The organism is Mycolicibacter nonchromogenicus (assembly GCF_002101775.1).
In the GTDB taxonomy this organism is placed as follows: Bacteria; Actinomycetota; Actinomycetes; order Mycobacteriales; family Mycobacteriaceae; genus Mycobacterium; species Mycobacterium nonchromogenicum.
Map to the genome: position 1 here is coordinate 1 of NZ_LQPI01000050.1, position 57,671 is coordinate 57,671.

Annotated in this window: 52 protein-coding genes and 2 tRNA genes (1 of these 54 running past the window's edge); 33 read left to right on the forward strand and 21 right to left on the reverse strand. The window is 68.3% G+C overall.

The window, feature by feature from the left end:
* From AWC18_RS14110 to AWC18_RS14120, 3 genes are all read right to left on the reverse strand, one after another.
* On the reverse strand, positions 1-2,293 hold a 2,293-nt coding region (locus tag AWC18_RS14110), incomplete at its 3' end, for a transglycosylase domain-containing protein (protein WP_109560094.1).
* A gap of 173 nt (positions 2,294-2,466) precedes the next feature.
* Positions 2,467-4,938 (reverse strand): transglycosylase domain-containing protein, encoded by a 2,472-nt coding sequence (locus tag AWC18_RS14115; protein ID WP_085139151.1) that lies wholly within the window; start codon positions 4,936-4,938, stop codon positions 2,467-2,469.
* Positions 4,931-5,356, reverse strand: coding sequence for a DUF5318 family protein (locus tag AWC18_RS14120; protein ID WP_047321094.1), 426 nt, complete (start codon positions 5,354-5,356; stop codon positions 4,931-4,933). The genes AWC18_RS14115 and AWC18_RS14120 overlap by 8 nt, the downstream gene beginning before the upstream one ends.
* Before the next feature lie 102 nt (positions 5,357-5,458).
* Between AWC18_RS14120 and AWC18_RS14125 the strand changes: the two genes are divergently transcribed.
* From AWC18_RS14125 to AWC18_RS14165, 9 genes are all read left to right on the forward strand, one after another.
* Entirely contained in the window at positions 5,459-6,319 is an 861-nt protein-coding gene (locus tag AWC18_RS14125) for a DUF1707 SHOCT-like domain-containing protein (protein ID WP_064996704.1), read from the forward strand.
* A gap of 137 nt (positions 6,320-6,456) precedes the next feature.
* Positions 6,457-6,999: a PadR family transcriptional regulator gene (locus AWC18_RS14130; protein ID WP_047321095.1), complete on the forward strand. Its 543-nt coding sequence runs from the start codon at positions 6,457-6,459 to the stop codon at positions 6,997-6,999.
* A gap of 76 nt (positions 7,000-7,075) precedes the next feature.
* Positions 7,076-8,167, forward strand: a complete 1,092-nt coding sequence (locus tag AWC18_RS14135; RefSeq protein ID WP_064996702.1) for an inositol-3-phosphate synthase — start codon at positions 7,076-7,078, stop codon at positions 8,165-8,167.
* A gap of 24 nt (positions 8,168-8,191) precedes the next feature.
* The gene (locus tag AWC18_RS14140) at positions 8,192-9,076 is read left to right on the forward strand and encodes an Rv0045c family esterase (protein WP_085139152.1); all 885 of its coding nucleotides are present in this window, start codon (positions 8,192-8,194) and stop codon (positions 9,074-9,076) included.
* 24 nt (positions 9,077-9,100) lie between these two features.
* Positions 9,101-9,898 (forward strand): LLM class F420-dependent oxidoreductase, encoded by a 798-nt coding sequence (locus AWC18_RS14145; RefSeq protein WP_085139153.1) that lies wholly within the window; start codon positions 9,101-9,103, stop codon positions 9,896-9,898.
* Positions 9,880-11,658, forward strand: coding sequence for an ABC transporter substrate-binding protein/permease (locus tag AWC18_RS14150; RefSeq protein WP_064998783.1), 1,779 nt, complete (start codon positions 9,880-9,882; stop codon positions 11,656-11,658). Before AWC18_RS14145 ends, AWC18_RS14150 begins: the two co-directional genes overlap by 19 nt.
* Entirely contained in the window at positions 11,655-12,401 is a 747-nt protein-coding gene (locus AWC18_RS14155; protein WP_064998784.1) for an amino acid ABC transporter ATP-binding protein, read from the forward strand. The genes AWC18_RS14150 and AWC18_RS14155 overlap by 4 nt, the downstream gene beginning before the upstream one ends.
* 57 nt (positions 12,402-12,458) lie before the next feature.
* Positions 12,459-12,971 (forward strand): MarR family winged helix-turn-helix transcriptional regulator, encoded by a 513-nt coding sequence (locus AWC18_RS14160; RefSeq protein ID WP_064998785.1) that lies wholly within the window; start codon positions 12,459-12,461, stop codon positions 12,969-12,971.
* On the forward strand, positions 12,971-13,636 hold the full coding sequence (locus tag AWC18_RS14165; RefSeq protein ID WP_064998786.1) for an SDR family oxidoreductase: 666 nt from the start codon (positions 12,971-12,973) through the stop codon (positions 13,634-13,636). Before AWC18_RS14160 ends, AWC18_RS14165 begins: the two co-directional genes overlap by 1 nt.
* A 1-nt stretch (position 13,637) precedes the next feature.
* Here AWC18_RS14165 and AWC18_RS14170 read toward each other — a convergent pair whose 3' ends face one another.
* Positions 13,638-14,789, reverse strand: coding sequence for an adenylate/guanylate cyclase domain-containing protein (locus tag AWC18_RS14170; RefSeq protein ID WP_337333729.1), 1,152 nt, complete (start codon positions 14,787-14,789; stop codon positions 13,638-13,640).
* Positions 14,790-14,862: 73 nt separating this feature from the next.
* Positions 14,863-17,736, reverse strand: a complete 2,874-nt coding sequence (gene leuS, locus AWC18_RS14175) for a leucine--tRNA ligase (RefSeq protein ID WP_085139155.1) — start codon at positions 17,734-17,736, stop codon at positions 14,863-14,865.
* A gap of 184 nt (positions 17,737-17,920) precedes the next feature.
* On the opposite strand from leuS, the gene AWC18_RS14180 reads away from it, so the two are divergent.
* Together AWC18_RS14180 and AWC18_RS14185 are read left to right on the forward strand one after the other, a co-directional pair.
* The gene (locus tag AWC18_RS14180) at positions 17,921-18,925 is read left to right on the forward strand and encodes an LpqN/LpqT family lipoprotein (protein WP_207504826.1); all 1,005 of its coding nucleotides are present in this window, start codon (positions 17,921-17,923) and stop codon (positions 18,923-18,925) included.
* Between the two features lie 24 nt (positions 18,926-18,949).
* Complete coding sequence (locus AWC18_RS14185; RefSeq protein WP_085139156.1) at positions 18,950-19,363, forward strand: hypothetical protein; 414 nt, start codon at positions 18,950-18,952, stop codon at positions 19,361-19,363.
* Positions 19,364-19,375: 12 nt separating this feature from the next.
* On the opposite strand, the gene AWC18_RS14190 is transcribed toward AWC18_RS14185, so the two are convergent.
* Positions 19,376-19,981, reverse strand: a complete 606-nt coding sequence (locus tag AWC18_RS14190) for a YqgE/AlgH family protein (RefSeq protein WP_064998790.1) — start codon at positions 19,979-19,981, stop codon at positions 19,376-19,378.
* A gap of 125 nt (positions 19,982-20,106) precedes the next feature.
* Here AWC18_RS14190 and AWC18_RS14195 point away from each other — a divergent pair, with 125 nt between their 5' ends.
* Both AWC18_RS14195 and AWC18_RS14200 read left to right on the forward strand, forming a co-directional pair.
* Positions 20,107-21,414 (forward strand): MFS transporter, encoded by a 1,308-nt coding sequence (locus AWC18_RS14195; protein ID WP_064998791.1) that lies wholly within the window; start codon positions 20,107-20,109, stop codon positions 21,412-21,414.
* On the forward strand, positions 21,401-22,174 hold the full coding sequence (locus AWC18_RS14200) for a TIGR03084 family metal-binding protein (protein ID WP_064998792.1): 774 nt from the start codon (positions 21,401-21,403) through the stop codon (positions 22,172-22,174). Before AWC18_RS14195 ends, AWC18_RS14200 begins: the two co-directional genes overlap by 14 nt.
* A gap of 109 nt (positions 22,175-22,283) precedes the next feature.
* Here AWC18_RS14200 and AWC18_RS14205 read toward each other — a convergent pair whose 3' ends face one another.
* Both AWC18_RS14205 and AWC18_RS14210 read right to left on the reverse strand, forming a co-directional pair.
* A complete protein-coding gene (locus AWC18_RS14205) occupies positions 22,284-22,814 on the reverse strand; it encodes a pullulanase (RefSeq protein WP_064998793.1) in 531 nt (176 codons plus the stop codon).
* Positions 22,815-22,839: 25 nt separating this feature from the next.
* A complete protein-coding gene (locus AWC18_RS14210) occupies positions 22,840-24,282 on the reverse strand; it encodes a CCA tRNA nucleotidyltransferase (protein WP_085139157.1) in 1,443 nt (480 codons plus the stop codon).
* A 207-nt stretch (positions 24,283-24,489) separates the two neighbouring features.
* Between AWC18_RS14210 and AWC18_RS14215 the strand changes: the two genes are divergently transcribed.
* From AWC18_RS14215 to AWC18_RS14250, 8 genes are all read left to right on the forward strand, one after another.
* Positions 24,490-25,248: an NUDIX hydrolase gene (locus AWC18_RS14215; RefSeq protein WP_085139158.1), complete on the forward strand. Its 759-nt coding sequence runs from the start codon at positions 24,490-24,492 to the stop codon at positions 25,246-25,248.
* Positions 25,245-27,605 carry a hypothetical protein gene (locus tag AWC18_RS14220; RefSeq protein WP_420093340.1) on the forward strand — a complete coding sequence of 787 codons (2,361 nt, stop codon included), beginning with the start codon at positions 25,245-25,247 and terminating at the stop codon, positions 27,603-27,605. The genes AWC18_RS14215 and AWC18_RS14220 overlap by 4 nt, the downstream gene beginning before the upstream one ends.
* Positions 27,533-30,976 (forward strand): murein biosynthesis integral membrane protein MurJ, encoded by a 3,444-nt coding sequence (murJ, locus tag AWC18_RS14225; protein ID WP_420093344.1) that lies wholly within the window; start codon positions 27,533-27,535, stop codon positions 30,974-30,976. The genes AWC18_RS14220 and murJ overlap by 73 nt, the downstream gene beginning before the upstream one ends.
* Before the next feature lie 76 nt (positions 30,977-31,052).
* Positions 31,053-31,625, forward strand: a complete 573-nt coding sequence (gene sigM, locus AWC18_RS14230) for an RNA polymerase sigma factor SigM (RefSeq protein WP_064998796.1) — start codon at positions 31,053-31,055, stop codon at positions 31,623-31,625.
* A 43-nt stretch (positions 31,626-31,668) separates the two neighbouring features.
* Positions 31,669-32,178 (forward strand): RsmA family anti-sigma factor, encoded by a 510-nt coding sequence (locus tag AWC18_RS14235; protein ID WP_208858370.1) that lies wholly within the window; start codon positions 31,669-31,671, stop codon positions 32,176-32,178.
* Between the two features lie 110 nt (positions 32,179-32,288).
* Complete coding sequence (trxB, locus tag AWC18_RS14240) at positions 32,289-33,275, forward strand: thioredoxin-disulfide reductase (protein ID WP_064998798.1); 987 nt, start codon at positions 32,289-32,291, stop codon at positions 33,273-33,275.
* A complete protein-coding gene (trxA, locus tag AWC18_RS14245) occupies positions 33,272-33,601 on the forward strand; it encodes a thioredoxin (protein WP_064998799.1) in 330 nt (109 codons plus the stop codon). Before trxB ends, trxA begins: the two co-directional genes overlap by 4 nt.
* A 168-nt stretch (positions 33,602-33,769) precedes the next feature.
* Positions 33,770-34,990, forward strand: coding sequence for an N-acetylmuramoyl-L-alanine amidase (locus AWC18_RS14250; RefSeq protein ID WP_064998844.1), 1,221 nt, complete (start codon positions 33,770-33,772; stop codon positions 34,988-34,990).
* A gap of 6 nt (positions 34,991-34,996) precedes the next feature.
* On the opposite strand, the gene AWC18_RS14255 is transcribed toward AWC18_RS14250, so the two are convergent.
* The 9 genes from AWC18_RS14255 to rpmH form a co-directional block, all read right to left on the reverse strand.
* Positions 34,997-35,740, reverse strand: a complete 744-nt coding sequence (locus tag AWC18_RS14255; RefSeq protein ID WP_064998800.1) for an acetyltransferase — start codon at positions 35,738-35,740, stop codon at positions 34,997-34,999.
* Between the two features lie 223 nt (positions 35,741-35,963).
* Positions 35,964-36,962 carry a ParB/RepB/Spo0J family partition protein gene (locus AWC18_RS14260; RefSeq protein WP_064998801.1) on the reverse strand — a complete coding sequence of 333 codons (999 nt, stop codon included), beginning with the start codon at positions 36,960-36,962 and terminating at the stop codon, positions 35,964-35,966.
* Between the two features lie 43 nt (positions 36,963-37,005).
* Positions 37,006-38,001 (reverse strand): ParA family protein, encoded by a 996-nt coding sequence (locus AWC18_RS14265; protein ID WP_272937696.1) that lies wholly within the window; start codon positions 37,999-38,001, stop codon positions 37,006-37,008.
* Entirely contained in the window at positions 37,998-38,717 is a 720-nt protein-coding gene (rsmG, locus tag AWC18_RS14270; protein WP_420093341.1) for a 16S rRNA (guanine(527)-N(7))-methyltransferase RsmG, read from the reverse strand. Before rsmG ends, AWC18_RS14265 begins: the two co-directional genes overlap by 4 nt.
* 79 nt (positions 38,718-38,796) lie before the next feature.
* On the reverse strand, positions 38,797-39,363 hold the full coding sequence (locus tag AWC18_RS14275; RefSeq protein WP_064998804.1) for a Jag family protein: 567 nt from the start codon (positions 39,361-39,363) through the stop codon (positions 38,797-38,799).
* A gap of 54 nt (positions 39,364-39,417) precedes the next feature.
* Positions 39,418-40,455 carry a membrane protein insertase YidC gene (gene yidC, locus AWC18_RS14280; RefSeq protein ID WP_064998845.1) on the reverse strand — a complete coding sequence of 346 codons (1,038 nt, stop codon included), beginning with the start codon at positions 40,453-40,455 and terminating at the stop codon, positions 39,418-39,420.
* Between the two features lie 43 nt (positions 40,456-40,498).
* Positions 40,499-40,789, reverse strand: coding sequence for a membrane protein insertion efficiency factor YidD (gene yidD / locus AWC18_RS14285; RefSeq protein WP_064998805.1), 291 nt, complete (start codon positions 40,787-40,789; stop codon positions 40,499-40,501).
* A complete protein-coding gene (gene rnpA, locus AWC18_RS14290; RefSeq protein ID WP_085139161.1) occupies positions 40,789-41,187 on the reverse strand; it encodes a ribonuclease P protein component in 399 nt (132 codons plus the stop codon). The genes yidD and rnpA overlap by 1 nt, the downstream gene beginning before the upstream one ends.
* A gap of 17 nt (positions 41,188-41,204) precedes the next feature.
* Entirely contained in the window at positions 41,205-41,348 is a 144-nt protein-coding gene (rpmH, locus tag AWC18_RS14295; RefSeq protein WP_046283926.1) for a 50S ribosomal protein L34, read from the reverse strand.
* Between the two features lie 617 nt (positions 41,349-41,965).
* On the opposite strand from rpmH, the gene dnaA reads away from it, so the two are divergent.
* The 9 genes from dnaA to AWC18_RS14340 all read left to right on the forward strand — a co-directional run bounded on the left by dnaA (position 41,966) and on the right by AWC18_RS14340 (position 52,880).
* Positions 41,966-43,435 (forward strand): chromosomal replication initiator protein DnaA, encoded by a 1,470-nt coding sequence (gene dnaA / locus AWC18_RS14300; protein ID WP_064998807.1) that lies wholly within the window; start codon positions 41,966-41,968, stop codon positions 43,433-43,435.
* A gap of 534 nt (positions 43,436-43,969) precedes the next feature.
* Positions 43,970-45,166 carry a DNA polymerase III subunit beta gene (gene dnaN / locus AWC18_RS14305; RefSeq protein WP_085139162.1) on the forward strand — a complete coding sequence of 399 codons (1,197 nt, stop codon included), beginning with the start codon at positions 43,970-43,972 and terminating at the stop codon, positions 45,164-45,166.
* Positions 45,167-45,187: 21 nt separating this feature from the next.
* Positions 45,188-46,348, forward strand: coding sequence for a DNA replication/repair protein RecF (recF, locus tag AWC18_RS14310; RefSeq protein WP_064998809.1), 1,161 nt, complete (start codon positions 45,188-45,190; stop codon positions 46,346-46,348).
* Complete coding sequence (locus AWC18_RS14315) at positions 46,345-46,920, forward strand: DUF721 family protein (protein WP_085139163.1); 576 nt, start codon at positions 46,345-46,347, stop codon at positions 46,918-46,920. The genes recF and AWC18_RS14315 overlap by 4 nt, the downstream gene beginning before the upstream one ends.
* Before the next feature lie 199 nt (positions 46,921-47,119).
* Positions 47,120-49,171, forward strand: coding sequence for a DNA topoisomerase (ATP-hydrolyzing) subunit B (gene gyrB / locus AWC18_RS14320; protein ID WP_109470424.1), 2,052 nt, complete (start codon positions 47,120-47,122; stop codon positions 49,169-49,171).
* Between the two features lie 52 nt (positions 49,172-49,223).
* A complete protein-coding gene (gyrA, locus tag AWC18_RS14325; RefSeq protein ID WP_085139164.1) occupies positions 49,224-51,719 on the forward strand; it encodes a DNA gyrase subunit A in 2,496 nt (831 codons plus the stop codon).
* Between the two features lie 54 nt (positions 51,720-51,773).
* Complete coding sequence (locus AWC18_RS14330; RefSeq protein ID WP_085139165.1) at positions 51,774-52,637, forward strand: DUF3566 domain-containing protein; 864 nt, start codon at positions 51,774-51,776, stop codon at positions 52,635-52,637.
* Positions 52,638-52,721: 84 nt separating this feature from the next.
* Positions 52,722-52,795, forward strand: a tRNA-Ile gene (locus AWC18_RS14335).
* A gap of 12 nt (positions 52,796-52,807) precedes the next feature.
* A tRNA-Ala gene (locus AWC18_RS14340) sits at positions 52,808-52,880 on the forward strand.
* A 33-nt stretch (positions 52,881-52,913) separates the two neighbouring features.
* On the opposite strand, the gene cwsA is transcribed toward AWC18_RS14340, so the two are convergent.
* Positions 52,914-53,258 carry a cell wall synthesis protein CwsA gene (cwsA, locus tag AWC18_RS14345; RefSeq protein WP_085139166.1) on the reverse strand — a complete coding sequence of 115 codons (345 nt, stop codon included), beginning with the start codon at positions 53,256-53,258 and terminating at the stop codon, positions 52,914-52,916.
* A gap of 40 nt (positions 53,259-53,298) precedes the next feature.
* Between cwsA and AWC18_RS14350 the strand changes: the two genes are divergently transcribed.
* Positions 53,299-53,847, forward strand: a complete 549-nt coding sequence (locus AWC18_RS14350) for a peptidylprolyl isomerase (RefSeq protein ID WP_082961185.1) — start codon at positions 53,299-53,301, stop codon at positions 53,845-53,847.
* A gap of 9 nt (positions 53,848-53,856) precedes the next feature.
* On the opposite strand, the gene AWC18_RS14355 is transcribed toward AWC18_RS14350, so the two are convergent.
* The gene (locus tag AWC18_RS14355; RefSeq protein WP_085139167.1) at positions 53,857-54,288 is read right to left on the reverse strand and encodes a PH domain-containing protein; all 432 of its coding nucleotides are present in this window, start codon (positions 54,286-54,288) and stop codon (positions 53,857-53,859) included.
* 141 nt (positions 54,289-54,429) lie between these two features.
* Entirely contained in the window at positions 54,430-54,714 is a 285-nt protein-coding gene (gene crgA / locus AWC18_RS14360) for a cell division protein CrgA (RefSeq protein WP_064998816.1), read from the reverse strand.
* A 101-nt stretch (positions 54,715-54,815) separates the two neighbouring features.
* Between crgA and AWC18_RS14365 the strand changes: the two genes are divergently transcribed.
* Together AWC18_RS14365 and AWC18_RS14370 are read left to right on the forward strand one after the other, a co-directional pair.
* Positions 54,816-55,568 carry a DUF881 domain-containing protein gene (locus tag AWC18_RS14365; RefSeq protein WP_085139171.1) on the forward strand — a complete coding sequence of 251 codons (753 nt, stop codon included), beginning with the start codon at positions 54,816-54,818 and terminating at the stop codon, positions 55,566-55,568.
* A 38-nt stretch (positions 55,569-55,606) separates the two neighbouring features.
* Complete coding sequence (locus AWC18_RS14370) at positions 55,607-56,275, forward strand: aminodeoxychorismate/anthranilate synthase component II (protein WP_064998850.1); 669 nt, start codon at positions 55,607-55,609, stop codon at positions 56,273-56,275.
* Here AWC18_RS14370 and pknB read toward each other — a convergent pair whose 3' ends face one another.
* Positions 56,276-57,671: the 3' portion of a Stk1 family PASTA domain-containing Ser/Thr kinase gene (gene pknB, locus AWC18_RS14375; protein WP_085139172.1), read on the reverse strand. 479 nt of this gene lie beyond the right edge of the window; 1,396 of the gene's 1,875 nt are visible here — the last part of the coding sequence; the start codon falls outside the window, past its right edge; its stop codon occupies positions 56,276-56,278. It abuts the gene before it with no gap.

Genomic DNA, 57,671 nt, shown 5'->3' on the forward strand with positions numbered 1-57,671 from the left:
GCGGAGGCGGGGGTGGCGGGAAGAACTCCGGCATCGGGAAACCCGGCGGCGGAGGCGGCAGCTCCTCCAGGTCCTGTGGCGGCGGAGGCGGCGGCGCATACCAGTCGTACTGCACCGGGATGGGCGCGCTGGTCGGCACGCCGGCGAAGCCGCCGATCGCGGTGGGCTTGGGGAACGCCACGATCGGCTCGCCCCACAGTGCACCGTCCATTCCGGCTTTCCAGATGTCGGCCGGCAGGCCCGCGCCGTAGACCGGACCGCCCCACTTGTTGGTCAGCGGTTCGTCACCGCCGGTGGTGCCCACCCAGACCGCGGTCGAAAGGGTCGGCGTGTAGCCGACCATCCACGCGTCCCGGTTGGCCCCGGTGGTGCCGAGCTGGGTGGTGCCGGTCTTGGCCGCGGCCGGACGCCCGCCGGCCAGCTCATGCCCACCCGACCAGCTCGGGATCGCCTTCATGGCGTCGGTGACGTTGTCGGCCACTGCTTTGGAGACTCGCTGCTCACCGGAGTCCTTGGCGTCCGCGATGTCGAAGAGCACCCGGTCGTCAGGGCCCACCACCTTCTGGATGAAATGCGGCCGGTGGTACATCCCGGAGGCGGCCAGGGTCGCGTACGCCGACGCCATATCGATCACCCGCGACTGGTACTGACCGAGCACGATGCCATTCTCCGGGGGCCCACCGAGACCGTCCTGCGACAGGGTGTGGGCGACACCCGGGAAGCTGTCCGCGACCCCGAGATCGTGCGCGGCATCGGCGACATCCTGCGCGCCGTGCTTGAGCTTGAGCATCAGCCGGTAGTACGCGGTGTTGAGCGAGCGCTTGAGTGCCTCGGCGATGCTGCACACGCCGCAGCTGGCGCCGCCCACATTGCTGATCTTGATGCCGCCGACGGTCAGCGGGCCGCTGTCGATCTGCTCACCCAGGCCGATGCCCTGCTTGAGCGCCGCCACCAGGGCGAACACTTTGAATGAGGACCCGGTCTGCAAGCCGGCCTGGGCGAAGTCGTAGCCGCCGACCTCGTCGCCGCCGTAGTAGGCCCGCACCGCGCCATTGCGCGGATCGATCGAGACCACGGCTGCCCGCATCGTCGGCTTCTGCCCGGCCATGGTCGTCCTGACGGCCTTCTCCACCGCCCGCTGCGCCTTCATGTCGATGGTGGTGGTGATGCGCAGTCCCTCCATGTTCAGGGTCTGCTCGTCGATGTGGAACATGTCGAGCAACTCTTCGGTGACCTGGCGCTGGATCAGTTCCGCGGGTCCGGAGGCCTGGTCGGCGTTGCGCGCCTGCTCGAGCGGGATGGTCGTCGGAAAGGACTGCTTGGCCCGCTCCTGCAGGGTCAGGGCACCAGTCTGCACCATGCCGTCGAGTACCCAATTCCACCGCTCCACCGCCCGGTCTCGGTTGATGGCCGGGTCCAACGCGGACGGCCGCTGAATCACCGCCGCCAACAAGGCGCCCTCGGCGACAGTGAGATCCTCGACCCGCTTGTCGAAGTAGGCCCGGGCGGCCGCGGCGATCCCGTAGGTGGTGCGGCCGAAGTAAATGATGTTGAGGTAGGCCTCCAGCACTTCGTCTTTGGACCACTGCTCCGACATCTTGGTGGCGATGACCAGTTCTTTGCCCTTGCGGACCAGACCGTCCATGCCGGCCCGCTCCGACCCGACCAGCGCGTTCTTGACGTACTGCTGGGTGATCGTCGAACCGCCCTGGGTGTCGCCCCCGGTCAGGTTGTTCTTGACCGCCCGAAACAGCCCCGAGACCGAGAAGCCGGCGTTGGTGTAGAAGTCGCGGTCCTCGGCGGCCAGCACCGCTTCACGGACGTGAACGGGCACCCGGGCAAGCTTGACGTCTATCCGATTCCCGTCCGGCGGAACGATTTTCGCCAGCTCAGTACCGTCGGCTGCGAGGATCGTCGAAACCTGGGTGGTGTGGATATCGCCGGGTTCGGGTACCTCCACCGTTCGGTAGGCCATCGCGAAGGTGACGACCGGCGCCGTCAGGAGGGTTGCGGCGGCCACGTACAGGCCCCGCCGGGCCCAGAGCCAATACCGCCGCCGCGACTCGTGCTGCTCGGGCTCGGCATCGAGATCCACCGGCGGTTTGTATGCCACACAGAGCTTTTCGCCCCCTGGACGGGGTCGCTCCATGGCGGCCCTGACCGCTTCGAGCCGCTCTTGCCGGTCCGCCTCGTCGGCGGGCTTGGCATCGGTCGTGGTCAAGAAGTGTTCTTCTTCAGCGCTGTCGGCGCCCGGCGCTGTCGGGCCGTGGGTTCTCACCGGCGCCTGGGGCATCCCCGCCGGCAGAAGTCGGGCTCTCGGCCCTTCGCCAGCCCGGGTCGGGCGCAACCCATTTCGGCGCTCGGCGAAGTGCTCAGCAGCCCGTCGTCCCCCGCGCGTCGCTGCAGCATGGCCAACAGAGTAGTTCCGTGGACTCACCCTCGGGTTGAAACAAGGTCACAAACGCACTACGGCGCAGCGGGTGGCTCCTCGGCCGGCGGCGGGCTGCCCGAGTCGGTGGGGGTCGGCGCAGCCGGGGCAGGCGGGGCGGCCGTGATGGTGGTGGGCGGGCCGATCGGGATGGTGATGCCCGGTGCGATCTCGATCGTCGGCTGGATGACGGTCTCCTCCGGTGGCGGCGGCGGACCGTCGTCGGCCGGCGGGGGCGGTGGCGGCGCGGCCGGAACGCCGGCATAGCCGCCGATCTCGGTTGGGGTGGGGAAGGTTTCGTTGGGGGTGCCCTTGAGGGCGCCGTCCATGGTGGCCTTCCAGATGTCGGCCGGAATACCCGAGCCGTAGACCGGGCCGCCCCATTGATTCACCAGCGGTTCGTCTCCCCCGGTGGTGCCCACCCAGACCGCGGTGGACAGCGACGGCGTGTAGCCCACCATCCAGCCGTCCCGGTTGGCCCCGGTGTCGCCCAGCTGCGTGGTGCCGGTCTTGGCCGCCGACGGCCGCCCACCGGCCAGGTTGTGTCCACGTGACCAGCCGGCGATGGGCTGCATGGCGGAGGTGACGTTGTCGGCGACCGCCTTGGGGATGCGTTGCTCGCCGGTGTCCTCGGAGTTCTTCGCATCGAACAACACGCGTCCGTCGGCGCTGACCACCTTCTCCACGAAGTGCGGCGGGTGGTAGAGGCCGGAGGCTGCCAAGGTGGCGTACGCCGAAGCCATGTCGATCACCCGGGTCTGGTACTGGCCCAGCACCACACCGCCCTCCGGCGGGCCGCCGTCCTGCGACAAGGTGTGCGGCACGCCCGGGAAGCTCTTGGCGACCCCGGCCTGATGCGCGGCGTCGGCGACGTCCTGCGCCCCGTTCTGGAGCTTGAGCATCAGCCGGTAGTAGGAGGTGTTCAGCGAACGCTTGAGCGCCTCGGCGATGTTGCAGACCCCGCAGCCCTCACCCTCAACGTTGTTGATCTTGGTCCGGCCGTTGTCGAGGGTCAGCGGTGAACTGTCGATCTGGTAACCCAGCCCGATGCCCTGCTCGAGCGCGGCCACCAGGGCGAACACTTTGAACGACGAGCCGGTCTGCAACCCGGCCTGGGCGAAGTCGAAGCCGGTGGCATCGGATCCGCCGTAGTAGGCGCGCACCCCGCCGTCACGCGGGTCGATGGACACCACCGCCGCGCGCATGTTCGGGATCTGATCCTTGAGGTAGGTGCTCACCGCCTCCTCGGCGGCATCCTGCGCCACCGGATCGATGGTGCTGGTGATCTGCAGGCCCTGGGTGTTGAGCGTCTGTTCGTCGATGTTGAACAGCTCGAGCAGCTCTTGGGTCACCTGCCGCTGGATCAGCCCGTTGGGCCCGGTGGTGACGTTCTTGGACCGGGCCAGTTCGGGTGACACCGTGGCCGGAAATTCCTGTGCGGCCCGCTCGGCGGCGGTCAGGGCTCCGGTCTCCACCATTCCGTCGAGCACCCAGTTCCACCGGTCCAGCGCGCCCTCGGGGTCGACCGCCGGGTCCAGGGTGGAGGGCCGCTGGATCAATGCGGCCAACAGCGCGCCCTCGGCGATGTTGAGCTCCTCGACGGGCTTGTCGTAGTAGGCGCGAGACGCCGCGGCGATCCCGTAGGCCCCGCGGCCGAAGTAGATGATGTTCAGGTAGGCCTGCAGCACATCGTCTTTGGGCCACGCGCTGGACATCTTGGTGGCGATCACGAGTTCTTTGGCCTTGCGGATCAAGCCGCCCATGCCGGCACGCGCGGATCCGACCAGGGCGTTCTTGACGTACTGCTGGGTGATCGTGGAACCGCCCTGCGTGTCACCGCCGAACAGGTTGTTCTTGATCGCCCGGGCGAAGCCCGACACCGAGAAGCCCGGGTTGGAGTAGAAGTCGCGGTCCTCGGCGGCCAGGACCGCGTCACGCACATAGACCGGCACCTGGTCGATGCCGATGTCGACGCGGTTGCCCTCCGGCGGAATGATCTTGGCCAGCTCGGATCCGTCACTGGCCAGAATCGTCGACACCTGGTTGGTTCGGATGTCACCCGGCGAGGGCACGTCGGTGATGGTGTAGGCCATCGCGAAGGTGATGATCGGCAACAGCAGAATCACGGCCACCGAGATGTAGAGCCCACGCCGGATCCACCGCCAATTCGGCGGATGCGCGCGCAACCAGTCCAGCGGATTCGGCGCGCCCGGTGCAGCGGTGGGCGCTGCGGGATCCGGCCGCCGCGGCGGGGGCGCGGTCGGCTTCTCCGGAGGCGGTTCGCGCCGCGGGATCCGGCCGCTGAGCGCCTGCTCGCGTTGCGGCGGCTCTCCTTCAAGCGCGGCCCGGACCGCGTCGATCGGATCGCGCAGGTCGGCGGTCACGGCGTCGTCGACCGCCGGAATGATCGTGGTCAGACGGTCATCCGGTCCCGCCGGTGGGCGGCCGCCGCCGGCCTTGGAGGGCCGGGCCGCGCCAGCATCGGACCCGTCGTCGCGATGTTTACTCACTGGCGGTACGGGCTCCACTGCGTGCCGGCCGTCGACCGCGGGATCCCTTGGGCGGGCGCGCGATGCCCAGCACGTATGACTTCACCAGGTGGTTCCAGCTGCAGGTCCGGCAGACCTCGACCACGTGCACCGAAAACTCCGGGTAGCGGGTGGCCAGCAGTACCAGTTCCTCCGCGGAACGCGCCGAGCCCGACACCGGACCCAGATGATCGCCGTACACCCAGGACACCAGGGTGAGCTGCTCTTTGCGGCAGATGGGGCACACCACCGCACTCTGCTTGCCGTGGAACTTCGCGGCGCGCAGCAGATACGGGTTTGCGTCGCACACTTCGGAGACGCCGGTACGCCCGGAGTAGACCTCGGCCAGCAGGGATCGGCGCCGGAGCGCGTAGTCCACTACCTGTCGCTGCAATCGCACGGTGACCAGAGTACGTCGGGTGCCCACCGGCGGTGGCGATCAACGCCCCAACCGGCGTCAACCGGGGGATTCGGCGTCAGTCGCCGGCGGCGTTCTTTTACTATCGTCGCCGTGGCGACACGGCAGACCGCGGGCACGCGAGCCAAAGACAGCGACCGGGAAGATGTCTGCCGGATCCTGGACAACGCGCTGGTTGAGGGACAGGTGTCCAGCACCGAGCACCAGGAGCGAATCAGCCTGGCGACCCGTGCCGTGACGCTGGGCGACCTGCATTCCCTGGTCGATGATCTGCAGACCGAGACCGCTCCGGTCAAGCTGCCGACGCTGGGCACTCCGGCCACGGTGGGTATGCGCGGTGTGGTCCTCAAGGCGCTGGCCGCCTTGGGCACCGCGCTGGTGGCGGGCATGCTGCTCGGTTGGGCGATGTACGGAAACACCAGCTCCCCGCTGAATTTCACCTCTGATCCCGGGGCCAAGCCCGACGGGGTCGCGCCGGTGGTGCTCACCCCACCACGACAGCTGCAGTCCCTGGGCGGTCTCACCGGGCTGCTGGAACAGGCCCGGCAGAAGTTCGGTGACACCATGGGCTACCGGCTGGTGGTCTACCCCGACTACGCCTCGCTGGATCGGCCCGACCCCGGCGAAGAGCGCCGCAAATTGAACTACTCCTACCGAGGCGGCTGGGACGACCCGTCCACCTCCTCCAAGAGCAGCGATGACGTGCTGGTCGACCTGTCCGCATTCGACGCCAAAGTTGCGGTCGGAATCCTGCGTGGGGCCCCCGAGACGCTCGGGATCAAACCCGGCGAGGTGAGAAGCACCTATCTGATCGTCGATCCGGCCCAGGATCCCACGACACCGGGGGCGTTGTCGCTGTCGGTGTATGTGTCCGGCGAGTACGGCAGCGGCTATATCGCCTTCGCCGGCGACGGCACGGTCAAACGGATCAATTACCCGTCCTGAACTGCTGGTTCCTCACCGATCTCGTCGGCCTGGGCACCGGTCGGGCAGTGGCCACTTGGGTTTGGTTATATCGGCGCGATACTATGGCCCGAACCGTCGACCGGTCGTAGCTACACCATCTGCAGGAGGTGACTGGAGTGCTTGAGCTAGCCATTTTGGGCTTGTTGCTCGAGTCTCCGATGCACGGCTACGAGCTCCGGAAGCGGTTGACCGGTCTGCTGGGTGCGTTCCGGGCGTTCTCCTACGGCTCGCTGTATCCCGCGCTGCGGCGCATGCAGCTGGCCGGCGTGATCGCCGAGGACGCCGCGCCGACGGGGACCCCGGTGCGCCGGGCCCGGCGGGTGTACCGGCTGACCGACGCCGGTCGTCAGCGGTTCAACGAGCTGGTGTCTGACACCGGCCCGCAGAACTACACCGACGACGGCTTCGGAGTCCACCTGGCGTTCTTCAACCGCACCCCCGCCGAGGCTCGGATGCGGATCCTCGAAGGACGTCGCCGGCAGGTGGAGGAACGCCGGGAAGGCCTGCGCAACGCGGTGGCACGGGCCAGCAACTCATTGGACCGCTATACCCGCCAACTGCACCAGCTCGGGCTGGAGTCCAGTGAGCGCGAGGTCAAGTGGCTCAACGAGCTGATCGCGGCCGAACGGGTATCGCAGGGCCGGGCCGAACAACCCTGATCCAGCCCGACGTGGGGCATCGGGGACAACAACACAGCACTTCAGCAGTGAAAGCAGAAAAAGGAGAGCGTCGAACATGACTGAGCAAACGACGGATGTGCGGGTCGCCATTGTCGGCGTCGGCAACTGCGCGTCCTCGCTGGTCCAGGGCGTCCAGTACTACCAGAACGCCGATGACACCTCCACGGTCCCCGGCTTGATGCATGTGCGCTTCGGCCCGTACCACGTCCGCGACGTCAAGTTCGTCGCCGCGTTCGACGTGGACGCCAAGAAGGTCGGCTTCGACCTGTCCGAGGCCATCTTCGCCTCGGAGAACAACACCATCAAGATCTCCGACGTGCCTCCGACCAACGTGATCGTGCAGCGCGGCCCGACGCTGGACGGCATCGGCAAGTACTACGCCGAGACCATCGAGGTCTCCGACGCCGAGGCCGTGGACGTGGTCGCCGCCCTGCGCGAAGCCAAGGTCGACGTGCTGGTCTCCTACCTTCCGGTGGGCTCGGAAGAGGCCGACAAGTTCTACGCCCAGTGCGCCATCGACGCCGGTGTGGCGTTCGTCAACGCGCTGCCGGTGTTCATCGCCTCCGACCCGGTGTGGGCCAAGAAGTTCGCCGACGCCGGCGTGCCGATCGTGGGCGACGACATCAAGAGCCAGGTCGGCGCCACCATCACCCACCGGGTGATGGCCAAGCTGTTCGAGGACCGCGGCGTCACCCTCGACCGCACCTACCAGCTCAACGTCGGCGGCAACATGGACTTCAAGAACATGCTCGAGCGCGAGCGGCTGGAGTCCAAGAAGGTCTCCAAGACCCAGGCCGTCACCTCTAACCTGACCGGCTCGCTGGCCGGCAAGGTCGAGGACAAGAACGTCCACATCGGGCCGTCCGACCACGTCGCCTGGCTCGACGACCGCAAGTGGGCCTACGTGCGGCTGGAGGGTCGCGCCTTCGGCGACGCACCGCTGAACCTGGAGTACAAGCTCGAGGTGTGGGACTCCCCGAACTCGGCCGGCATCATCATCGACGCGGTGCGTGCCGCCAAGATCGCCAAGGACCGCGGCATCGGCGGGCCGATCCTGCCCGCGTCGGCGTACCTGATGAAGAGCCCGCCCGAGCAGCTGGCTGACGACATCGCGCGCGCCCAGCTCGAAGAATTCATCCTCGGCTAGACACCATCCACTCTGCGGGGGGACATGACTGAAGACGAGCTGGCCGGCCTCTCGGAGTTCGCGCTGCTGCACGGCAACGCCGAGCAGGCCGGTCTGGCCGGTGCACTGCCCGAGGTGGAGCGGGTCGAGACCGGCGACATCAGTGCGCTGCGCTGGGGTTCGACACCTCCGCGGGTGGTGTTCCTGCACGGCGGTGCCCAGAACGCCCACACCTGGGACACCGTCATCCTCGGACTCGGCGCGCCCGCGCTGGCGGTGGACCTGCCCGGACACGGCCGCTCGGCGTGGCGCGAGGACGGCGACTACTCGCCGCAGCGCAATGCGGCCACTCTGACGCCGGTGCTGCGCGAGCTGGCACCGGACGCCGAATTGGTGGTCGGCATGTCACTGGGCGGGCTGACCGCGATCCGCTTGGCAGCAACCGTTCCCGAGCTGGTGCGCCGCTTGGCGCTGGTGGATGTGACGCCGTCGGCGCTGCAGCGCCATGCCGAGGCGAGTGCCGCCGACCGTGGGACGGTGGCACTGGCCGCAGGCGATCGGACCTTCCCCGATTTCGAGTCACTGCTGGCCGTCACCACGGCCGCGGCACCGCACCGGGACCCGGAATCGCTGCGGCGCGGGCTTTTCCACAACACCCGTCGGCTGTCGGACGGCAGCTGGACGTGGCGTTACGACTCCATCCGCTCAGTCGGCGATTTCACCGAGCTGTGGTCCGATGTCTCGGCGATCACCGCACCGACCACCCTGATCCGCGGCGGCGATTCGGTGTTCGTCTCCCCCGACGACATCACCGAGTTCGCGCAACGCTGCCCGGGGCTGACCACTCACGTCGTGGACGGTGCCGGACACTCGGTGCAAAGTGATCGGCCGCGTGTCCTGGTCGAGCTGCTGCGCATGGCCCTCGGCTGACAATTCCGGGGATAAGGTGGCGAGATGGCCCGACCCGTCCGCATCGCGGTGCAATTGCAGCCCCAACACGCAGCGCACTACAGCGCCATCCGCGAAGCGGTGCGGCGTTGCGAGGACATCGGTGTCGACATCGCCTTCAACTGGGACCATTTCTTCCCGCTCTACGGCGACCGCGACGGACCGCACTTCGAGTGCTGGACCATGCTGGCCGCCTGGGCCGAGCAGACCTCGCGCATCCAGATCGGTGCGCTGGTGTCGTGCAACTCCTATCGCAACCCGGAGTTGCTGGCCGACATGGCGCGCACGGTCGACCACATCGGCGGCGGCCGGCTGATTCTGGGCATCGGATCAGGCTGGAAGCACCGGGACTACCGGGAGTACGGCTACGAGTTCGGTACCGCGGGCAGCCGGCTCGACGACTTGGCCGCTGCCCTGCCCCGGATCAAAAGCCGTCTGGCCCAGCTGAATCCGCCGCCCACCCGGGATATCCCGATCTTGATCGGGGGTGGCGGCGAGCGCAAGACGCTGCGCCTGGTCGCCGAGCACGCCGACATGTGGCACAGCTTCGCCGACGCCGACAGCTATCCGCACAAGGCCGCCGTGCTGGCCGAGCACTGCGCCGCGGTCGGGCGAGACCCGGCCGCCATCGAGCACTCGGCGGCGGTCGGCGGTGAAACCGGTCGGTCCCCCATCAGCGACGTGCTGGCCGAGGCCGACACCTTGACCGGACTCGGGGTGAGCCTGCTGACCGTCGGCAGCAGCGGCCCCGACTACGACCTGTCCGTCGCCGAGGCACTCTGCCGATGGCGCGACCAGCGATAAGGCTCGCGGGGTTCATCGCCACCTGCATGATCGTGGGCGGTCTGGCGACAGTTCCGTCCGCCGGCGCCGCCCCGGACCTGTGCACCCCGCCCGGGGAGGAGGCCGCTGTCACGTTGCCGGTCAAACTGGCCAACGCCAAGCGGCCACGCGAGGACAAATACACCACGGCCGACGTCGAACCCCTGAGTTCGATCGACGTGACCAAACTGGGGCTGGGCACCCCCGGGGTGCTGACGGTCGGCACGCTGACCGAAAGCCCCCCGACCAACTGCATCACCGCCCACGGCCGATACAGCGGATTCGACAATGAGCTGCTGCGGGCCATCGCGGCGAAACTGGGTCTGCGGGTGCACTTCGTGGGCACCGACTTCTTCGGCCTGCTGGCCCAGGTGGAGTCCGGACGTTTCGACGTCGGGTCGGCGTCGATCAACGCCACCGACGAGCGCCGCCGCACCGTCGGCTTCACCAACGGCTACGACTTCGGCTACATGGCGCTGGTGGTCCCGGCCGGATCGGAGATCACCGATTTCGATGGGCTGACTGCCGGCCAACGCATCGCCGTGGTGCAGGGCACCGTCGAAGACGCCTACGCCGTCGACGCTCTCGAAGCCGAACCGGTGCGATTCCCCGACTCGGTCACGCTGTACGCCAGCCTGAAGAGCCGCCAGGTCGACGCCTGGGTGGCGCCGTCGCTGACCGCGCTGAACCTGCTGAGACCCGGTGACCCGGCGAACATCGTCGGCTACACATTCAGCCCCGCCGGGTACGAGGCGTACGCGGTGGCCAAGAAAAATCAGGCGCTGATCTCCGCGCTGAACTCCGGCCTGGACGCCGTCATCGAGGACGGCACCTGGCCACAGCTGTTCACCGACTGGGTGCCGCGGCCGTTGCCGCCGGACTGGCGGCCGGGGTCCAAGTCGGCGGCCACCCCGCATCTGCCGGATTTCGCGGCGATCGCGGCCCGCAATCACCGGTCCGATTCGCAGCCCTACACACCCAAATCGACACTGGCGCAGCTCCGCGACTCCTTCTTCGACTGGGAGTTGTACCGGCGCGCCCTGCCCGACCTGCTCAAGACCGGCCTGCCCAACACGCTGCTGCTGACGGTGAGCGGGGGCGCCATCGGCCTGGTGGCCGGGCTGGGTCTTGCCGTGGCCGGAATCTCACGCTCCCGATGGCTGCGGTGGCCGGCCCGGATCTACACCGACATCTTCCGGGGATTACCCGAGGTGCTGATCATCCTGCTCATCGGTCTGGCGGTCGGGCCGCTGGTGAGCGGGCTGACGCACAACAATCCCTACCCGCTGGGAATCGCGGCCCTGGGACTGACCGCCGCGGCCTACATCGGGGAGATCCTGCGCTCGGGCATCCAGAGCGTGGAGGCCGGCCAACTGGAGGCCTCGCGGGCACTCGGCTTCGGCTACCCGGCGGCGATGCGACTGGTGGTGATACCGCAGGGCATCCGGCGGGTGCTGCCGGCGCTGGTCAACCAGTTCATCGCGCTGCTCAAAGCGTCGGCGCTGCTGTACTTCCTCGGCCTGGTCGCCGGTCAGCGGGAACTGTTCCAGGTGGGCCGCGACTTCAACGCTCAGACCGGCAGCCTCTCCCCCCTGGTGGCCGCCGGCATCCTCTACCTGGCACTGACCATCCCCCTGACCCACCTGGTCAACGTCGTCGATCAACGACTCCGGCGCGGCCGGCCCCCCGAAGCCGACGACGTAGAGCTCAGCCCGACGATCTCCAGCCAGGAGATGACGTGACGACGCCCGTGGTCCGCGAACCGGTGTCGCTGGCGGCCAAAGGGATTGAGCTGTCCTTCGGCAAGCATCAGGTGTTGCGGGGAGTCGACCTCGACGTGCCGGCGGGCGCCACCGCCGCGGTGATCGGCCCCTCCGGATCGGGTAAGTCGACGATGCTGCGCACCTTGAACCGGCTGCACGAACCCGACGCCGGCGACGTCCTGTTAGGCGGCCGTTCGGTGCTGGCCGACGACCCCGACGAGCTGCGCCAGCGGATCGGGATGGTGTTTCAGCATTTCAATCTCTTCCCGCACCGCAGCGTGCTGGACAACATCACCCTGGCTCCGCGCAAGCTGCGCGGGATGTCCGCCGACGCCGCGCACGAGCTCGCGATGAGCCTGCTGGACCGAGTCGGGCTGAAGAACAAGGCCACCTCCCGCCCGTCGGCGCTCTCCGGCGGCCAGCAGCAGCGGGTGGCCATCGCCCGGGCCCTGGCGATGCAACCGCAGGTGATGCTCTTCGACGAAGCCACCTCGGCGCTGGACCCGGAGTTGGTCAAGGGGATCTTGGCGTTGATCGCCGAACTCGGCGCCGACGGCATGACCATGGTGGTGGTCACCCACGAGATGGGCTTCGCCCGGTCGGCGTCGGACACGGTGGTCTTCATGGACCGGGGCAAGGTCGTGGAGTGCGGCCCGCCCGACCAGATCTTCGACAACGCCGAGACGCAGCGGCTGCAGAAATTTCTGTCCCAGGTGTTGTGACAGCAACCTCTACGAGTTGTCAACCCGCTTTGAGGTCACCGGTTAGACTGGCGAATTATGACGGAGAGCAAAGCCGCTACGCCGCAGGTGACGGCGATCGCAGAAGGCTTGCACCGTTCGCTGTCCAAGCTGTTCTCGATACTGCGGCGCGGTGACATCAGCCGAGGGACCCCGACTGGCGAACTCACCTTGGCCCAGCTGTCGATCCTGATCACACTGCTGGACCGGGGCCCCATCCGGATGACCGAATTGGCCGCCCATGAGCGGGTCCGCACCCCCACCACCACGGTGGCGATCCGCCGCCTGGAGAAGATCGGCCTGGTCAAGCGCACCCGCGACCCGTCTGATCTGCGGGCGGTGCTGGTCGACATCACGCCCGAGGGCCTGGCGAGCCACCGCGAGTCGCTGGCAAACCGGCACGCGGCGCTGGCGGCGATGCTGAACAAGCTCACCCAGGAAGAACTCGACACCCTGACCCGCGCACTTGAGCCCCTGGAGCGCCTGGCCACCTGCGATGGCGTCGGACCGGCAGCCGCCGACGATGCGGACTGCCCGCTGGACTGCGGTTGATGCCGACTGCTCTGATCACCGGCGCCAGTGGTGGAATCGGTTCGGCGATAGCGGCGGCGCTGGCACCCACCCACACCCTGTTGCTGGCCGGCCGGTCGTCCGCGCGTCTGGACGCGGTCGCCGAGCGGCTCGGCGCCACCACTTGGCCGCTGGACCTCACCGACATCGACGAGATCGAGGCGGCCACCGAGATAGTCGACGAGCTCGACGTGTTGGTGCACAACGCCGGGGTGATGCTGCCCGGGGCGGCCGGCGAGTCCTCCGTCGAGGAGTGGCGGGCCACCTTCGAGGTGAACGTGTTCGGCGCGGTGGCGCTGACGGGCGCGCTGCTGCCCGCCTTGCGGGCCGCCGGTGGCCACGTGATCTTCATCAACTCCGGTGCCGGACAACGAGTTTCCGCGGGAATGGCGTCGTACTCGGCGAGCAAGTTCGCGCTGCGGGCGTTCGCGGACTCCCTGCGGGCCGATGAACCCGCCCTGCGGGTCACCACGGTCTACCCGGGCCGGGTCGACACCGACATGCAGCACGACCTGGTCGCCTACGAGGGCGGCGAATACGACCCCGCCCGCTTCCTGCGTCCCGACACCGTCGCGGAGGTGGTGGCCCACGCGATACACACACCCGCCGAGGCGCAGCTGCAGGAAGTGGTGATCCGGCCGCGCTGAGCTACGGCGTTTCCAGCCGCCGCACCCGGAACAGTCGGGTCTGGCCCTCCACACCCTTGAGTGCGCGGGTGCCGACGAACGACCAGGCGTAGCCCGGTGCATCCCCGACGCCCGCGCGGGCAGCACCCTCCACCATGACCTCGCCGGGTTCGGCGACGCTGGTGACCCGGCTCGCGACGTTTACCGGGCTGCCGAACCAATCTCGGGCTCTGCTCACCGCCCACCCCGACGCGATCCCGGCGCGCAGCTGCGGCAGGGCGCGGTCGTCGGCAGCTCTGTCGAGCAACTGCAGGGTCGCGTCGAGCAGCTTCGACGCATCCGCCGACACCAGCATCACCGCGTCGCCGATCGTCTTGACCAGCCGCACCGGCGGATTGACCACCTCGTTCGCCAGATCGGCCAGGCGCTCAACGAGTCCCACCAGTTCTTCGGGCGGCACCGCCTCACCCAGCGGGGTGAACCCCACCATGTCGGCGAAGGCCACCGCGAGCTGCCGTGCCCCGGGCAGCGCCACCCCGGCCGCCCGCTCCCTGGCGTTGACCTGCTCGCCCTCCAGGACCCGCCGCAGCTGGACAAACAAGATGTCGCGAATCATGCTTCCCAACAGTGGGATAACGGCTCGTACCATCTCCTCGTGGGCTTTGGCGACCTCGAGCTCGGTGAGGCCCGGACGCATGATCGCCGAAATGGTGCTGTAGCGAAACGCTGGTACCGCCCGCGAGATGCCCTCGGAGAGCCGGCGGATCATCAGCAGTACCTGGCCCGGATCCAGGCCGGCCGCAACGAGTTGCTGCAGTCGCACGGCGGCATCGCCGTCGGCCCGCAACAGCAGTGGGGCATCGGGATCGTCCAGCCGCGGCAGTCCCAGCGCATTTTCGATGCCTTGCAGCAGAGCCAGATCGATGCCGTGGGCGGCACTGAGTTCGCGTTCGGACACGTATTTGCCGTCGTTGCCCAGTTCGCGGTGCGCCGGCATCAGCATCGGCGCCACCTCGGCCCGAATCTGATCCAGTCCGAAGCCCTGCTCAAGCAGCCAGGCCACCAGCTCGGCGCGCTCCTCCCGGGCGCTGGCGTCAAGGTCGTCGAAGACCCCAGTTCCGTCAGCGTCTCGTAGAAGGCCCCGTCCTCCGCCCCCATGCAGTCGCCCTCTCAGGCCGACTTCATGCTGCGAATAGCGCTGCGAACCAAGGCTTTGCGCAGCGCTGATGAGGGTTCCCGGGTGGCGGTCACACCACCAGATTCACCAATCGGCCGGGCACCACGATCACCTTCTTCGGGGTGGCACCGGACAGGAACGCCTGAACCTTCTCATCGGCCAGGGCAGCCGCCTTGATCGCGTCGCCGTCGGCATCGGCGGCCACCGTGACCAGTCCGCGCTTCTTCCCGTTGACCTGGACCGGGTATTCGACGGTGTCGGTCACCAGGTACGCCGGGTCGGCCACCGGGAAGGGACCGTGGGCCAGCGAAGACTCGTGGCCCAGGCGCCGCCACAGTTCCTCCGCGAGGTGCGGGGCCAGCGGTGCCAGCAGCAGCGCCAACGGTTCGACGGCCGAACGCGGAACCCCGTCGCGATGCTCCTTGGTCAGATGATTGGTGTACTCGATCAGCTTGGCAGCTGCGGTGTTGTTGCGCAGCGCCGCATAATCTTCCGACACCCCCACGATGGTGCGGTGCAGCAGGCGCAGGGTCTCGGTGTCCGGCTCGCCGTCGAGCACCCGGGTCTGGCCGGTCTCCTCGTCGACAACCAGCCGCCAAACCCGTTGCAGGAAACGGTGTGCGCCGACGACGTCCTTGGTGGCCCACGGCCGCGACATGTCCAGCGGCCCCATCGACATCTCGTAGACCCGCAGGGTGTCGGCGCCGTAGGTGTCGCAGATCTCGTCGGGAGACACCGAGTTCTTCAGGCTCTTACCCATTTTGCCGTACTCGGCGAAGACTTCGGTGTCACCGTCGGCGCCCGGAAGGTAGAACTTTCCGTCGCGTTCCACGACATCGGCAGCCGGCACATAAGACCCGCGGGAGTCGGTGTAGGCGGCGGCCTGGATGTAGCCCTGATTGACCAGGCGGCGGTAGGGCTCGCGCGAGCTGACGTGCCCCAGGTCGTAGAGCACCTTGTGCCAGAAGCGGCAGTACAGCAGGTGGAGCACCGCATGCTCGGCGCCGCCGACGTAGAGGTCCACGCCGCCGGGATCGTCGGGCCCGTGCTCGGCCGGCCGCGGCCCCATCCAGTAGGCCTCGTTCTCCGGCGCACAGAATCGCTCGGTGTTGTGCGGGTCGGTGTAACGCAGCTCGTACCAGGAGCTTCCGGCCCACTGCGGCATCACATTGGTGTCGCGGGTGTAGGTCTGCAGGCCGTCGCCCAGGTCCAGCTCGACATGCACCCATTCGGTCGCCTTGGCCAGCGGGGGTGAGGGTTCGCTGGAGGCGTCGTCGGGGTCGAACAGCACCGGCGAGTAGTCGGCGACGTCGGGCAGCTCGACCGGCAGTGCCGCGGAGTCCAGCGGGTGCGCACGGCCGTCGGCGTCGAAGACGATCGGAAACGGCTCACCCCAGTACCGCTGCCGGGCGAAGAGCCAGTCCCGCAGTTTGTATTCGATGCGCGCCCAGCCGCGGCCCTGGTCCTCCAGCTGTTGCGTCATGGCCTTCTTGGCCTCCCCGACCGACATGCCGTCCAGCGGGCCGGAGTTGACCAGGGTGCCGTCCCCGGCGTAGGCGGCTTCCGAGATATCGCCGCCGGCAATGACTTCGATCACCGGGAGGCCGAACTCAGCGGCGAACTCCCAGTCGCGCTGATCATGCCCGGGAACCGCCATGATGGCGCCGGTGCCGTACCCGGCCAGCACGTAGTCGGCGATGAATATCGGCACCTGCTTGCCGTTGGCGGGGTTGGTGGCATAACTGCCCAGGAACACACCGGTTTTGGTCTTGTTCTCCTGGCGCTCCAGATCGGACTTCGCCGCGATCGCCTTGCGGTAGTCGGCCACCGCCGCTGCCGGCGTGGCGGCTCCGAAGGTCCAGCGTTGATCCACCTCGTCCGGCCACGCGTCGACGGTGAGCCGGTCGACCAGCTCATGCTCCGGGGCCAGCACCAGGTAGGTGGCGCCGAAGAGCGTGTCCGGGCGCGTGGTGAACACCTCGATGTCCACCGCTGCACCGTCGGTGGTGGCCGCACCGAACAACGCCGCCGCACCGGTGGAGCGCCCGATCCAGTTGCGCTGCATGGTCTTGACCTTTTCCGGCCAATCCAGCGGGTCGAGATCGTCGAGCAGCCGGTCGGAGTACGCGGTGATCCGCATCATCCACTGCCGCAACCGCTTCCGGAACACCGGGAAATTGCCTCGGTCGCTTCGGCCGTCCGCGGTGACCTCTTCGTTGGCCAGCACGGTGCCCAGGCCCGGGCACCAGTTGACCATCGAGTCCGACCGGTAGACCAGCCGGTAGCCGTCGATGACGTCGGCGCGCTCACCTGCCGACAGCTGCGCCCAGTCCCGGCCGTCGTCGAGGGTGCGTGCCCCGGAGTCGAATTCGGCGATCAGCTCCGCGATGGGGCGCGCCTTGTTGGCGTCTGTGTCGAACCAGGCGTTGTAGATCTGCAGGAAGATCCATTGCGTCCACTTGTAGAAGTCGACATCGGTGGTGGAGAAGCTGCGCCGGTTGTCGTGACCGAGGCCGAGGCGGCGAAGTTGCCGGCGGAAGTTCTCGACGTTGGCCTCGGTACGGATGCGCGGGTGCGTGCCGGTCTGTATCGCGTATTGCTCGGCGGGCAGGCCGAACGCGTCGAAGCCCAGGGCGTGCAGCACGTTGTGCCCGGTCATCCGGAAGTAGCGGGCGTAGACGTCGGTGGCGATGTAGCCCAGCGGGTGGCCGACGTGCAGACCGTCCCCCGACGGGTAGGGAAACATGTCCTGGACGAACATCTTGTCGGCGGGCACCGGCGAACCGTCGGCCGGTGCGAGCGAACCGACCGGGTTGGCGACGTTGAAGGTGCCCGCCTGCTCCCAGTGCTGCTGCCAGGTCTCTTCGATACGCCCGGCCAGCGCCGCGTTGTAGCGGTACCGGGGCGCCTGGTCGCTGGTCTGGGTGGTTGGGGCTTCGTTCACCTCAACAGGGTAAACGGCGGCGATTTCCGGTCGAATCGCCACAGCTTGGTATCAGTTGGATTGCGACCCGGTGAGGGGTTCGTTCCAGCTCGGTTGCAGCCCTGGTGACGCTGCCTGCGCCTGGCTACCGTCATTTCACGGCCAGGGCATCGCTGCCCAGCCCGCCCCCGGAAGGACCCTGGAGATGACGAACACCGCGCACCGTCTGCGACTCCTCTTCGGCTGCGCCGCCGTCGCGGCGGCGGGCCTGGCCGGCATCCCCGCCGCGGGGGCCGATCCGCTGGTCCCGACACAGCCGAACCCCTACGGCCCCGCCGCCCAGCCGGCAGCGGTACCGGTGACCGGACCGCTGGTGTCGGCGCCGCGTCCGGCGGCTCCGATGCCCGTGCTCCCCGCGCCCGCGGGCATACCGGCCGCCCCGGTTGCCGTGCCGCCGAGCGGTCTCGTGCCCGCGACCTCCGGGACCCTGCGCGACTACTTCGCGGCCAACAAGGTGCAGCTGGAACCGCAGCAGCCCGCGGGGTTCGAGGCGCTGAACATCACCCTGCCGATGCCGGCGGGCTGGTCGCACGTGCCCGACCCCAATGTTCCCGACGCGTTCGCTGTGATCGCCGACCGGCGCGGCGGGTCGCTCTACACGCCCAACGCCCAGGTCGTGGTCTACAAGCTGAACGGGCAGTTCGACCCGAAAGAGGCGATCACGCACGGGTTCGTCGACAGCCAGACGCTGATGGCCTGGCAGACCACCAACGCCTCGCTGGAGGACTTCAACGGGTTCCCGTCCTCGATCATCGAGGGGACCTACCGCGACGGCGACATGACACTGAACACGTCGCGACGTCACGTGATCGTGCCGACAGACGACGCCGCCTACCTGGTGTCACTGACCGTGACCACCGGCGCCGGTCGGGCGATCGGCATCGCCCCGGTGACCGACGGGATCATCAGCGGATTCCGGGTCGAGCGTCCGGGCACCAACCCGCCGCCGCCGGTGCCCAGCGGTCCGGTGCAGTCCGGCACGGTGCGCCACCAGGTGGGCACCGCGCCGCCACCGCTGGATGTCCCGCGTCCCCCGGTGGAGTCCGGCACCGTCCGCCACCAGGTGGGCACCGCACCGGCGCCGCTGGCTCCCCCGCGTCCTCCGGTGGAGTCCGGCATCATCCGCCACCAGGTGGGCACCACGGGCTGATCGGCCGGCTCGTATTGTGGACCCATGCTGATCATGGGGGTGTTGTGCCTGGTTGCGGCGGTGGTGTCGCTGGTGTTCGGGGTGCGGACGCTGGTGCGCCCGCTCAACGGTGACCCTGAGCAGTTGGTGCTGCGCGCGGTCGCACCCGCCCAGATCGCGGTCGCGGTGATCCTGGGGGCGGGCGGTCTGCTGGTGCTGGTCGGCCCGCCGTCGATGGCACTGTTGGCGCTGATCATCTCGATCACCGGAGCCCTTGCCACGCTGGCCGCCGGAGCCTGGCAGGGCGCCCGCTACGCGGCACGCCTGTCGGCTCAGGCCAGCGCGGCGGCCGGCGCGGGATGCTGCGGATCGGGCTGCGGTTGCGGTGACAATGCGCCCGTCGAAGCGCCGCCGGAGCCGGCCTCCGGATGCGGCGGAGGCGGCTGCGCCTGCGGCTGAGTCAGGCCCGGATCAGTTGCGGCTGATGTCGATCGGGTGGGTGGCCAGCAGCGCGGTGGGCCACGGCTGCCGGCGCAGGGCTCGGCCCCACAGGTCGACTCGCGGCGGCACCAGCACATCAGACGGCAGCGCCGACAGCACGATCCAGTCATCGCGCTCGATCTCGCCCTCGAGTTGGCCGATGGTCCAGCCGGCATAACCGGCGAAGATCCGCACGCCCTCGACAAGCGGTGCGATGGTCTCGGGGTCCGCGTCCAGGTCGACCATCACCATTCGGCCGTCGATGTGCCGCAGACCGGGCACCCCGTGGGGTTCGGCGCCGACTCGCAACAGTCCCACGCACAGCGCGGCATCGCGTTTCACCGGTCCGCCGATGAACATGGTCTTGGGTTTGGCGGCGAGCTCGGACCACTGCGGCAGCACGTTGTAGACGGCGGTCTCACTGGGGCGGTTGAGCACCACGCCCAGGGTTCCCCCGTCGTTGTGCTCGACCACGTAGATCACGGTGCGGCGAAAAGTGGGTTCGAGCAGATCGGTGTTGGCCAATAGCAGCGTGCCGGCCCGTACCCGTTGCGCAGCGGGCGCGACATAGTCCTCGGGGTCTTCGGGCTGGGCCATTTTTCCATCATGGCACCCCAGGGCGTCATTCGTGTCGAGCTGTGCCGAACATCCCCCGCCCCGCAATATTTGTAGTCTGGTTTGGGGCCGGTGCCACGCCGCCGCCCGAGTCTGGAAGAGGTTCTGTGGTCGACAACCGCGCTCCCGCATCACTGTGGCGGTCGGCGCGCGCGCTGCCGGAGTTCCGCCGTCTGCTGGAACTGCGGGCCGCCAGCCAATTCGGCGACGGCCTGTTCCAGGCCGGATTGGCGGGAGCACTGCTGTTCAACCCGGACCGGGCCGCCTCGCCGTGGGCGATCGCGGGCGCTTTCGCCGTGCTGTTTCTGCCGTATTCGGTGCTGGGGCCGTTCGCCGGTGCGCTGCTGGACCGCTGGGACCGGCGCCAGGTGATGGTGGTGGCCAACCTGGCCCGGCTGGTTCTGGTGCTCGGGATCGCGGCGCTGCTCGCGGTCGGCGCCGGGGACCTGCCGGTGTTGTGTGCGGCACTGGTGGCCAACGGATTCACCCGGTTCATCGCCACCGGGCTGTCTGCGGCGCTGCCGCATGTGGTTCCGCGAGAACAGGTCGTGACGATGAATGCGCTGGCGATCGCGACCGGCGCGGTGGCTGCCTTCTTGGGCGCCAACTTCATGCTGCTGCCGCGCTGGCTGGTGGGCACCGACGACCGCGGTGCGGCGTCGATCATTGCGGCCGTGGCCATTCCGGTCGCGATCGCGCTGGTGCTCTCGCTGCGCTTCGCCCCCCACGCGCTCGGTCCGGACGACACCAAACGAGCGATCCACGGTTCGGTGCTGTATGCGGTGACGACGGGATGGATGCACGGCCTCAGGACGGTGCGCGCCCGGCCCACCGTGGCCGCCACCCTGTCCGGACTGGCAACGCACCGGATGGCCTTGGGCATCAACACGCTGATGGTGCTGGTGCTGGTCCGACACGTCGGCGAGCACGTGGTGTCCGGGCTGGGCACCACGGCGTTGTTCGTCGCCTCGGCCGGCGCCGGATCGTTTCTGGCAACGGTGCTGACCCCCCCTGCGGTGCACCGCTGGGGCCGCTACGCCACCACCAACGGCGCGCTGGCGGCGGCCGCGGTCATCCAGCTGGCCACCGTCGGGCTGTACCTACCGGTGCTGGTGGCATGCGGATTCCTCCTCGGCGTGGCCGGGCAGGTGGTCAAACTCTGCGCCGACAACGCCATGCAGATCGACGTCGATGACGCCCTGCGCGGCCATGTGTTCGCGGTGCAGGATTCCCTGTTCTGGGTGTCGTTCATCCTCGCCGTCGCCGGTGCCGCGGCGCTGATTCCCCCCGACGGGCAGGCGCCCTCACTGATGGTGGCCGGCACCGTGCTGTACCTGATCGGTCTGGCCGGGCACGCGTTCATCGGGCGCCGCCGCGAACCGGTGGGCCTAGAGTACGGGCATGGCCCAAACTGAACTGATCGTCGCCGACCTGCGCGCCGAGAGCGACGAACTCGATGAGCTGGTGGCCACGCTCGCCGACAGTCAATGGGGCATACCCACGCCGGCGGCAGGCTGGACCATCGCCCATCAGATCGGTCATCTGCTGTGGACCGACCGGGTGGCGCTGACCGCTATCACCGATGAGGCGGGTTTTGCCGCCGTGCTGACCGATGCGATGAAGGACCCCACCGGATTCGTCGACGCCGGCGCCGCCGCACTGGCCCAGCTTCCGCCGGCCGAGCTGCTGGAAGACTGGCGCACCACCCGCGCGAATCTGCACGAGCAGTTGCTGGGTGTGGCCGAAGGGCGCAAGCTTCCGTGGTTCGGCCCGCCGATGAGCGCCGCCTCGATGGCCACCGCTCGGCTGATGGAGACCTGGGCGCACGGCCTAGACGTCGCCGACGCGCTCGGGGTGCGGCGCCGCCCCACCGATCGGCTGCGCTCGATCGCGCACCTGGGGGTGCGAACCCGCGACTTCGCCTTCACGATCCACAACCTGACTCCGCCGGCCGAACCGTTTCACGTGGAACTACACGCCCCCGAGGGCGGCGTGTGGGCGTGGGGCCCGGTGAACGCCGAGCAGCGGGTGACCGGAACCGCCGAGGACTTCTGCTCCCTGGTCACCCAGCGGCGTGCACTGGCCGACCTGGACCTCACGGCCTACGGCGCCGACGCCCAGCGCTGGTTGGAGATCGCCCAGGCTTTCGCGGGGCCGCCCGGTCGGGGGCGCTGAGCGCGCCAGCGCGAAGCGAGACCCGGCCGCACCAGCACGGTCGGGGGCGCTGAGCGCGCCAGCGCGAAGCGAGACCCGGCCGAACCAGCACGCTCGGGGGCGCTGAGCCTCACAGCACGGCGGCGCCGTCGGCGGCACCGTCACCATCGGAGTCGGTGAGCTTGACGTTCCACCGTCCGTCGCCGTCGGTGTCGACATAGGCCGCGCCATATCCGCCCGCGCCGTTGCCGATCAGCACCCGATCGGCGCGCCCATCGCCGTCGGAGTCCAGCAGCCGGTCATTGACGCGCCCGTCCCCGTCGAAATCCACCAGGGGACCGCCGGTGTGCTCGACGTCATCGAGCCCCATCCAACGCAATCCGCCCGAGCGATCCGCAGAGCCCGCCACGCCGCCGTGCCCCCAGGTGCCGGAACCGTCATCGCCGAAGGAGGCCTCCGGGATGCCGTCGTCGTCGAAGTCCAGCAGGAGGTGGTCGGCTATCCCGTCCCCGTCGAGATCTACCAGCGCGTCGTCACGCAGGCCGTCCCCGTCGAAGTCCAGGCTGATCGCGTCGGCCAACCCGTCCCCATCAAGATCCACGTCGGGGGTGCCGGTCCAGATCGTGGCCGTGCCATCACCGTCGCCCAGGCAGTAGTCCATACCCTGCTCAGACGTGGCGAGGGGGCTAGCGGTTCCCCTGCTCCTGCCACCACGACAGCAACTCGGCCGTCGCCTCCTCGCGGGTCAGCGGCCCGCGCTCCAGGCGGAGCTCCTTGAGATAGCTCCATGCGCGGCCCACCTGCGGACCCGCCGGGATGTTGAGCAACTCCATGATCTCGTTGCCGTCCAGGTCCGGCCGCACCCGCTGCAGGTCTTCCTGGGCGGCCAGCACTGCGATTCGCTCTTCGAGCTGGTCGTAACTGGCCTGCAGGCGCGCCGCGCGCCGCTTGTTGCGGGTGGTGCAGTCCGCCCGGACCAGCTTGTGCAGCCGACTCAGGAGCGGTCCCGCGTCGGTGACGTAGCGCCGCACCGCCGAGTCGGTCCACTTGCCGTCGCCGTAGCCGTGAAACCGCAGGTGCAGGTAGACCAGCTGGGACACGTCGTCGATCATCTGCTTGGAGTAGCGCAGCGCGCGCAGCCGTTTGCGGGCCATCTTGGCGCCCACCACTTCGTGGTGGTGGAAACTGACGCCCCCGTCAGATTCGTGGCGGCGGGTGGCCGGCTTGCCGATGTCATGCAGCAGTGCCGCCCAGCGCAGGACCAGGTCGGGGCCGTCGTCCTCCAGGTCGATCGCCTGCCGCAACACGGTCAACGAGTGCTGGTAGACATCCTTGTGCTGGTGATGCTCGTCGATCGCCATCCGCATACCGCCGACCTCGGGCAGCACCACATCGCCCATTCCGGTTGCCACCATCAGGTCCAGGCCGGCCACCGGGTCGGCGCCCACCAGCAGCTTGTCCAACTCGGCGGCCACCCGTTCAGCGGTGATGCGCGCGAGCTCCGGCGCCATGTCCTCGATCGCGGCGCGCACCCGCGGCGCCACCGTGAAGCCGAGCTGTGAGACGAACCGGGCGGCGCGCAACATCCGCAGCGGGTCGTCGCCGAAGGAATCCTGCGGCGCGGTCGGAGTGTCCAGCACCTTTTCCCGCAACGCCGCCAGGCCTCCCAGCGGGTCGAGGAACTCCCCCGGCCCGGCCGGCGTGATCTGAACCGCCATCGCGTTGGCGGTGAAGTCGCGGCGCACCAGGTCCTCGTCGAGCGAATCCCCGAAGCGCACTTCGGGATTGCGCGAGACCCGGTCATATTTGTCGGCCCGGAAGGTGGTGGTCTCCACGCGGTGGCCGGCCACCGTCGCGCCCACCGTGCCGAACTCGATGCCGGTGTCCCACATCGCTTCGGTATGGCCCCGCAGAATGCTCTGCACCTGCTCCGGGCGAGCGTCGGTGGTGAAGTCCAGGTCCGGGCTCGGCCGGCCGAGCAGGGCGTCGCGGACGGATCCGCCGACCAGGTAGATCTGGTGGCCGGCTTCGGCGAATATGGCGCCGAGGGTCCGCAGCACTTCGGCGTGCCGGTTCAGCGCGACGGCCGCCGTGGTCAGCAGGTCGGCGTCTTCATGGGCTTCAGGCACGTTCGATGAGCTTAGCGGTGGTCGCGAGGACGGCGAAGCCGGGCGAAGCGGGCCAGCGCCATCGGCACAGCGGTGGTCGCGAGGACGGCGAAGCCGGGCGAAGCGGGCGCTGCCCCGGCCCGCGCCGCCGATCCCGCACACTCGGCGCGCCCCGGGCACCGGCGAGGGAGGCCATTCGGTCCTCGCGTGCCAGCTACTATCACATGGGTGTCGGCCGACGGCGGAGAAGCCAATCCGGGACGGCGCCGCAGGCGGCGTCGTGGTCGACGCACGTCTGGTCCGAAAATCAACCACGCCGAATCGCCGGCCACCGATGCCGGCCCCGCCCCGAGCCCGACTCCGAGCCGGGCGGCTCAACGGCGGCCCCGCACCGCGAGGCACGGGCCGGACCGACTGCGCACCGTGCATGAGACCTCGGCCGGCGGGCTGGTCGTCGACGGCATCGACGGCCCGCGCGAAGAGCAGGTGGCGGCGCTCATCGGCCGGGTGGACCGGCGCGGCAGGATGCTGTGGTCGCTGCCCAAGGGGCATATCGAAGTCGGCGAGACCGCCGAGCAGACCGCGATCCGCGAAGTCGCCGAAGAGACCGGGGTGCAGGGCAGCGTGCTGGCCGCACTCGGCAGCATCGACTATTGGTTCGTCACCGACGGCCGCCGCGTGCACAAGACGGTGCACCACTACCTGTTGCGGTTCTCCAGCGGCGAGCTGTGCGACGACGACGTCGAGGTCGCCGAAGTGGCGTGGGTGCCGATCCGGGAGCTGCCCTCCCGCTTGGCCTACGCCGATGAACGGCGGTTGGCGCAGGTCGCCGACGAATTGATTGACCGGCTGCAGGCCGACGGCCCGGCCGCCCTGCCGCCCCTGCCGGTGACCGCGCCCTGGCGACGTCAGCAGACGCATTCCCGCGCCCGCCGTACTCGCGAGGACTCGCCGGACCGGAAGAACGGTCGCAGGCTGGACCCGTGACCCACACCCGACGAAAGGGTCTCTCGCCGAGACGGTTGGCGGCCCTCCCGGCGGTGGTGGCCGCCCTCCTGATGACTCTCGGCACGACGCTCGGCGGCGCCGCCCCCCACGTGCCCGCCGGCGAGCCCGACGTGGCGCCGTTTGTCCAGATCCGCATCGACCGGGTCACCCCTGAGGTCGTCACCACCTCCAGCGACCCGCTGGTCACCGTCGCCGGCACGGTGAGCAACGTCGGCGACCGGCCGGTCCGCGATGTGATGGTGCGCCTCGAGCGGGCCGGAGCGGTCGCCTCCTCGGCGGGGCTGCGCACCAACCTTCGCGGCGCCAACGATCAATACCGCGCGGTGGGCACGTTCGACACGGTGGCGACCGAGCTGCAGCGCGGCCAGGAAGCCCGCTTCACGCTGACCGCACCGCTGCGTGCGGCGAGCCAGCCGGCGCTGAACATCGAGCACCCCGGCATCTATCCGATGCTGGTCAACGTCAACGGCACGCCCGACTACGGCGAGCCGACCCGGCTCGACGACGCCCGCTTCCTGCTCCCGGTCACCGGCCTGCCCAAACCGGATCCGGAGTCCGGCCTGTCCGCCGAGCCCGTCGCACCCGACATCTCCCAACCGGTGCGGCTCACCATGTTCTGGCCGCTGGCCGACCGGCCCCGGCTGACGCCCGGGGCGCCGGGCGGCACCCTGCCGGTGCGGCTCACCGATGACGACCTGGCGACCTCGCTGGCCCCGGGCGGGCGCCTCGATGTTCTGCTGTCCGCCGCCGAATTCGCCACCAGCCCCGCGGTCGACGCCAACGGCGTGGTCAACCGGGCGCTCTGCCTGGCCGTCGACCCCGATCTGGTGGTCACGGTCAACGCGATGACCAACGGCTACGTCGTCTCCGACTCCCCCGAGAGCACCACCTCGCACCCGGGCACCGGCCGCGACGCAGCCCGGACCTGGCTGGAGCGCCTGCGGCGCTTGGCACACCACACCTGCATCACGGCCACCCCCTACGCGCAGGCCGACCTGGATGCGCTGGCCCGGGTGGGTGACGCGCGGCTCGCCGAGATCGCGGTGCGCAAGCCCGCCGAGATCGTCGACCGCATCCTCGAGGTGAACTCGACCCGCGGTGCCGTCCTGCTCGGCGACGGCCGGCTCACGGCCGGCGCAGCCGATCTGATCGGCGCGCAGGGCTCAGACAACGGCGTAGCGGTGGTGATCACGGCCGGCGACTGCGCAGCCCAGGACTCCCCGTCCGGCGCGTCGGCCACCGCCGATCTCAGCCCGCGGCGGGTGTCCCCACAACTGGTGTCCATCCCCTATGACCCCGCGGTCGGCGCCGCGCTGGCGGCGATGGGCACCGATCCCGTCGCGCCCAGCTACCAGGACACCTCCCTGGCCGTCCGGCTTCGCCACGACTCCGCGCTGGCCCGTCGCCAAGACGCCGTGGGCTCCATGCTGTGGCGCGGGCTGGAAACCCCGGAGGACGCCCGCGCGCCCCGCGACGAGGTGTGGATGCCACCGGCGTACTGGAAGCCCCGTGCCGGTGACGCCCAGGCGGTGCTGACCACACTGGCCACCGCGCTGCGCTCGGGGCTGGCCGTGGCCCGGCCGTTGAAAACGCTGATCACCGAATCGCGGGGGGTGACGGCGCCCCCCGAGCATCCGCTGCCGGCCCAACAGCCGGTGGGCGGTTTCAGCCCGGACGTCATCGGTGCGGTGGCCAACGACATCGGCCGGCTGACGGCCTTGACCTCGGCGTTGACCACCGACGTCCGCACCGGCCTGACCGGCGACCAGTACACCGCGCCGCTGGCCGAGGGCATGCTGCGTGCACTGACCCAGTCCGAACCGGTCGAAGTCCGCAACGGGCTGGCGGCGCAACGTCTGGCGATCATCGGCAACACCGTGGCCGACCTGATCGGCGGGGTCACCATCGTCAACCCGGCCGACTCCTACACGCTGGCGACCGAGCACAGCCCGCTGCCGCTGGCGTTGCGCAACGATCTGGCGGTGCCGATCCGGGTGCGGCTGCATATCGACGCCCCACCCGGAATGACGGTGACCGACGTCGGGGAATTGGAGCTGCCGCCGGGCTTTCTGCCGCTGCGGGTCCCGGTCGAGGTCCGCGTCAACCAGCACTTCGTGGTCGACGCCGCACTGCAAACCCCCGACGGCCTGCCGTTGGGTGAGTCCGTGCGATTGTCGGTGCATTCCAACGCCTACGGCCTGGTGCTCTTCATGATCACCATGACCGCGGCGGCGGCGCTCACCGCGTTGATCGGGCGCCGGCTCTGGCACCGCTTCCGCGGCCAGCCCGACCGCGCCGACCTGCCCGCCCCGCCCGGCCCGGGAGGCGATCGGTGAGCACGCCGGCCCAGCGACCCGCGCGCCCCGAGCTGACCGACGCCGCAGTGGTGTCACGGTCCTGGGGGATGGCCCTGGCCACCCTGGTCAGCCGGATCACCGGATTCATCCGGGTGGTGCTGTTGGCGGCGATCCTGGGGGCCGCCCTGTCGAGCGCCTTCTCGGTGGCCAACCAGCTGCCGAACCAGATCGCGGCCCTGGTGCTGGAGGCGACGTTCACCGCGATCTTCGTGCCGGTGCTGGCCCGAGCCGAACGCGACGACGCCGACGGCGGCGCGGCCTTCGTCCGGCGGCTGGTCACGCTGGCCACCGCATTGCTGCTGGCCACCACCGTCATCTCGGTGGCCGCGGCGCCGCTGCTGGTGCGGTTGATGCTCGGCGGCGACCCGCAGGTCAACGAACCGCTGACCATCGCGTTCGCCTACCTGCTGCTGCCGCAGGTGATCTGCTACGGACTTTCCTCGGTGTTCATGGCAATCTTGAACACCCGCAACATCTTCGGGGCGCCGGCCTGGGCGCCGGTGGTCAACAACGTGGTGGCGATCGCCACGCTGCTGGCCTATCTGGTGGTACCGGGCGAACTGTCGGTCGACCCGGTGCGGATGGGCAACGCCAAGCTGCTGGTGCTCGGGCTGGGCACCACGGCCGGCGTCGTCGCCCAGACCGCTGTTCTGCTGGTGGCGATCCGCCGCGAGCGGATCAGCCTGCGGCCGCTGTGGGGCATCGACGAGCGCCTCAAGCGGTTCGGCACCATGGCCTCGGCGATGGTGCTCTACGTCTTGATCAGCCAGGTCGGCCTGGTGGTGACCAATCAGATCGCCAGCACCGCCGCGGCGTCCGGCCCGGCGATCTACTACTACGCCTGGCTGTTGCTGCAGCTGCCGTTCGGCATGATCGGCGTGACGGTGCTGACCGTGGTGATGCCCCGGCTGAGCCGCAACGCCGCCGCCGGCGACGACCCCGCGGTACTGGCCGATCTGTCGCTGGCCACCCGGCTGATGATGATCACCCTGATTCCGATCGTGGCGCTGATGACCGTCGGCGGGCCGGCGATCGGCAGTGCGCTGTTCGCCTACGGCAACTTCGGCAATGTCGACGCGGGATACCTGGGCGCGGCGGTCGCAATGTCGGCGTTCACCCTGATCCCCTACGCGATGGTGCTGCTGCAGCTGCGGGTGTTCTACGCCCGGGAGCAGCCGTGGATCCCCATCGCCATCATCGTGGTGATCACCGCGGTGAAGATCGCCGCCTCGCTGGCGGCCCCGCATCTGACCGACAACCCCGATCTGGTGGCCGCCTACCTCGGCCTGGCCAACGGACTCGGGTTCCTCGCCGGCGCGATCGTCGGGCACCTGCTGCTGCGGCGCTCGCTGCGGCCCGGGGGGCTGGTGGGCCCCGATGTGATCCGCACCGTGCTGGTGACGCTGACCGCGTCGCTGCTGGCCGCGCTGGTCGCCGAGGTCCTGGATCGAGTAACTGGCCTGCAGCTGCTGACCGACCACGGCGCGGGGGGATCGATGCTGCGCCTGTTGGTCATGACGCTGGTGATGTTGCCGATCATCGGCGCGGTCATGGTCCGCGCCGAGGTGCCCGAGGCGCTCGCCGCACTGGCCGCGGTACGGCGACGATTCGGTGCCCGAAGCGCCCAGATCGGCATGCCCAACCCTGCTTCTCCCGATCTCGCCGTCCCGTACGCTGAGCACAACCGTTTGCCCACAGCCGGCGGGGACGTGCCGAACGGTCCCGCCGCGCACATGCCGCCGGAACGCATCTCCGGTGGCCGGACACCGAAAGGCGCGGAGGTGGCCGATATCTCTTCCGAGGGCGCCGGGTCTCGGGCCACGGCGCGATCCGTTGCTGCGCAACAGTCCCGCGGGGCTGCCGAGGCCCCCGACCCGGCCGGCAACGAGAGCCTGCTGACACCCGGCCTGAGCATCGCCGGCGGTCGCTACCGGCTGCTGGTCCGGCACGGCGGCACCCCCGTGCTGCAGTTCTGGCAGGCGCTGGACACCGCGCTCGACCGGCAGGTCGCGCTGACGTTCGTCGACCCCAATCAGACCCTGGCCGACGACCAGCTCACCACCGTCCTGTCCCGCACCCAGCGGCTCAGCCAGATCACCCTCCCCGGTATCGCTCGGGTGCTCGATGTGGTGCGCGTCGGCGCCGGCGGGCTGGTGGTCTCCGAATGGGTGCGCGGCGCTTCGCTGCAGGAGGTGGCGGGCACCTCGCCGTCCCCGATCGGCGCAGCCCGCGCGATCCGGTCGCTGGCCGCCGCGGCCGAGGCAGCCCACCAAAGTGGTGTGGCCATGTCGATAGACCATCCGGCCCGGGTCCGGGTCAGCATCGACGGCGACGTCACCCTGGCCTTCCCCGCCACGCTGCCGGAAGCCAAGCCCGAGGACGACATCCGCGGGATCGGCGCCGCCCTGTATGCGCTGCTGGTCAACCGGTGGCCGTTGGCCGATTCCGGACCCGACGTCGGCCTGGAACCGGCGGCCCGCGACGCGGCCGGCAACCCGGTCCAGCCCGACTCGATCAACCCGGACATCCCCTTCCAGATCGCGGCGGCGGCCAGCCGCGCGATCCAGCCCGACGGCGGAATCCGCGGCGCCTCGACGTTGTCGAACCTGCTGCAGCAGGCCACCGCCCTGCACGAGCAGACCGAGCTGTTGGGCACTGTCGGTGACGATGCGCCCGCGCCTCGTCCGGCGCCGGCTCCCCCGGACGAGGAGACGCAGGCCGAGCGGCGCCGTCGGGTGCTGATAGGTCTGGGCATCGGCGGCGCCGTCATCCTGGTCGCGCTGCTGGTGCTGGCCTCGGTGCTCAACCGGATCTTCGGCGACGTCAACGGGTTGGACAAGACCGAACTGGGCTTGAGCAGTCCGTCGGCGTCATCGCAGACGGGCACCAACGGGCCCAGTGGCAGCGTGAAACCGGTGCAGGCGACGGTCTTCTCCCCCGGCGGCGAAGCCGACCGGCCCCAGGATGCCGGGCTGGCCATCGACGGCAATCCGGCCACCGCCTGGTCAACCGACACCTACTCCGATCCGGTGCCTTTCCCGAACTTCAAGAACGGCGTCGGGCTGATGCTGCAACTGCCCCAGCCCACGGTGATCGGCACCGTCACCCTCAACGTGCCCAGCACCGGCACCCGCGTGGAGCTGCGCTCCTCCCCGACGCCCAAGCCGACACGTCTGGAAGACACCACCCTGCTGGCCCCGGCCAAGTTGCTGCTGCCCGGTACCAACAAGATCACCGCCGACTCGGCGTCTCCGACGTCGAACCTGCTGGTCTGGATCTCCACGATGGGCAACACCGATGGCGAAAGCCGCACCCAGATCTCGGAGATCACCGTGCAGGGAGCGTCCTAGGCGCGCGCGACCACGCCCTGTGCACAGCTCGTGCGGGTGAAGTGCCGGCGGGGCCACTGCTGGTTACTGTCCGGCCATGGGCCACCCGGAGCGCAGTGACGCCGAGCTGTTGGCCGCGCACGTCGCCGGTGACCGCTACGCCTTCGGCGAGCTCTATGCCCGCCACCACCGCAGGCTGCGCCGGTTGGCCCGGCTCACCACCGGATGCCCGGAGGACGCCGAGGATGCCCTGCAGGAGGCGATGCTGTCGGCACATCGGGCGGCCGGAAATTTTCGCCACCACGCCGCGGTCGGCAGCTGGCTGCACCGGATCGTGGTCAACGCCTGCCTGGATCGATTGCGCCGCAACACGATTGCATGCATCGAACTGCTCGACACGCACGCCGTCATCGGTGATCGCACCGCCGAGGTCGAGACCTGCTTGGAGGTGCACGCGGCGTTGTCGCGGCTGCCGGTCCACCAGCGCGCCGCCGTGGTCGCCGTTGACATACAGGGCTTTTCGGTCGCCGAAGCCGCCCACGCATTCGGGGTGGCACCGGGCACCATCAAGAGCCGCTGTGCCCGGGGCCGCGCGCGGCTGGCCGTACTGCTCGAGCGGTCCCGGCACCCCGGCGCGGCACTGCGGTCCGCCCGCCCGGTGGCCGGATAGCCTTGGCGACGGCGACGACACCACAGCGAGCGGAAGCGGCAACATGCCTAGCGATGAGGGCGAGAAACCGGCCCGGGCTCACACCGGGCCACCGGCGCACTCGAGCCGGCCCCTACCCCCGTTGCGTCGAGTCGCCGCCTGGGCCGGCGGCGCCGCCGCGCTGGTGGCGATCGGCGTGGGCACGGTGGCGTTGATCCGGTTTCCCGGCGACACTCCCAGCGGCCCCCGCTCCCTGGACGCCATAACGGTGGAGTCCGCGCCGACGGCGGTGCTGCCGCTGTCCGAGCCGGAGATCCTGGAGCTGTTGGACCGGCGCCCCGAGTACGGGCCGTTGACCGATCCGGCCCGCCGCAGAGGCTGTCTGGCCGGGCTGGGGTACCCCGCCTCGACACGCGTGCTGGGTGCCCGCGAGGTCACCATCAACGGTCACCCCGCGGTGGTGCTGCTGGTGCCGGACACGCCAGAGGGCACGATCATCGCTTTGGCGGTGGCTCCGAGCTGCAGTTCCGCCGACACCGGACTGATGGCCGACACCATTGTCCGGCGCCCGTAGGTGCCGGCCGGGCCCGGCGATGGCGCGCGGGGGAACATCGCCGCCTACGCTGACGTTGCTAGCCCCAGTAACCACCCATCCCGAGCGGATCCGAGAGGAAATGGCACTCGATGTCTGAGACACCCTCCACCCACAACGTGATCATCATCGGTTCCGGCCCCGCCGGGTACACCGCCGCGATCTACGCTGCCCGGGCGCAACTGGCACCGCTGGTCTTCGAGGGGACCGCCTTCGGCGGCGCGCTGATGACCACCACCGAGGTGGAGAACTTCCCCGGCTTCCGCAACGGCATCATGGGTCCAGAGCTGATGGACGAAATGCGCGAGCAGGCGCTGCGGTTCGGCGCTGACCTGCGCATGGAGGACGTCGAGTCGGTTGACCTGGAGGGACCGGTCAAGACCGTGGTCACCGCGGACGGCGAGACGTACCGGGCCCGCGCGGTCATCCTGGCCATGGGCGCCGCCGCCCGCTACCTGAACATCCCCGGTGAGCAGGAACTGCTGGGCCGCGGGGTGAGTTCGTGCGCCACCTGCGACGGGTTCTTCTTCCGCGACCAGGACATCGCGGTGATCGGCGGCGGCGACTCCGCGATGGAGGAGGCCACCTTCTTGACCCGCTTCGCGCGCAGCGTGACCCTGGTGCACCGCCGCGAAGAGTTCCGCGCCTCGAAGATCATGCTCAACCGGGCCCGCGAGAACGACAAGATCCGTTTCCTCACCAACAGTGTCCCGGTGGCGGTGGAGGGTGAGCAGACCGTGACCGGGCTGCGGGTTCGCGACACCAAGACCGGCGCGGAGACCACCCTGCCGGTGACCGGCGTGTTCGTCGCCATCGGCCACGACCCCCGCTCGGCACTGGTGCGCGGGTCTGTCGACCTGGACCCGGACGGCTACGTGCTGGTCCAGCAGCCGAGCTCACGCACCTCCGTGGAAGGGGTGTTCGCGGCCGGCGATCTGGTCGACCGTACCTACCGCCAGGCGATCACCGCCGCCGGCACCGGCTGCGCGGCCGCCATCGACGCCGAACGTTGGCTGGCAGAATCCGAAGACGTCACCGACGACACCGGCACCGAAACCTTGATGGGAGCACCACGATGACCGACCACGCCACGGTAGAAGTCACCGACGCCACCTTCGCCGCCGACGTCCTGGCCAGCAGCAAGCCGGTGTTGGTGGACTTCTGGGCGACCTGGTGCGGCCCGTGCAAGATGGTGGCCCCGGTGCTGGAGGAGATCGCCGCCGAACAGGCTGACCAGCTGACCGTCGCCAAGCTCGACGTGGACGCCAACCCGGACACCGCGCGGGATTTCAATGTGGTCTCCATCCCCACGTTGATCCTGTTCAAGGACGGTCAGCCGGTGAAGCGGATCGTCGGTGCCAAGGGCAAGGCGGCTCTGCTGCGCGAGCTCGCCGACGCCACGTAGCGATCCAGCGCACGGTTGCGGGCGCTTGTGAGCCTCGGCTCTCAGGTGCCGTTTGTGGCCTCGCCGTTTTCGAAAATTGGCCGGGGATCTGAGACAATTCTGGCTAATGTGCTGGCAACCACCAGTGACTGTTCCACTGCCACCAGCGACGACCGGAGGGCCTCAGTGATGTCGGGTCGGTATCGCGGCACCGAGCAGGGCCTGCGTCGTGGCGACCGCAGCGGAGCCGTGGTGGAGATCCGGGAAGCGCTGGCCGCCCTGGGGTTGGTCGACAGCCCCGACGCAGACCTGACCACCGGCAAGCATGTGGCCCTGGACGTCTTCGACGCAGACCTGGACCAGGCGGTGCGGGCTTTTCAGCAGCAGCGGGGCCTGCTGGTGGACGGTGTGGTCGGCGAGGCCACCTACCGTGCGCTCAAGGAGGCGTCCTACCGGCTGGGCGCCCGAATACTCAATCACCAGTTCGGTGCGCCGATGTACGGCGACGACGTGGCCACCCTGCAGGCCCGCCTGCAGGATCTGGGTTTCTACACCGGTCTGGTCGACGGCTACTTCGGCATCCAGACGCATAACGCTCTGATGTCCTATCAGCGTGAGTACGGCTTGTATGCCGACGGCATCTGCGGGCCGGAAACGTTGCGCTCCTTGAACTTCCTGGCCTCCCGGGTGACCGGCGGTTCGCCGCACGCGATCCGCGAGGAGGAACTGGTGCGCCGGTCCGGACCGCGGCTCTCCGGCAAGCGGATCGTCGTCGATCCGGGCCGTGGCGGTCCGGACCACGGGCTGATCATCCAGACGCCGTCGGGGCCGATCAGTGAAGCGGACATCTTGTGGGACTTGGCAAGTCGTCTGGAAGGCCGGATGACGGCCATCGGCATGGACACCTTCCTGTCCCGGCCCAGTGGCCGCAATCCATCGGACGCCGAGCGCGCAGCGACCGCCAACGCCGTGGGTGCTGACCTGATGATCAGCCTTCGCTGCGCCACCCACGCCAGCCCGGCGGCCAACGGAGTGGCCTCGTTCCACTTCGGCAATTCCCATGGCTCGGTGTCCACCATCGGCCGCAACCTCGCGGACTTCATCCAGCGAGAGATCGTGGCCCGCACCGGATTACAGGACTGCCGGGCGCACGGCCGGACTTGGGACCTGTTGCGTCTGACCCGGATGCCCACCGTCGAGGTCGACGTCGGTTACATCACCAGCCCGCATGACTGCGCGGTGTTGGCCTCCCCCGCCAGCCGTGACGCCATCGCCGAGGGCATGCTCGCCGCGGTCAAGCGGCTGTACCTGCTCGGCAAGAACGACCGGCCCACCGGAACCTTCACCTTCGCCGAACTGCTGGCCCACGAGCTGTCGGTCGAGCGGACCGGCCAGCTCGGCGGTTCCTGACCGTACTCAAGCGGTCGCGGAGCCCGATCCCCCGGGCAGACCGGCCCCAATCGGTTGCTCCAGCCGCGAGCTCTCCAGCAGACGCTCCAGCGCAGCCTCCACTTCAGCCTTCCACCCCAGGCCCTTGTCGAGTTCCAGGCGCAGTCGCGGGAAGTACTGGTGCGGCGCCACCACCGTGAACCCGACGTCGGTCAAGAAGTCGGCCTCGATGATGCAGTGCTCCACCGAGCAGTCGCCGACCGCCTCCAGCACCGGCGCGACATCGGGCGGAACCGTGCTCATATCGAGTAGTTCGGAGACCGCCGGCGTGCGGCCGAAGGCCTCGAGTGCCCGAACGCCACGGCGCATCAACTCCTCGACCACCCGCGCGATCAGTTCCCGTGGCAACCCGTCGGCCATCGGAGCCGGATCGACCCCGATCGACGTCAGCAGCACCGCGTCGGCCGAGACCGGCCCGGTGGGAAACCGGTGTGCCCGCGGCACCGCCCGCGGGGGTGCGTAGAGCACGTAGCCCAGACACGGTGGATCCCCGACTCCCCGCGTGGCGCTCGACGGGGTGGCGAACTGACCGCAGGTCCCCCACTCCAGCATCACCATCGACAGCCAGGCTTCCTTGTCGAACTCCGGATCGGAGAGGTGATCGTCGTGGCCGAGGGTTGCCGGATCGACCTCCCAGAAGACACAGCGGCGTGCGTGCTTGGGAAGCTGCTCGAAATCCTCGAGCTTCAGCGGTGCGATTCGGACAGACACTGGACTCCCGGTCTCAACCCGTGCTGCCGCCGACGACAGCCCCTTAAGAATAGGAGGGTCACGCCGCCCGATGCCACCCGCGGCACCGTTCGGTGGGTCGGCTCCTCCGAAAATTGAAAACTGGTGTTGGTCAACATGTTTGGGTTCCACCACCGATCCCGGGTCACCAAACCGTCACAGTGACGTAACGGGCCGGTGGCCCAGGACCTGGGCGAACAACGCCTCAGGAAGTTGTCGAGTTCATCATCGCGACGATGCGCTGCAGATCGTCGACCGAGCCGAATTCGACGACGATCTTGCCCTTGCGCTTGCCCAGACTGACCGTCACACGGGTGTCGAAGGTGGTCGACAACCGCTCCGCGATGTCCTGCAGACCCGGCATCTGGATCGGCTTGCGCCGCGGCGCGACCGGCGTGGGGGTGCCTGCCCGGTTGGCGAGAGTGACCGCCTCCTCGGTGGCGCGCACCGACAACCCCTCGGCCACGATCCGCGCCGCGAGCTCCTCCTGCGCCTCAGGTCCGGCCTCCAGCGACAGCAGCGCGCGGGCATGGCCTGCCGACAACACCCCCGCGGCGACCCTGCGCTGCACGGCGATCGGCAGTCGCAGCAACCGGATCATGTTGGTGACCAACGGGCGAGAACGCCCGATGCGGGTGGCCAGTTCCTCGTGGGTGACCCCGAACTCGTCCAGCAGCTGCTGATATGCGGCGGCCTCTTCCAGGGGGTTGAGCTGGACGCGGTGGATGTTCTCCAGCAGCGCGTCGCGCAGCAGATTGTCGTCCTCGGTCTCCCGAACGATCGCCGGAATGGTCTCCAGGCCGGCCTGTTGGGAAGCACGCCAACGCCGCTCCCCCATGACCAACTGATACCGCGACGTGCCCGGTATGGCCCGCACCACGATGGGCTGCATCAGGCCGAATTCCCGGATCGAATGCACCAGCTCGGCCAGCGCCTCGTCGTCGAAGACCTGGCGAGGCTGGCGGGGGTTGGGCTCGATGTCGGCCGGTCTGATCTCGCGGTACACCGCGCCCACGTCCGGGGTGGCCGGCGGTGCGGCACTGCCCATGCCACCCAGCACTACATCGGCGGCGGCATCGCCCATGCGCGGGCCGATGCCGGCACCGCGGTCGCTCTGGCTGTCGTTCCCCTCCCCTGGCCCGGTCGGGATCAGCGAGGCCAAGCCGCGGCCCAAGCCGCCCTTCCTACGCGACGGTCCGGTCATGTGTGGCGCTCCTGTTCTTCTCCGGGTCGTCGTACATCGGCGGTCACCGCTGTCCCCCGCCGCCGGCCAGGTCGCGCTCGACGAGCTCCCGGCTGGCATCCAGGTAGCTCATCGCCCCGCGCGAGCCCGGGTCATATTCGATGATCGTCATGCTGTACCCCGGCGCCTCCGACACCTTGACGCTGCGCGGGATGACCGTTCGCAGCACCCGGTCGCCGAAATAGCGCCGGACCTCCTCGGCGACTTGGTCCGCGAGCTTGGTGCGGCCGTCGTACATCGTCAGCAGCACGGTGGTCACTTCCAGGCGCGGGTTGAGGTGTGCCTTGACCATCTCGATGTTGCGCATCAACTGCGAGACCCCCTCCAGCGCGTAGTACTCGCACTGGATGGGGATCAGGACCTCCGGCGCGGCCACCAACGCATTGACCGTCAGGAGGCCCAGTGAGGGCGGGCAGTCGATAAAGACGTAGTCGAAGTCGAAGTCGTCCAGATCGGCCAGGGCGTTGCGCAGCCGGTTCTCCCGCGCCACCATGCTCACCAACTCGATCTCGGCGCCGGCCAGATCGATAGTGGCCGGGATGCAGTACAGCCGCTCGTTGTGGGGGCTCTGCTGCAACGCCTCGGTCACCGGGATCGCCCCGATCAACACTTCGTACGACGACGGTGTCCCCGACTTCCGGTCCGCGATGCCCAGCGCGGTGCTGGCGTTGCCCTGCGGGTCGAGGTCGATCACCAAGGTCTTGATCCCCTGCACCGCGAGGGCGGCCGCGAGGTTGACCGCCGTGGTGGTCTTGCCGACGCCTCCCTTCTGATTGGCCACGGTGAATACGCGGCGCCGCTTCGGACGGGGCAGCAGGTTGTTGGTGTGCAGAACCTGCATCGCGCGTTCGGCCGCCGCTGCGATCGGGGTGTCGATGTAGTCCGGCGATGTTTCACGTGAAACAGGACGGGGCGATGTTTCACGTGAAACCGACCTCACGGGGCTCCCCGGTTTCGTGGCCGACGGCCTGGGCGTGCCCGGGGGGACTGCTCTGCTCATGCCTGCCTCCTGCTCGACCGTCGTGCCGGGCCGCCCGACTTCTGCCCGCGTCTGCGTTCGGGTGCCGCCCGCCGCGCCAGCACCACGGTCGCGGGCGGGTTTAAATAGTTCACGCCACATCTCACCACCCTTACGTCGGTCGCGCCTAGTCTGGCCATCGCGGCGCGGTGCTCATCGACTTCGGCCTGGGCCCGCTCCCCCTTCATCGCCAGCATCCGGCCGCCCTGTCGTAGCAGCGGCAGGCTCCAGCGTGCGATCTTGTCCAGGCTGGCGACCGCCCGTGACGTGACGGCGTCGCAGTTGCCCGCCGCCGTCTGCACCCCAGGATCTTCGGCACGACCGCGCACCACTTCCACGCCGGCGAGGTCCAATTCCGCGACCGCCTCGCGCAGGAATTCGCTGCGGCGCAGCAGCGGCTCCACCAGGATCACCGATACGTCGGGGCGGACGATCGCCGCCGGTATTCCCGGCAGGCCGGCTCCGCTTCCGATGTCGGCGACCCGCTCACCGGACTCGAGCAGCTCGCCGACAGCGGCACAGTTGAGTAGGTGGCGCTCCCAGAGCCGCTCCACCTCTCGGGGGCCGATCAGCCCTCGTTCGACCCCGGGTCCTGCCAACAGAGCCGCATAGCGGCGTGCGATGGGAAGGTGGTCACCGAAGACTTCTACTGCCTCGGGGGGTGGCTCGGGTACCGGTGCTCCCTCGACATGTTTCACGTGAAACATTCCTCCGGCTTCCCGGGAACCGACCGCGGACGGGGAATCACACGGCTGTGATTCCCCGCGCTGAGTCTTGTCAGTCCCGCCGCACCACTACGCGGCGGGACGGCTCGACGCCCTGACTCTCGCTGTGCACGCCGGCCACGGCGGCCACCGCATCGTGGACGATCTTACGTTCGAACGGGCTCATCGGAGCCAGTTCCTCGTCGACGCCGGTCTCCAGCACCCGGCGGGCCACCTCGTCACCCAACGCGGTCAGGTCGTTGCGGCGCCGGCGGCGCCACCCGGCGATGTCCAGCATCAGCCGGCTACGTTCACCCGTCTTCTGGTGCACGGCCAATCGGGTCAGCTCCTGCAGTGCATCGAGCACTTCGCCCTTGCGCCCCACCAGCTTGGTCAGGTCCGCACCGCCGTCGATGCTCACCACCGCGCGGCGGCCTTCCACGTCCAGGTCGATGTCCCCGTCGAAGTCCAGCAGGTCGAGCAACTCCTCCAAGTAGTCGCCGGCGATCTCGCCCTCGGCGACCAATCGGTCCTCCAGGTCCACGGCGGGCGCGGCTTGCTCCTGCGCCGTCTCCCCCTCGGAACCCACGGCCTCGTGCTCCGTGGTGCCCGCGTCGTTCATGTCGGTTGTGTCAGTCATGTCGTCTCCCTCTGTGCCCGGCGGCTCGCGCGCCGGTTGGCTTGTCGCGGTACGTCACCGCTTACGTTTCTTCGGCTTCGCCCCGGCGTTGGGCCGTCTGCCGCCGGAAGCGGGTCGGCCCGGGCTTCGCTTGGCACCCTCGGAGCCGCCGGCTGCGCCGGCCTCGGGCTCGACCGCGCCCGCCTCGTCCGCCGCGGTCTCGGTGTCGGCCGCAGCCTCCGTTGTGGCCGCCCTGCCCCGCTTCGGCTTGGCGCCGGGTGCCGGGGCGTTGGCGGCGCGGCGCCGCAGCGCCTCTTCCTTCTTGGCCTCTTCCTCCTTGGCGATCAGCCCGAACACGTAGTGCTGCTGGCCGAACGTCCAGATGTTGTTGGAGAACCAGTACAAGATGATCGCCAGCGGCAGGAAGGGACCGCCGACCACCACGCCCAGCGGAAAGACATAGAGCGCCAGCTTGTTCATCATCGCGGTCTGGGGGTTGGCCGCCGCTTCCGGACTCTGCCGCGCCACTGAGGCTCGGCTGTTGAAGTACGTCGCGATACCCGCGGCGATCATGATCGGCACCCCGACCGCGATGACCGACACCCGGTTGAACTCGGCGAAGGCATCCAATCCCGTGCGCTGGATCATGGTCGCGCCCAGCGGGGCTCCGAACAGATTCGCGTCCAGGAAGTTGCCGACGTCGGCCGCGCTGAAGAAGTAGTTGCCCAGCTGACGGTTCACGTCGGGTGACAGGCCGAGCTGACCGATCCCGGTACTGGTCCGGTTGAACGACCGCAGCACATGGAACAGACCCAGGAAGACCGGGACCTGCGCGAGCATCGGCAGACACCCCAGGATCGGGTTGAACCCGTGCTCGCGCTGCAGCTTCTGCATCTCCAGCGCCATCTTCTGGCGGTCCTTGCCGTACTTCTTCTGCAACGCCTTGATCTGCGGCTGCAGCTCCTGCATCTGCCGGGTGGTCCGGATCTGCTTGACGAACGGCTTGTACAGCAGCGCCCGCAGTGTGAACACCAGGAACACCACCGACAGCGCCCATGTGAAGAAGCTCGACGGTCCCAGTAGAAGGCCAAAAGCCTTGTACCACAACCACATAATGCCCGACACCGGGTAGTACACGTAGTCCAGGCTGCCCGGATCAAAGGACACGGTCTTCACCCTCCGCTAGATTGTCGTGCCGTTCACGGGCGTCTCCGCGTTCGGGAATCGGGTCCCATCCGCCCTGGTGCCACGGGCCGCACTTGGCCAGCCGTACCGCGGCCAACCAGCTCCCCCGGATCAACCCGTATTCCGTCAGGGCGTCCACCGCGTACTGGCTGCACGTCGGCATGAACCGGCAGCTGGGCAGACGCAGTGGAGAGATCAGGTGCCGGTAGAGCTGGATGACGAAGATCAATCCCCGAACCGGTGCCGCTGCGACCGCGTGCATCAGCGCATCGCCCCCGCGGCTCGGTGAATGGACCGCAGGCCGGTCCGCAGCTGAGTACCGAGCTCGTCTGACGTCGCACCGTTGCTACCGGGCAGTGCGCGAATAACCAGGTGCTCTCGGGGTGCCAAGTCGGCCAACACGTCGCGAGCCACGTGGCGCAGACGCCGAGCCACGCGATGCCGGTCGACCGCGCGGCCGACCGATTTGGAGATGATCAGGCCGACACGGGGCGTATTTGCCGATGCGGCGTCGAACGCCGACACCTCGGACCCGTCCGTCCGGGGGGCGTCCATGACCCAGCTGTACACGATGACATCCGGCTGCACTGCCCTTCGGCCATGCTTGACCGTTGCACCGAAGTCGGCCGATCGTCTCATCCGGTATCGAGCCGGGAGCACCGCCGAACTGCCTGTGCTCAGGCAGTCAGCGAGCGCCGGCCCTTGTTGCGCCGGGCGGTGACGATGGCACGACCGGCACGGGTACGCATCCGCAGCCGGAACCCATGCACGCGGGCCCGACGACGGTTGTTGGGCTGGAAGGTCCGCTTGCCCTTGGCCACGGCACACTCTCCTTATTGCATCTCGCGTCGCGTTAGCCCGACACACCGGAAGCCCGTTGTGCCTGTCGCACGCGACGCACTCGGTAAGCTCGGTGAACTTCTGCGTCTTGCTCGTAACCGGCGCGGGCTCCGGCCGGGGGCCGGTCGCTGCCGTATCGCCAACGTTCGGGCGACTGTTCGAGGGTACTGATGCGCGTTCGCCGGGTCAAACCCCGCTGTCGCCACCCCGCTCACCCCTCCGCACCGGACTACTCTATTGACTCACTATCCACACTGGTCACACCCGTATCGGCTGGCCTCCAGACGCTCATTTTCCTTCAATTCATCTCGCCGAAATATGTAGTCGTTCGCCCAGAAACCTGTTAGCTTGCTTGCCAGCGCCGTTTCGGAACCGGAACGGTTCTCCACCACGAACCGAAGATCGCGAAGCGGCTGCGCTTCAGATATTGCGTCAGTTGTCTGGAGTGTCCGTTGCTGAGCAACCGGCCCAGAGGGCCTCATCGCGGAATGCGCACCTCATCCACATCTGTGGATAAGTGTGTGGATAGCATGTCCCTGGCGGTATCCGCGTACGGCGGTGCCCGGGCCAGACGGCGTCGAACCAGGGGGATGGGGCTGTGAGTGAGGACCCCGGCACCGCATTTCTGAGTCTCTGGGACGAGGTGGTGGCCGAGCTCAACGGCGATTCCCCGGGAAGCAACGGCTCCGCGCCGACTTTGACCCCCCAGCAGAAGGCCTGGCTCAAGCTGGTCCACCCGCTGGCCATCGTCGAGGGCTTCGCGCTGTTGGCGGTTCCGAGCAGTTTCGTCCAGAACGAGATCGAACGGCATCTGCGCACCCAGATCACCGATGCGCTCAGCCGGCGCCTCGGTCATCCCATCGAACTCGGGGTCCGGATCTCACCGCAGCCCGCCGAGGAGTCCCCCAGCACCGCCACCAACGACAGCGGTGTCGAGGTGGGCTCCGATGACGAAGACGACGAGACCACCGACGTCGAATACGACTGGCCCAACTACTTCACCGAACGGCCCAGTGAGGACTCCCCGACCGCCGACGGTGCCAGTCTCAACCGGCGCTACACCTTCGACACCTTCGTCATCGGCACCTCCAACCGCTTCGCTCACGCCGCCGCTCTGGCCATCGCCGAGGCACCGGCACGCGCATACAACCCCCTGTTCATCTGGGGCGAATCCGGACTGGGTAAGACCCACCTGCTGCACGCGGCCGGCAACTACACCCAGCGCCTCTTCCCCGGCATGCGTGTCAAGTACGTCTCCACCGAAGAGTTCACCAACGACTTCATCAACTCGCTGCGCGACGACCGCAAGGTGGCGTTCAAGCGCAGCTACCGAGACATCGATGTTCTGCTGGTCGATGACATCCAGTTCATCGAAGGTAAAGAAGGTATCCAGGAAGAGTTCTTCCATACCTTCAACACCCTGCACAACGCCAACAAGCAGATTGTGATCACTTCCGACCGGGCGCCGAAACAGCTTGCGACCCTTGAGGATCGGCTTCGCACCCGGTTCGAATGGGGCCTGATCACCGACGTCCAGCCTCCGGATCTGGAGACCCGGATCGCCATCTTGCGCAAGAAGGCGCAGATGGATCGCCTCGACGTGCCCGGCGACGTGCTCGAACTCATCGCCACCAGCATCGAGCGCAACATCCGCGAACTCGAGGGGGCGCTGATCCGTGTCACCGCGTTCGCCTCGCTCAACAAGACGCCGATCGACCGATCCCTGGCCGAGATCGTGTTGCGTGACCTGATCGCCGACGCCAGCACTATGCAGATCAGCGCCGCGATCATCATGGCTGTCATCGCTGAGTACTTCGACACCTCCGTGGAGGAACTTCGCGGGCCCGGCAAGACCCGGCCGCTGGCGCAGTCCCGCCAGATCGCCATGTACCTGTGCCGCGAGCTGACCGACCTGTCGTTGCCCAAGATCGGGCAGGCATTCGGCCGCGACCACACCACGGTGATGTACGCCGAGCGCAAGATCCGCGGAGAGATGGCTGAGCGTCGTGAGGTCTTCGATCAGGTCAAAGAACTCACCACCCGGATCCGTCAGCGCGCCAAGCGCTGATTTCCGGGGTTTTCGTCATCGTTCTTACAAAAAACTTTGGACACACTCGTACCACCCGTCACGGCCTGACCCTGTGGATACCGCTGCGTACAACCTGTCCACGAGTCGATAGCCAACGGCCGGTCAATGCACACCGGCTGTGTCATACACAGCCCCGCCGAGTCACCCGGGCGTGTCATTCACTGCTTCTCCCCAACCCCCCACACCCGCTCAGCAGCGGAGATGCCGTCCTATGCCCAGGATCCACAGGACTTACTACTAATACTGGGAGTTATCCCTCGATTCTTTCTAAAAACAGGTCGTTGGGGATTCGGGTCTACCCGGCCTGTTCACAACCAGCCGGATGGCCCCGTCGGCCAAGCCGATGCTGAGCCGCTCTGTGTTGGGGTTTAACTTTCAAGAAGGCCATCCAGGCTCTACGGTTGGTGACCTACCGCTCCTACACTTCGGCGAGGGGCGTTACACGGCCGCGGGTGGGGGTCTTCACCAGTCGCCGCACGGTAGAGCTCGATATTGGGGCGACGAGAGGACGCTATGGACGCGGCGACCACGAACGCGGGTCTGACCGACTTGAAGTTCCGCCTGGACCGGGATGACTTCGCTGACGCGGTGGCGTGGGTGGCGAAGTCTCTGCCGGCCCGGCCCACGGTGCCACTGCTGGCCGGGGTGCTGCTGACGGGTTCCGACAACGGTCTGACCGTGTCCGGATTCGATTACGAAGTCTCCGCCGAAGTTGAACTTGCTGCTGAGATCGCTTCTCCGGGAAGCGTTTTGGTATCAGGCCGACTGCTCTCCGACATCACCAGGGCGCTGCCGGCCAAGCCGGTCGAAGTCCAGGTGGAATCCACCCGGGTCTCCCTGACCTGTGGAAACGCGCGATTCTCGCTGCCGACCATGACCGTGGAGGATTACCCCACCCTGCCGACACTGCCGGCCGAGACCGGTGTGTTGGCGGCAGACGTGTTCGCCGAGGCCATCAGCCAGGTGGCGGTGGCGGCCGGCCGTGACGACACACTGCCCATGTTGACCGGCATACGCGTCGAAATCTCGGGGAACACAGTGGTTTTGGCTGCCACCGACCGTTTCCGATTGGCTGTTCGCGAGCTGAACTGGTCCGCCGCGCCGGGTACCGAGGCAGCGGTCTTGGTTCCGGCGAAAACCCTCGCGGAGGCGGCTAAGGCCAGCAGCGACGGCAACGAGGTGCACTTGGCCCTGGGCGCCGGTTCCGCGGTCGGCAACGAAGGACTGCTCGGCATCACCAGCGGCGGAAAGCGCAGCACCACGCGCCTGTTGGATGCCGAATTCCCGAAGTTCCGCCAGCTGCTTCCCAGTGAGCACCTCGCCGTCGCGACCATCGGCGTCGCCGAGCTCACCGAAGCGATCAAGCGTGTGGCGTTGGTGGCCGATCGGGGCGCCCAGGTGCGCATGGAGTTGTCCGAGGGCACCCTGCGTCTTTCGGCCGGCGCCGAAGACGTCGGTCGTGCCGAGGAGGATCTGCCGATCGACTTCGTCGGTGAGCCGCTGACCATCGCGTTCAATCCGACCTACCTCACCGACGGTTTGGGTTCGCTGCACAGCGAAAAGGTGTCGATGGGCTTCACCGATCCGAAGAAGCCCGCGGTGCTGCGCCCGGCCAGTTCGGACGACCCCGCACTGATCGGTGCCGGTCCGTTCCCGGCGGTGCCGTCGGATTACGTCTACCTGTTGATGCCGGTTCGCCTGCCCGGCTGATCGGGAGGGGTTGGTTTCTCGGTGTATGTCCGCCACCTGGGCCTGCGGGATTTCCGGTCCTGGGCGCACGTCGATCTGGAGCTGGAACCGGGTGCCACGGTCCTGGTCGGACCGAACGGCTTTGGGAAGACCAACCTCGTTGAGGCACTGTGGTATTCGTCCACACTGGGATCACATCGGGTGGCCACCGATGCGCCACTGATTAGGTCTGGCGCCACCCGGGCGGTGGTGTCGACCATCGTGGTGAACGACGGCCGTGAGCTCGCCGTTGATCTGGAGATCGCGGCCGGTCGCGCGAACAAGGTGCGGCTGAACCGCTCGCCGGTGCGGCACGCCCGCGAAGTCGTCGGAGTACTGCGGGCGGTGTTGTTCGCCCCGGAAGACCTGGCGCTGGTGCGGGGCGATCCCGGCGAGCGCCGCCGTTACCTCGACGAACTGGCCAGTGTTCGCCGGCCCCGGATCGCCGGCGTGCGCGCTGACTACGACAAGGTGCTCCGCCAACGCACCGCGCTGCTCAAGAGCGCCCCCGGCGCATTGCACCGTGGTGACCGATCGGTGCTCGACACCCTTGACGTGTGGGATTCCCAACTTGCGCTGCACGGCGCCGAGTTGATGGCGGCGCGTATCGAGCTGGTGAACCAGTTGGCGCCGGAGGTCGAGAAGGCCTACCAATTGTTGGCGCCAGGCACCAGGACCGCCGGTGTGGCCTATCGGCCGAAACTGGAGATTCCCCTCGAGGCGGCCGGCTATGGCCCGGCCGAACTTCAAGAAGCCCTGCTCGAAGAATTGGCGCGCCGCCGGCGCGCGGAACTGGAACGCGGCGTGTGCCTGGTCGGCCCGCACCGCGACGAGCTGGAGTTGCGACTCGGGGACCGACCGGTGAAAGGTTTTGCCAGCCACGGTGAATCGTGGTCGATGGCGCTGTCCCTACGCCTTGCCTCCTATGAACTGCTCCGCAGCGAAGGCGCCGAACCGGTGCTGTTGCTCGACGACGTGTTCGCCGAACTGGATGCGGCCCGGCGCCGGGCGTTGGCCGGTGTCGCCGCGTCGGCCGAACAGGTCCTGATCACCGCGGCCGTCGCCGATGACATCCCCGCCGATTGGCAGGCCCGCCGGATCCGGATCGCGGTGAACGAAGGAGACGAGGGCCGGGTGTCGGAATTGATCGGCGCTGAGTCGTGACCCACGACGAATCACCGGACGAACCGATCGGGCAGCCACCGGCCCACCTGGCCGGACTGACCGGCATGGATCTGGTTCGCCGGACCCTCGCCGAAGCGCGAGAAGCGGCCCGCAGCCAGGGCAAGGACGTCGGACAGGGGCGCCGGGCGCCGCTGCGTCGCCGCACTCCGGGCGCCGGGGGCGGTCGTCGCAGCTGGTCGGGACCGGGCCCGGACCGCCGCGACCCGCAGCCACTGGGTGCGGCCACCCGCGACCTGGCGCAATCTCGGGGCTGGTCGGCCCAGGTGGCCGAAGGCACGGTGCTCGGGCAGTGGCGCTCGGTGGTCGGTGACGACATCGCCTCGCACGCAACGCCGACCAAGCTCGCTGACGGTGTGCTCAGCGTGGTCGCCGAGTCGACCGCCTGGGCCACCCAATTGCGCCTGGTGCAGGCGCAATTGCTGGCCAAGATCGCCGCGGCCGTCGGGGACGGGGTGGTCAAGACGCTGAAAATCACCGGCCCAACCGCGCCGTCGTGGCGCAAGGGCCCGCTGCACGTCTCCGGTCGCGGCCCGCGCGACACCTATGGCTGACCCGTCGCCACATTCGGACGCCTCAGTGGCGCTACGAGCCAAAAAATGGCTCCGGTCAGCGGCCGGACACGTGGCGAACCGCGATATCGACGCCACGGCGCAATCAGGTGGGCAGAAACACCCCAAGAAAATGCTCCCCGTCGGTGCCCCAAGGTAGACTTGCTCAGTATCCCGCGCATGCACCCGAGCCATGCGTCGAATGCTGACTTGCGAACCCGAGGAGAGCTCCCCGACCGTGGCTGCCCAAAACAAATATGGTGCCGATTCGATCAAGGTACTCGAAGGCCTCGAAGCAGTCCGTAAACGACCCGGTATGTACATCGGCTCTACCGGTGAACGTGGTCTACACCACCTGATCTGGGAAGTTGTCGACAACGCGGTCGACGAGGCCATGGCCGGATTCGCCACCAAGGTGTCGGTCCGCATCCTCGAAGACGGCGGTGTGGAGGTCACCGACGACGGCCGCGGCATCCCGGTGGCGATGCACGCCACCGGCATCCCGACCGTGGATGTCGTGATGACCGTGCTGCACGCCGGCGGAAAGTTCGAAGAGGGCGCCTACAGCGTTTCCGGCGGTCTGCACGGCGTCGGCGTCTCGGTGGTCAATGCGCTGTCGACCCGACTGGAGGCCGACATCAACGTCGACGGCTACCAGTGGTTCCAGACCTACGACAAATCGGTGCCGGGAACCCTGCGCAAGGGCGAGAAGACCAAGAAGACCGGCACCACCATTCGCTTCTGGGCCGACCCGGACATCTTCGAGACCACCACCTACGACTTCGAGACCGTGGCCCGGCGCCTGCAGGAGATGGCGTTCCTCAACAAGGGCCTGACCATCGAGCTCACCGACGAGCGGGTCCGGGTCGAAGAGGTCGTGGACGAGGTGGTCAGCGACACCGCCGAAGCGCCCAAGACCGCGGAGGAGCAGGCCGCCGAGGCCACCGCCCCGCACAAGGTCAAGCACCGGGTCTTCCACTACCCCGGTGGTCTGCGCGACTTCGTCGCGCACATCAACCGCAGCAAGACCGCGATCCACCCGACCATCATCGACTTCGACGGCAAGGGAACCGGACACGAAGTCGAGATCGCCATGCAGTGGAACGGCGGTTATTCGGAGTCGGTACACACTTTCGCCAACACCATCAACACCGCTGAGGGCGGCACCCACGAAGAGGGCTTCCGCTCTGCGTTGACCAGCGTGGTGAACAAGTACGCCAAAGACAAGAAGCTGCTCAAGGACAAAGACCCCAACCTCACCGGAGACGACATCCGCGAGGGCCTGGCGGCGGTCATCTCGGTGAAGGTGTCCCAGCCGCAGTTCGAGGGCCAGACCAAGACCAAGCTGGGCAACACCGAGGTCAAGTCGTTCGTGCAGAAGGTCTGCAACGAGCAGCTGGGCCACTGGTTCGAAGCCAACCCGGCCGAGGCGAAGGTCATCATCAACAAGGCGGTCTCGTCGGCGCAGGCCCGGATGGCTGCCCGCAAGGCGCGAGAATTGGTGCGGCGCAAGAGCGCCACCGATCTGGGTGGCTTGCCCGGAAAGCTTGCCGACTGCCGTTCGAACGACCCGACGAAGTCCGAACTGTATGTTGTGGAGGGTGATTCGGCCGGCGGTTCGGCCAAGAGCGGCCGCGACTCGATGTTCCAGGCGATCCTGCCGTTGCGCGGCAAGATCATCAATGTCGAAAAGGCCCGCATCGACCGCGTCCTGAAGAACAACGAGGTCCAGGCGATCATCACCGCCCTGGGCACCGGCATTCACGACGAGTTCGACATCTCCAAGCTGCGCTATCACAAGATCGTGCTGATGGCCGACGCCGACGTCGACGGCCAGCACATCTCCACGTTGTTGCTCACCCTGCTGTTCCGTTTCATGCGGCCGCTGGTGGAGCACGGGCATGTGTTCTTGGCGCAGCCGCCGCTGTACAAGTTGAAGTGGCAGCGCGGAAGCGAGCCCGAATTCGCCTACTCCGACCGCGAACGCGACGGTCTGCTCGAAGCCGGCAAGGCCGCCGGCAAGAAGATCAACATGGACGACGGCATCCAGCGGTACAAGGGTCTGGGCGAGATGGATGCCAAGGAACTGTGGGAAACCACGATGGACCCGAGTGTGCGGGTGCTGCGGCAGATCACCCTCGACGACGCCGCCGCCGCGGACGAGCTGTTCTCGATCCTGATGGGCGAGGACGTGGAGGCGCGCCGCAGCTTCATCACGCGGAATGCGAAAGACGTTCGCTTCTTGGATGTTTAGCGATGAACCGCAACATCTGACCCGACTGACCTCTGCACAGAACGAGGAATAGATGACAGACACCACGCTGCCGCCCGAGGACGACTCGTTGGACCGGATCGAACCGGTCGACATCCAGCAGGAGATGCAGCGCAGCTACATCGACTACGCCATGAGCGTGATCGTGGGCCGTGCCCTTCCCGAGGTGCGGGACGGCCTCAAGCCGGTGCACCGCCGCGTCCTCTACGCGATGTATGACTCCGGGTTCCGGCCAGACCGCAGTCACGCGAAATCCGCACGCTCGGTTGCCGAAACCATGGGCAACTACCACCCGCACGGCGATGCCTCCATCTACGACACCCTGGTCCGGATGGCCCAGCCGTGGTCGCTGCGCTACCCACTGGTCGACGGCCAGGGCAACTTCGGTTCACCGGGCAACGACCCCGCGGCCGCCATGCGTTACACCGAGGCCCGGCTGACCCCGCTGGCCATGGAGATGCTGCGCGAAATCGACGAAGAAACAGTCGATTTCGTTCCGAACTACGACGGCCGTGTGCAGGAACCGACGGTGCTGCCCAGCCGGTTCCCCAACCTGCTGGCCAACGGCTCCGGCGGCATCGCGGTCGGTATGGCGACCAACATCCCCCCGCACAATCTGCGCGAACTCGCCGAAGCGGTGTTCTGGTGCCTGGACAATCACGAGGCCGACGAAGAGAGCACCCTGGAAGCGGTGATGGAACGGGTCAAGGGCCCGGACTTCCCGACCTCCGGCCTGATCGTCGGATCGCAGGGCATCAACGACGCCTACCGCACCGGGCGCGGCTCCATCCGGATGCGGGGCGTCGTTGAGATCGAAGAGGATTCGCGGGGGCGGACCCAGCTGGTCATCACCGAGCTGCCGTACCAGGTCAACCACGACAACTTCATCACGTCGATCGCCGAGCAGGTGCGCGACGGAAAGTTGGTGGGAATCGCCAACATTGAAGACCAGAGCAGCGACCGGGTCGGCCTGCGCATCGTCGTCGAGGTCAAGCGCGACGCGGTTGCCAAGGTGGTGCTGAACAACCTCTACAAGCACACCCAGCTGCAGACCAGCTTCGGCGCCAACATGCTCTCGATCGTCGACGGGGTGCCGCGCACGCTGCGGCTGGACCAGATGATCCGGTACTACGTGGCGCATCAGCTGGACGTGATCGTCCGGCGCACCCGCTACCGGCTCCGCAAGGCCGAGGAGCGAGCCCACATCCTGCGCGGTCTGGTCAAAGCGCTCGACGCCCTCGACGAGGTGATCGCCCTGATCAGGGCATCGGAGACCGTCGACATCGCTCGCCAGGGCCTGATCGAGCTGCTCGACATCGATGACATTCAGGCGCAGGCGATTCTGGACATGCAGCTGCGCCGGCTGGCCGCGCTGGAACGCCAGAAGATCATCGACGAATTGGCCAAGATCGAGGCCGAGATCGCAGACCTCAAGGACATCCTGGAGAAGCCGGAACGGCAGCGCGCGATCGTTCACGATGAGCTGGCTGAGCTCGTCGAAAAGCACGGTGACGACCGGCGGACCCGGATCATCGCCGCCGACGGTGATGTCGCCGACGAGGATCTGATCGCCCGCGAGGACGTGGTCGTCACGATCACCGAGACCGGTTATGCCAAGCGCACCAAGACCGACCTGTACCGCAGCCAGAAGCGTGGCGGCAAGGGTGTGCAGGGCGCAGGCCTCAAACAGGACGACATCGTCGCGCACTTCTTCGTCTGCTCCACGCACGATTGGATCCTGTTCTTCACCACACAGGGCCGGGTGTACCGAGCCAAGGCCTACGACCTGCCGGAGGCGCTGCGCACCGCGCGCGGACAGCACGTCGCCAACCTGCTTGCCTTCCAGCCCGAAGAGCGCATCGCACAGGTCATCCAGATCAAGAGTTACGAAGACGCGCCGTATCTGGTGTTGGCCACCCGCAACGGTCTGGTCAAGAAGTCCAAGCTGACCGACTTCGACTCGAACCGATCCGGCGGCATCGTCGCGATCAATCTGCGCGACGGTGACGAGCTGGTGGGAGCGGTGCTGTGCTCCGCCGAGGACGACCTGCTGCTGGTGTCGGCCAACGGCCAGTCCATCAGGTTCTCGGCCACCGATGAGGCGCTGCGGCCGATGGGCCGCGCCACCTCTGGTGTGCAGGGCATGCGATTCAACGCCGACGACCGGCTGCTGTCGCTCAACGTGGTCCGCGAGAACACCTATCTGCTGGTGGCCACCGCCGGCGGGTACGCCAAGCGAACAGCGATCGAGGAGTACACCGCGCAGGGTCGCGGCGGCAAGGGAATCCTGACCATTCAGTACGATTCGCGCCGCGGCAGGCTGGTCGGGGCGCTGATCGTCGATGACGACAGTGAGCTCTACGCGATCACCTCGGGCGGTGGCGTGATTCGCACCACGGCTAAGCAGGTTCGTAAGGCCGGTCGGCAGACTAAGGGCGTTCGCTTGATGAACTTGGGTGATGGCGACACACTGATAGCGATTGCGCGGAACGCCGACGAAGAGGCGACCGATGAGGACTCGGGTAGCTGAACCGCCGTCAACCCGGCCGCGGCGCGGCGGGGATAGCCAGGTAAGGAGTCGTGGGTGAGCGCACCGAACGAGCCGGGGCACCCGGGCAACGGGGGCAAGACAGAGTCGGCCGGAATTGGTCCGGCCGACCCGGGTCAGCGGCCCCCGAGCCGTCCCGGCCGGATCACCGAGACCGGCGAGGCTCCGCCGTGGCAACGGGCCGGCCAGGCCCGGCCGCCTGCCCCGCCCCGGCCTGCCGATGGCGGCGGCGCACACTCCGCCGGCGTTGACGAGCGGGTACGCCGGTTCGTGTCCGGTACCGCTGCTCCCACAGCGCCGCCGGCACCGAGTGCGCCGCAGCAGGCGCCGGCCAAGCCCCCGGTGCAGCCCAAGCCCCCGGTTCAACAGGCCAAGCCGGCAGCCCAGCCGGCGAAGCCCCCAGCTCAGCCTGCCCAGCCGGCCAAGGGCGCGCCGCCGGTGAAGCCGACGGACGACGCCTACGCCAGCGAACTGCCTGATCTGTCCGAACCGGCGCAGCGGCGGCCTGCGGCCCGCCGGCCGCAGGTGTCGGCGGGGCCGCGCGGTCCACTGCGGGCCAGCATGCAGATCCGCCACATCGAGCCCTGGAGTGCGCTCAAGGTGTCGTTGCTGCTGTCGACGGCGCTGTTCTTCGTCTGGATGATCGCGGTGGCCGTGCTGTACGTCGCTTTGGGCGCGATGGGCGTCTGGAGCAAGTTGAACAGCAACGTGGGCGACCTGTTGACGAACAACACCGCCACCGAACTGGTTTCCGCCGGTTCGATTTTCGGCGGCGCCGCGTTGATCGGGCTGGTGAACATCGTGGTGCTGACCGCGTTGGCCACGCTGGGCGCGGTGATCTACAACCTCAGCACCGACGTCGTCGGCGGTGTGGAGGTAACCCTGGCCGACCGGGACTGACCGCCCGCCTGCCCTGGCCTTTTGGACGCATTTTGGTCGGGGAGCGTTCGGTGCGGTAATCTCGCTCGGTCGTCAGACGACTACGGGCCTATAGCTCAGGCGGTTAGAGCGCTTCGCTGATAACGAAGAGGTCGGAGGTTCGAGTCCTCCTAGGCCCACGAGTCCCACCAGGGGCCTTAGCTCAGTTGGTAGAGCGCTGCCTTTGCAAGGCAGATGTCAGGAGTTCGAATCTCCTAGGCTCCACAACGCGAACGCGTGAGCGTCGCCCTGCGTCTTTCAAACCTTGTGCTGTGCGTCCACACTCGGGGGGCGCGGCGATGCCTCCTGCGGCCGGTTCGACCGCCGGATCAACACCACCGCCGCTCCGCCCGCCAGCACTGCCGCACCGGCGGCCGCCACGAGCGCCCAGGATCGGAAGTGTCGGCGCGGGGCTTCAGCGACATGGGCGGGCAGTTGGCTCTCCCGATAAAGCCGGCGCAGTTCCACGGCCCCGCGGCGCACCGCGGCACCGCTGAGACCGGCGGCGCCACGCGCCACGTCCACCGGCCCGGCGGCGGTATGGGCCAGGCCCCGTGTCAGGCGCTCGCGGTGGGTCAACGGGGTCTCGGTCGCCAGGGGCATGGGCACAACGCTACCCGTGACGCAGCCCACCACGCCGCGAATGGCAGACTGTGCTCCCATGACCTCCAGCTCCATTGCCACCGCAACTGCCACGCTGCACACCAACCGCGGCGACATCAAGATCGCGCTGTTCGGCAACCACGCCCCCAAGACCGTCGCCAACTTCGTCGGCCTGGCTCAGGGCACCAAGGAGTACTCCACCACCAACGCCTCGGGCGGCTCGTCGGGGCCGTTCTACGACGGCGCGGTCTTCCACCGGGTGATCAGCGGCTTCATGATCCAGGGCGGCGACCCGACCGGTACCGGTCGCGGCGGGCCCGGCTACAAGTTCGAGGATGAGTTCCACCCCGAGCTGGTGTTCGACAAGCCCTACCTGCTGGCTATGGCCAACGCCGGCCCCGGCACCAACGGCTCGCAGTTCTTCATCACCGTGGGCCAGACCCCGCACCTGAACCGCAAGCACACCATCTTCGGTGAGGTTGTGGACGCGGACTCGCAGGCCGTTGTGGACGCCATCGCCACCACCGCGACCGACCGGGCCGACCGGCCCACCGAGCCCGTGGTGATCGAGTCGATCACCGTCTCCTGAGCAGGGTGCTCAGCGGCCGGTGTAGCCGGCCGCTGACAGCACCGTGAACACCTCGCGCGGGTCGGTTCCCAGATCCCACCGCGACAGGACCACCATGTCGTCGTCGAGGGTCTCGATCTCCAGCAGCCGGTGCTTGCGCCCGATGCGCTGATACTCCGTGACCCGAAGCCGCGCCACGCTGCCCGGGGTCAGCACCCGGGTGCGCCACCAACCGCGCACCGCCAGGCCGTCGAACGTCAGCGCCAGCTTGGGCCGGGCCCGCCAGGACAACCCGGCAAACACCAACAGGCCGATCCCGGCGATCCCGGCCAGGATGCGTCCGGGCGTATCTGTGGCGATCGTCACAGCGCACACCGCCAACACCACCCCGGCGATGGCGCAGCCGGCGATACCGCCGGGCGCCGGCGACCACTCCGTCTGCCCGTGTTCGTCTTGAGTCATATCGACCTGCGGATTTCGAAGTTATCTACAGGAGTTGTCCACAGTGGGGATAAATCACATCGATGTGATTGAGTCACGCCACAGCGCATCAGCCGGCATCGGCCGCGGCCCGACATCGCCGAAATACCGCGTCTGTGCTGCTCAGTGCCAGCGCATGGTGAGTAGTAGCCCGCTGATCATGAAGGCAAACGCGATGGCGTAGTTCCACGGGCCCAGGTTAGCCATCCAGTCCAGGACCGCGGGAGCGTCCAGCCCGGTGGCACCCAACTGGTACACCATCAGCCACACCAGCCCGAGGAGCATCAGCCCCAGGAACAGTGCGACAAACCATCCGCTCGATGGGCCGCCGGTGACCTTGACCGGGGTACGGCTCACCGACGACGGGGTGAAGGGGGTGATCTTCTTGCGAACCTTGGACTTGGGCATCGGTACCTCGGGAAAGTGCGCCGTGAAGCTGCGAGTATGGGTCGGTACGAGATTAGCCCAGCAGGACCGACCAGCCGAGAACGGGAGAGCCGATGCAGCAGATGGAGCAGCCGTCTCCTCGCCGCCGCTCCCCCTGGCAGATCGGAGTCCCGCTGGTCTGTCTGCTGGCGGGGCTGCTGCTGGCGGCCACCCACGGGGTCTCCGGCGGCAAGGAGATCCGGCGCGGAGATGCTCCCCGCCTGGTCGATCTGGTCCGCGCGACCCAGGCCACGGTGGAAGATCTCACCGCCCAGCGTGACGCGCTGGCCACCGCGGTGGGCTCCGTACACGGCCGGGGATCCGGGGTCGCGCTGTCGGCCATGCGCAAGCGCAGCGAGGAACTCATTGAGGCCGCGGGACTGGAGGCCATGCACGGACCGGGTCTGGTGGTGACCCTCACCGATGCCCAGCGCGACGCCAACGGCCGATTCCCCCGCGACGCCTCCCCCGACGACCTGGTGGTGCACCAGCAGGACATCTCCGCCGTGCTCAACGCACTGTGGAGCGCCGGCGCCGAAGCGGTGCAGATGCAGGACCAACGGATCACCGCGGCCTCGGCGCCGCGCTGCGTGGGCAACACCCTGCTGTTGGACGGCCGGACCTACAGCCCGCCCTACGTGGTGACCGCGATCGGTGACCCGGCCGCGATGCAGGCCGCCCTGGCCGCCGATCCCCTAATCAACATCTACAAGCAGTACGTGATCCGGTTCGGCCTGGGCTACACCGAGCAGGTCGGTACCGACCTGCAGGTCGCCGAGACGCCGGCCGTCGCCCGGATGCGTTACGCCGTGCCGGCCGGCCCCGTCGACTACTGACACAGTTGGCGCCGGCGCGCGGCGGTAGCCTGTTGGTCGTGCGGATCCTCGTCGTCGACAATTACGACAGCTTTGTGTTCAACCTGGTCCAGTATCTGGGCCAGCTGGGTGTGCAGGCTGCCGTCTGGCGCAACGACGACGCCCGCCTCGCCGACCCCGCCGCTGCCGTGGCCGACTTCGACGGCGTGCTGCTGAGCCCCGGACCGGGGACACCGGAACGTGCCGGCGCCTCGATCGCCTTGGTCGGCGCCTGCGCGGCCGCGGGGATTCCCGTGCTGGGGGTCTGCCTGGGACACCAGGCGATCGGCGTCGCATTCGGCGGCACCGTGGGCCGGGCGCCCGAGCTGCTGCACGGCAAGACCAGCACGGTGTTCCACACCGACGCCGGGGTGCTCAAGGGTCTGCCGGACCCGTTCACGGCCACCCGCTACCACTCCCTGACGATCCTGCCCGAGACGCTGCCCCCCGTCCTGGAGGCGACGGCCCGCACCCGCAGCGGGGTGATCATGGCGGTGCGGCACACCGAGCTGCCCATCCACGGGGTGCAGTTCCACCCGGAGTCCATCCTCACCGAGGGCGGGCACCGGATGCTGGCCAACTGGCTGGGTTACTGCGGCTACACCTGTGACGACGCCTTGGTGCGCCGGCTGGAGGCGGAGATCTCCGCGACGGTGCAGAACGCCCGCCCGCCCGCTCCCGTTCCGTAGCTACTGGCCGAAACGCAGCGTGATGTTGCCGTCGGTGTTCACACCCTGGCCGGCCGCCGGGCTCTGGTAGAGCACCCGGTTGTGCCCGGAGCCGCCGCCGTCGATGTCGGCGCCCTTGACCAGCACTCCGGTCCAGCCCAGCGCCCGCAGCTGCGGTTCGGCGTCGGTCCAGAACATGCCGGTCAGATCGGGCATCACAAACTGGTTGCCCCGGGACACCCGCAGCTCGATCACCGCGTCGAGGGGCGCCGTCTCACCACTGGGCGGGCTGGTGGCGATCACCTCACCGGCCGGACGCGGACTGTCCGCCGTGACCTCGGTGATCTTGGTGAAGCCGTAGACGGCCAGGTTCTTCTGCGCCAGCTCCACCGGCTGGCCGGTGACGTCGGGCACGGGCTTGGTGGCCGGGCCGCTGCCGATCACGATGATGATCTCGTTGGTGACCGCGGTGGTCTGATTCGCCGGCGGGTTGGTGCCCACCACTTTGTCTTTGAGTTCCGGGGTGGACGGCGAGTCGACCTGCTTGAACTTGCCGAATCCGGCGGCGGTCAGCTTCTTGACCGCGTCGGCGTAGCTCAGGGTCGCCACGTCGGGAACCTGGCGCTGTTCCGGCCCGTAAGACACTTCGACGGTGATCCTGTCGCCCTTGTTCGCCGGGGCGCCGGCGGGCGGGTCGGTGCCGATCACGTGGTCGGGTGGGACGGTGGAGTCGGCGCGCTGCTCGGTGCGGGTCTTGAAGCCCTTGTTCTGCAGCTCGGCGACCGCGTCGACCGACGCATATCCGCTGACGTCGGGAACCTGAATCTGGTGGGTGCGGCCGCCGAACGCGTTGATCGACACCGTGACGATCACGGTCAGCACGGCGAGCACGATCGCCGCGATCAGCCAGCGGCCCACCGACCCCGGCCGCTCATGGCCGAAGTCGAGTTCCTGGCGGGGCAGCGGGTCGGTGTGCGCGCCGGAGCCGTCGCCGGGGCGCGGCGTCATGATCGAGGCGCGTTCGGCCTCGGTGAGCACCCGAGGAGCTTCGGGCGTCTCACCGTTGTGGACCCGCACCAGATCGGCGCGCATCTCCGCGGCGGTCTGGTAACGGTTGTCCGGGTTCTTCGCCAGCGCCTTGAGCACCACGGCGTCCAGATCGGGAGGCAGGCCCGGGAGCCGCTGCGACGGAGGCACCGGGTCTTCGCGGACGTGCTGGTAGGCCACCGCCACCGGCGAGTCGCCCACGAAAGGCGGGTCGCCGGTGAGGATTTCGTACAGCACGCAGCCCAGTGAGTAGACGTCGGAACGCGCATCGACGGTGTCGCCGCGAGCCTGTTCGGGTGACAGGTACTGGGCGGTGCCGATCACGGCGGCGGTCTGGGTGACGCTGTTGCCGGCGTCGGCGACGGCACGC

Bases quoted from the DNA above. Each gene is read 5' to 3' on its own strand.
- AWC18_RS14135 (WP_064996702.1), top strand. From the start codon at position 7,076: ATGACTGAGCAAACGACGGATGTGCGGGTCGCCATTGTCGGCGTCGGC.
- AWC18_RS14140 (WP_085139152.1), top strand. From the start codon at position 8,192: ATGACTGAAGACGAGCTGGCCGGCCTCTCGGAGTTCGCGCTGCTGCAC.
- AWC18_RS14145 (WP_085139153.1), top strand. From the start codon at position 9,101: ATGGCCCGACCCGTCCGCATCGCGGTGCAATTGCAGCCCCAACACGCA.
- AWC18_RS14150 (WP_064998783.1), top strand. From the start codon at position 9,880: ATGGCGCGACCAGCGATAAGGCTCGCGGGGTTCATCGCCACCTGCATG.
- AWC18_RS14160 (WP_064998785.1), top strand. From the start codon at position 12,459: ATGACGGAGAGCAAAGCCGCTACGCCGCAGGTGACGGCGATCGCAGAA.
- AWC18_RS14165 (WP_064998786.1), top strand. From the start codon at position 12,971: ATGCCGACTGCTCTGATCACCGGCGCCAGTGGTGGAATCGGTTCGGCG.
- AWC18_RS14180 (WP_207504826.1), top strand. From the start codon at position 17,921: ATGACGAACACCGCGCACCGTCTGCGACTCCTCTTCGGCTGCGCCGCC.
- AWC18_RS14185 (WP_085139156.1), top strand. From the start codon at position 18,950: ATGCTGATCATGGGGGTGTTGTGCCTGGTTGCGGCGGTGGTGTCGCTG.
- AWC18_RS14190 (WP_064998790.1), bottom strand. From the start codon at position 19,981: ATGGCCCAGCCCGAAGACCCCGAGGACTATGTCGCGCCCGCTGCGCAA.
- AWC18_RS14200 (WP_064998792.1), top strand. From the start codon at position 21,401: ATGGCCCAAACTGAACTGATCGTCGCCGACCTGCGCGCCGAGAGCGAC.
- AWC18_RS14205 (WP_064998793.1), bottom strand. From the start codon at position 22,814: ATGGACTACTGCCTGGGCGACGGTGATGGCACGGCCACGATCTGGACC.
- sigM (WP_064998796.1), top strand. From the start codon at position 31,053: ATGGGCCACCCGGAGCGCAGTGACGCCGAGCTGTTGGCCGCGCACGTC.
- AWC18_RS14235 (WP_208858370.1), top strand. From the start codon at position 31,669: ATGCCTAGCGATGAGGGCGAGAAACCGGCCCGGGCTCACACCGGGCCA.
- trxB (WP_064998798.1), top strand. From the start codon at position 32,289: ATGTCTGAGACACCCTCCACCCACAACGTGATCATCATCGGTTCCGGC.
- trxA (WP_064998799.1), top strand. From the start codon at position 33,272: ATGACCGACCACGCCACGGTAGAAGTCACCGACGCCACCTTCGCCGCC.
- AWC18_RS14250 (WP_064998844.1), top strand. From the start codon at position 33,770: ATGTCGGGTCGGTATCGCGGCACCGAGCAGGGCCTGCGTCGTGGCGAC.
- AWC18_RS14260 (WP_064998801.1), bottom strand. From the start codon at position 36,962: ATGACCGGACCGTCGCGTAGGAAGGGCGGCTTGGGCCGCGGCTTGGCC.
- AWC18_RS14265 (WP_272937696.1), bottom strand. From the start codon at position 38,001: ATGAGCAGAGCAGTCCCCCCGGGCACGCCCAGGCCGTCGGCCACGAAA.
- AWC18_RS14275 (WP_064998804.1), bottom strand. From the start codon at position 39,363: ATGACTGACACAACCGACATGAACGACGCGGGCACCACGGAGCACGAG.
- yidC (WP_064998845.1), bottom strand. From the start codon at position 40,455: ATGTGGTTGTGGTACAAGGCTTTTGGCCTTCTACTGGGACCGTCGAGC.
- yidD (WP_064998805.1), bottom strand. From the start codon at position 40,789: ATGCACGCGGTCGCAGCGGCACCGGTTCGGGGATTGATCTTCGTCATC.
- dnaN (WP_085139162.1), top strand. From the start codon at position 43,970: ATGGACGCGGCGACCACGAACGCGGGTCTGACCGACTTGAAGTTCCGC.
- gyrB (WP_109470424.1), top strand. From the start codon at position 47,120: ATGCTGACTTGCGAACCCGAGGAGAGCTCCCCGACCGTGGCTGCCCAA.
- gyrA (WP_085139164.1), top strand. From the start codon at position 49,224: ATGACAGACACCACGCTGCCGCCCGAGGACGACTCGTTGGACCGGATC.
- cwsA (WP_085139166.1), bottom strand. From the start codon at position 53,258: ATGCCCCTGGCGACCGAGACCCCGTTGACCCACCGCGAGCGCCTGACA.
- AWC18_RS14350 (WP_082961185.1), top strand. From the start codon at position 53,299: ATGGCAGACTGTGCTCCCATGACCTCCAGCTCCATTGCCACCGCAACT.
- AWC18_RS14355 (WP_085139167.1), bottom strand. From the start codon at position 54,288: ATGACTCAAGACGAACACGGGCAGACGGAGTGGTCGCCGGCGCCCGGC.
- crgA (WP_064998816.1), bottom strand. From the start codon at position 54,714: ATGCCCAAGTCCAAGGTTCGCAAGAAGATCACCCCCTTCACCCCGTCG.
- AWC18_RS14365 (WP_085139171.1), top strand. From the start codon at position 54,816: ATGGAGCAGCCGTCTCCTCGCCGCCGCTCCCCCTGGCAGATCGGAGTC.